Origin of the sequence: Bifidobacterium callitrichidarum, from assembly GCF_003129905.1 — a bacterium.
GTDB classification, from domain to species: Bacteria; Actinomycetota; Actinomycetes; order Actinomycetales; family Bifidobacteriaceae; genus Bifidobacterium; species Bifidobacterium callitrichidarum.
This window is the reverse complement of record NZ_QFFM01000008.1, coordinates 57672-115342: the sequence shown is the minus strand read 5'-3', so window position 1 is coordinate 115342 and position 57671 is coordinate 57672. Positions and strand designations below refer to the sequence as shown.

The following is a 57671-nucleotide window of genomic DNA, read 5'->3' as shown; positions in this document are numbered from 1 at the left end:
GGGTCACGGTCCGGTTCCAGCGTGGCGCAATCGATCACATGGGCGATGATCTCCGTGCGTTCGATGTGGCGCAGGAACTCCAGGCCCAGGCCCTTGCCTTCGGAGGCGCCGGGAATCAGGCCCGGCACGTCGGCGATGGTGTAACGGGAGTCGCCGGCGATGACCACGCCGAGGTTCGGCACGAGCGTGGTGAACGGGTAGTCGGCGATCTTCGGCTTAGCGGAGCTCATGGCGGCGATCAGGGACGACTTGCCCGCGGACGGGAAGCCGACCAGCGCCACGTCGGCGATGGACTTGAGCTCCAGGATCACGTCGCGTTCCTCGCCGGGCTCGCCGAGCAGGGCGAAACCGGGGGCACGACGGGTGCGGTTGGCCAGGGCGATGTTGCCGAGGCCGCCGTTGCCGCCCTGCGCGGCCACGAAACGGTCGCCCTCATGCCTGAGGTCGGCGAGCTGCTCGCCGGGATGCTTGGGGGCGCCCTGTGCGCCGCGGGCGGTGAAAATGACGGTGCCGCAGGGTACGGGCAGGATGAGATCGGCGCCCTTGGAGCCGTCCTTGTTGTCGCCCAGGCCCATGGTGCCGCTGCCTGCGGTGCGATGCGGCATGAAACGGTAGTCGAGCAGGCTGGTGGCGTTGCGGTCCGCCACGAAAATCACGGAGCCGCCGTCTCCGCCGTTGCCGCCGTTGGGGCCGGCGAGCGGCTTGTACTTCTCACGACGGATGCCGGCCGAGCCGTTGCCGCCGTCTCCGCCCTTGACGTGGACGGTCACGCGATCTACGAAATCACTCATATGGTTAACCTTACAAAAAAGCCGCGTCCTTACGGGCGCGGCTTTACAAGCTGATGATGAATCGCTCAGGCGGCAATCACGTCAACGACCTTGCGGTCACGACGGACACCGAACTTCACGGAGCCGTCGGTGAGGGCGAACAGCGTGTGGTCCTTGCCCATGCCGACGTTCTGGCCCGGGTGGAAGTTGGTGCCACGCTGGCGAACGATGATGTTGCCGGCCACGACGGCTTCGCCGCCGAACTTCTTCACACCGAGGTACTGCGGGTTCGAATCGCGACCGTTGCGAGAGCTGGACGCACCCTTCTTATGTGCCATGATCCATGGTCCTTTCTATGACTCAGGCGATCGCCGTGATCTTGACGGCGGTCAGCTGCTGGCGGTGGCCCTTGCGACGAGCAACGCCGGTCTTGTTCTTGTACTTCTGGATGTTGATCTTCGGGCCCTTGGCCTCGTCATCAACGACCTCAGCCTTGACGGACACCTTAGCCAGATCGGCGGCGGCCAGCGTGACGTTGGCGCCATCCACCACGAGGGCGACCGGGAACTCCACGGTCTCACCCTTCTTGGCGTCGAGACGATTCACGAGGATGGTATCGCCAACCTCGACCTTTTCCTGATGGCCACCGGCCTTCACAATCGCGTACATAGTAATTCCTTTTATGTTTTGGAAAGCTTGCTTGCCCAACGCGCACCGAGCCTGCGGTCAGACACCGAGTTTCGAATCTACACCTACACACGGACGAAATCAAATGATTTTGTTCCGCGTGTCAAGCGCAACACACCAGCTTCCGCGCCGGTTCTTCGGCGGGATGCCGCCGGCCCGATATCACAGGCCGGCACCGGACGATGCCGGTTGATGTGTTGCGACCGTCAAGATTTCAGGGACTTCCGGGGTTGGTTCCATGGTCCGCCCGTATGGGACCGGACTCAGGCCGCCTCCCCTGCGTTGTTCGCCGCCACCGCTGCGGCTGCGATCTGCGCCAGCTTGGCCTTGACGTCCGGACTGGAGCCGGCCGGTTCGGGGGCCGGCGCGGTGCCGCGGCCGTGCTTGTTGGTCTTGACGAACGGGTCGCCGCCCCTCAGGGCGTACGGATCGTCGTAATCCGCCGAGACTGTGGGCTGGTCGTGGAGGATGAAGCCGCGGCCCTTGCAGGTGGGGCATTCCTCGGAGAACGCCTCGACCAGACCCTGGCCGATGCGCTTGCGCGTCATCTGCACGAGGCCGAGCGAGGTGACCTCCGCCACCTGATGCTTGGTGCGGTCGCGCGCCAGGCATTCGATGAGGCGGCGCAGCACCAGGTCGCGGTTGGCGGGCATGACCATGTCCACGTAGTCGATCATGACCATGCCGCCGATGTCGCGCAGACGCAGCTGGCGGGCGATCTCTTCGGAGGCCTCCAGGTTGCAGCGCGTGACCGTCTCCTCCAGGGACTTGCCCTTGCCGATGAAGCGGCCGGTGTTGACGTCGATGGTGGTCATGGCCTCGGTGCGGTCGATGACGATGGAGCCGCCGGAGGGCAGGTAGACCTGGCGCTCCATGCCCTTCCTGAGCTGGGAGTCGATCTGCCACTTGTCGAACACATCCTTGCCCTCGTGCTCGGCCGGATCCCACTTCTCCAGCTTGTCCTTGAGGTCCGGGGCCATGGTGTCGAGGTACTCCTCGATACGGTCGTAGACCTTGTCGCCTTCCACGATGAGCTTGGAGAAGTCGTCGTTGAAGATGTCGCGCACCACGCGGATGGCCACGTCCGGCTCGCCCTGCAGCAGCTTCGGACGACGGCCGTGCCAGAACTCCTCGCGCTTGGAGTTGATGCGCTCCCACTGGCGCACCAGCGATTCGAGGTCCTTGACGATGGCGTCTTCGGAGGCGCCCTCGGCGGCCGTGCGGATAATCACGCCCATATCCTTCGGGGCGATCTTGGAGACGATGTTCTTCAGGCGCGAACGTTCACGCTCGGACAGCTTGCGGCTCACGCCGGTCATGCCGCCGGAAGGCACGAGCACCAGGAAGCGGCCGGCGAGCGTAACCTGGCTGGTCAGGCGGGCACCCTTGTGGCCGATCGGGTCCTTGGTGACCTGCACGAGCACCGGGTCACCGGACTTGAACGCCAGCTCGATGCGGCGCGGCTGGCCTTCGAGACGGGCGGCATCCCAGTTGACCTCGCCGGCGTACAGCACGCCGTTGCGGGCCTGGCCGATGTCAACGAACGCGGCCTCCATGCTCGGCAGCACGTTCTGCACGCGGCCGAGGTAGATGTTGCCGACGGTCTGGACCTCCTGGATGTCGGAGACGTAATGCTCCACGAGCACGTTGTCCTCGACCACGGAGATCTGGGTGTGGTGGTCGCGTTCGCGCACCACCATGAGGCGGTCCACGTTCTCGCGGCGGGCCAGGAAGTCCTGCTCCATGAGCTGCGACTGGCGGCTGCGTTCGCGGCGGTTGTCGCGGCGACGCTGCTTCTTGGCCTCGAGACGGGTGGAGCCCTCCACGTCAGTGATCTCGTCGATGTACTGCTGCTTGCGGGAGCGGCGGATGACCTGCTCGCCGTTCTGGTCGTCGGCGTTGTCGCCGCCCTTACCGCGACGACGGCGACGGCGACGGGTGACGGTCTGCTCCTCGTCGTCCTCGTCGCGATCCTCACGCCGGCGGGAACGGGAGTCCTCGTCGGCATTGGTTTCGGTGTTCTCCTCCTCACCGGAAGCGGAAGCGGCCTCGCTGCGGGAGCCACGGCGGCGGCGACGGCGACGGGTGCGGCCGGAATCGGCCTCATCCTCGCCTTCCTCCTCGGCAATCGGGTTGTAGACGATGTCATCCAGCTCGAGGTCTTCCTCGATCTGCTCGACCTCGGCGGCGGCACGGCGCTCCTGGGCGTTCAGGCGACGAGAGCGCCGCGAACGACGCGATTCGGAGGCATCCGCGGAATCGTCGTTGGTGTCGGACTGGTTCTGCTGGTCCTGATCCTGGCTGGCGGAGGCACGGCGGCGGGAACGGCGGGAATCGGATTCCTCGCCTTCGTTCTCATCATGCTCGTCACCGGAGTCCTGATCGTCACGTTCGTCGCGCGCGGGACGCTCGGCGCGATCGTCGCGATTGGCGCGACGAGCACGGCGACGGGACGGACGTGCGGAATCGTCGTCCTCATCCTCGTCGTCGGCGGCACGGTCGCGGGAATCACGGCGGTCGTCCGTACGGGAGCGGGCGTCCTCATCGGACTGGCCACGGGTGCGGCGGGAACGACGCGACGGACGCGGCTCGTCATCGTCCTCATCGGTGGCGGCGGAATCGGTTTCATCGCCGTCATGCAGGGACGCGGCGGGCAGCACGGGTTCCTGGAAGAGCAGGGAGGTCATCGGCTTGGCGCGGCGGGGCGCGTCATGGCCGCCGATCGGCAGGGAGTCGACGGCGTCCAGCAGACGCTCGTCGGCGGAATCCTCGCGGTCATCGCGGGAATCGCGGAAGTCACGCTCGTCGCGATCGTCACGGAACTCGACGGAGCGACGGGAACGACGGCGAACCGGACGGTCTTCGTCATAGTCGTCATCGAACGCGGCGGAGCGGCGGGAACGACGCGCCGGACGCGACTCGTCGTCATCCTCGAAATCGACGGCACGGCGCACTCGGGAACGGCGAACCGGACGGATATCATCCTCGTCATCCTCGGTGGTACGGCGGGACTGAGCCTCCTGGGCCGCGGAATCGTCCTTCGCCTGAGCCTGAGTAATGGCGGACAGGGAGGGAGCCTCGAACAGCGGCGACGTGCGGGCGGAATGCTCCTGAACCTGCAGCTCAAGGGAGGCACCGGCGGCACCGGCGCCACGCACCACGCGACGGCCGCCGCGACGACGGCGCACGGGGGCAGGGGAATCGGCCGGCTGGGATGCCGAGTTCGCGGCCGAAGCGGCGTTCACCTGATTTTCGGCGCCCGCAACGGCCTCGGAAACGGCATTGGATACGGTTGAATTATCGGTTTCGCCGTTGACGAAACCCTCACGGTTGTCAGTGGGCACAATGCTCCTCGCGACGCGCTGCATCACGGCGCCATCCAGGCCTGTACGCATGTCACACCGCGCTCTCACCGCGGCCGCGCGATTCCGCGCTTGCGTAGAGGCAACTTCGTCTCAAGTCTGTCCTGCGAACGGCGGACACCGGCGCTTGCGTTGTCTCATTTTCGAGAGCCGCAAGGGGATCGACGCCATCTCGCACGCTGACGGTCATGCAGAACCGCCGTCTTTCAGTATGCCACACTTTTCGACGGCGACGTGCGCGGAGCGAATCAAGCCGGGCGCGCATGCGGATTCACGCCGGATACGCGCCCGAGGCCCGGACCGGCACAATCCGGCTCAGACCGGCCAAGGCCGCACTCACACGAGCCAGGCGAGCAGCAGGTCAGCGAGAGCGGACAGATCGGATTCGGGTACCTGCTCGTCATGCTTGTGGGCGAGCAGCGGATCACCGGCGCCGAGGTTGACGGCCGGGATGCCGAGCTGGGAGAAGCGGGCCACATCGGTCCAGCCGAGCTTGGCCAGCGGCTCGCGGCCGGTGCGTTCGCGCACGAGTCGGACCAGATCCTGGGCCAGCGGGGCGGCGAGACCGGGTCGTGCGGACGGCGACTCGTCCTTCATCTCGATGCCGTAGCCCTCGAAGACGCCGCCGGTGGCCACATGCTCGCCGTTGCCGAGTTCGGCGCCGGCATCCGCACCCATCATCAGGGCCTTGGCCTCGGCCAGCGACTTGTCCGGCGCGAAGCGGTAGTTGACGTGGACGCGGCATTCGTCCGGGATGACGTTAGTGCCCTTGCCGCCGGAGATGAGCGTGGCATTGAGGCCTTCGCGGTAATCCAAGCCGTCCACGTTCACGGTGGCGGGCTGGTAGTCATTGAGTCGGTTCAGGATGCCGGCGGCCTTATGGATGGCGTTCTCGCCCATCCACGCGCGGGCGGAGTGCGCGGCCACGCCGTGGGTGACGACGTCGAAGCGGATCGTGCCGTTGCATCCACCTTCGATGCCGCAGTTGGTGGGCTCGCCGATGATGGCGAACTCGCCCTGGATCCAGTCGGGATGGGCCTCGACGACCTTCCTCAGGCCGTTCTTCTCGGCGGCGACTTCCTCATGGTCGTAGAAGACATAGGTGAGGTCCACTTTGGGGGTGGTTTGCGGCGTGCGTCCGTCGAGGGTGGCGGCGAGGTAGAGCATGACGGCGTCCGAGGCCTTCATATCCGTGGCGCCGCGGCCCCACAGCACCCGTTCGTCGGGGTGAGCCTCGGCGATGTCCTCGCGGATGAGCGGGTCGCCGGGCTCCAGCCAACGCGGCGGGAAGTTGTCGATGACGGGGACCGTGTCGATATGGCCGGCCAGAATCACGCGGCTTGCCTTGCCGAAATCGGTGGAGGCCACCACGGTGTCGCCGTGACGACGGACGGTCAGGTGGGGTTGCCGTTTGAGGAAGGCCTCGGTCTCGTCGGCGAGGGGGCCTTCGGCATCGGAGACGGAGAAGATCTCCATGATCTGGGTGAGCAGGTCGGCGAGCTGGGCGTCCCGGGAGGCGGCGGGGTTCAGGGTGATCGGCTGGGTATTCGTCATGCCCACCAGCGTACCGCGCGGGCGGCGTGCGTCCCTGCGAGGCCCGGTACTTGAGATTTCGCCGCTGAAATCATACTGATGTGCCACACTGGGGTGCGAAAGCAGGGAGGAATATGACAGGTCTGATCAGCGCCATGCAGGGCTTTTGCGTCATCGGCATCGTGATCTTCGTGGGATACGTGGCGGCGCGCATGCGCATCGGCGGTCCTTCCGCGCAGATGGTGCTGAACCGGTTCTCGTTCTTCGTCTCCAGCCCGTGCCTGATGTTCGCGATCCTGTCCAAGGAGCCGATCTTCGACATCTTCCACCCCTCGATCATCGTGGCGTTCCTCTCCGCGGTGCTGGTGGGCGTGGTGTTCCTGGTGCTGAACCGGATGTTCTTCCACTTGAAGGCCCCGGATGCCACCATCGGCGCGCTGAATTCGCTGTACTTGAACTCCAACAACATCGGCCTGCCGGTGGCCACGTACATTCTGGGCAACGGCGCGCTGGTGGCGCCGATCCTGGTGATGCAGCAGGCGCTGTTCACGCCGATCGGCCTGACCGTGCTGGATGTGACCACCAAGGGCAAGGTCTCGGTCAAGGAGATCGCCAAGCAGCCACTGCACCAGCCGCTGCTCATCGGCTCGTTGCTGGGCATCGTGGTCTCCGCTCTCAACGCCAAGCTGGGCTGGTTCCCGGTGCCGAACTTCATCTACGACCCCATCAACATGATCGGCGAGTCCGCGGTACCGATGATCCTGATGGCGTTCGGCATGTCCCTGCACGGCACCAAGCCGCTGCAGAAGAAGGGCGATATTCCGGCCATCTTCACGGTGGCGGTATTGAAGAACATCGTGATGCCGATCATCGCGTTCCTGCTGGCGTACTTCGTGATGGGCTTCCGCGGCGCCGAACTGTACGCCTGCGTGGTGCTGGCCGCGCTGCCGACCGGTCAGAACGTGTACAACTACGCCGCCCGGTACAACGTGGGCCTCACTTTCGCGCGCGACGGCATCCTGTTCAGCACGATGACGAGTCCGGTGTTCATTGCGATCATCGCGTTCTTGCTGAGTTGACTTGAGCTGAGCGGCTACGAGCGTTCCCTACGCGCGCAGGGCGATGAGGCGGGCGACGTTTTCGGCGGCACGGGCCAGGTTGGCGGGGCCGTCGGCCAACGCCCTGTCGAGCGTGACGGCGCCGGGCACGATGCCGAACACCGCGTCGATGCCGAGCCCGTAGAGCTGGTCGATGCCCTCCCCCACGCAGCCGGCGAACGCGATGACGCCGATGTCCGGATTGCCCTGATGCGCGGCCTGCGCCACACCCATCGGCGTCTTGCCGTACTGGGTCTGGAAATCGATGCCGCCCTCGCCGGTGAAGCAGTAGTCGGCGCCCTCCGATTTTGCGGCGAGCCCCACGGTTTCGGACACGATTTTCACGCCGGAGCGCATCTGCGACTTGGTGAAGGCGAGCAGGCCAGCGCCAAGGCCGCCCGCCGCGCCGGCACCGGGCGTATGCGCCACGTCGAGGCCAAGCTGGTCGCTGATGATGGCCGCGTAGTAGGCCAGATTGGCATCCAGCCGCCTGACCATGTCCGGCGTGGCGCCCTTCTGCGGGCCGAATACGGCGGAGGCGCCCTTGGGACCGACCAGCGGATTGGTCACATCCGAGGCGATGAGGATTTCCGTCTCAGCGATGCGCGGGTCAAGGCCGGAGGTGTCGATGGTGACGAGCCGGTTGAGGAAACCGCCGCCGCGCGGAATGGGGTTGCCGTCTGCGTCGAGGAAGCGCACGCCAAGGGCTTCGGCCATGCCGGCGCCGCCGTCGTTGGTGGCCGAGCCGCCGATGCCGATGATGATACGGCGGGCACCATCGTCAAGGGCTGCCCTGATGAGTTGTCCGGTGCCGTACGTGGTGGTGATGAGCGGGTTCTTAGTGGATTCGTCCACGAACTGAATGCCGGAGGCGGCGGCCATTTCGATGACGGCGGTGTGTGCAGGGACCGGGTCCGCGGCTGCAGTGTCCGTGGCATCTGCGGAGGCCGCGGCTGCTGCGTCGGCTGCTGAACCAAGCACGCCGTAGGTAGCGCGGACGGAGCGCTGGAGCGGGTCGAGCACGTCCGCATGGCGCAGGGAACCGCCGGTGGCGTCCACGAGCGACTGGACCGTGCCTTCACCGCCGTCGGCCATGGGGACCATCACATATTCGGCCTCGGGGAACACCGTGGCGAGACCGGCGCGGATAGCTTCGGCCGCCTCGCGTGCGGTCATGCAGTTCTTGAACGAATCAGGTGCGATAACGAACTTCATTGTTGGTTTTCCTTGCTTGGTTTGGTTAGAACAGGCCGGTGGTCAGGCAAGCCACGGCGGTCATGGTCAGGCCCACGAGACTTTCGAACGGCACCGACTTCATGCGTTCGCCGACCGTCATCTTCATGGACTGTCCGGTGACGTGGAAGTAGTTGCCGTGCGGCAGGTGGTCGATCACCGTGGCGCCGGCCTGCATGGTGACGGCGGCGGCCACCGGGCTCACGCCGAAGTCGAGGATCGAGGCGCCGAACGAATTGGAGCCGAGAATCACGCCGGTGGAGGTAGACGCGGTGGCGGCGGCCATGAGGATGCCGGCCAGCGGGGCGAGCACGGAACCGGACACGCCCCACGCCTTGATGAGGTTCACGATCTGCGTAGACAAATCGGAATTGGTGATGAGGCCGCCGATGGCACCGGCGCCGATGAGGATGAGCACCACATCGGTCATGCGGCCGATGCCGGCCTTGGAGTAGTCGAGCAGGTGACGTCCCTTGCCCATGGCGAACAGGCCCACGACGGCGGCGAACGGCAGGATGTACATGGCGTCCACCTGGAATCGGGTGAGCAGTTCGATGTTCAGCACGTTGCCGATCGGGTTGACGAGCAGCAGCGCCACGGCGATGACCGGGGCCACGAGCGCACGCCCGATGGACGGCAGGGAGGCGTCGTCCGCGGCGTCGTTGGCGTCGACCTCGGCGGCGGTCGGCGCGGCTCCGCGGCCACGCAGCAGGGTGGCGAGCAGCACAGCCATGGCCAGGCCGCAGACGGCCGGAACGAAGCTGCCGATCATCACCGAGGAGTGGGGCACGTCGAAACCGGAGGCGGCGGCGATGGCGTTCGGGTTCGGGGAGATGATGTTGCCAGCCTTGCCTCCGCCGGAGAGGGCCACGAGCAGCGCGACCTTGGAGATGCCCAGCCGGTTGCCGACCTCCAGCGCGATCGGCGCCACGATGAGCACGGCCACGGGGATGAACACGCCCACCGCGCAGATGATCATGGTGGCGAGCGCCAGGGAGAGAATGGCGAACTTCTCGCCGAATACGGTGACGATGGTCTTGGCGATACGATTGGCGGCGCCGGATTCCATCATCACGCCGGCCAGCACGCCCGCCGCCAGCACACGCACGATGGTGCCGACCACGCTCTGGCCGCCCGCGACGATCACGTTGACGGTCTGGGACAGCGTCGCGCCACCGATTACGCAGCCGACCACCGCACCGAGCATAAGCGCGTATGTGGCGTTGAGTTTCCTCAGAATCAGGACGATCGCCACGGCCAGGCCCAGTAGGGCGGCCCACCAAGCGATAGCGACACCTTCCACCATGGTGAATCTCCTTTGATCGTGTCTGTGTGGATGGTTCCCAGTATCACGCACCTCGTCATATCCCAACAACCATCCTCAAACCAGGAAATCCCTCGGTTTTCCCAATACCATCTGTTACCGGTACCATGTCAGGGGAAGAGGACGCGAACCCGTCAATCGAACGGGACCGCTACGCGAAGGAGCGCGAGATGGACATCGACCCGCACATCGCCACCACCATCGTGGAGAACATCAAGGGCGTGCTGCAGCACGACATCAACTTCTTCAATACGGAAGGCCGCGTCATCGCCAGCACCGACCCCACGCGCATCGGCACCGATCATGAGGCGGCGTTGCTGGCCGCACGGACCGGACGGATCGTCGCGGTGGATGCCGAGCACCCGTTCGCCGGCGCACGCGACGGCATCAACGTGCCGGTCATGCAGGGCGATACGGTGATCGCGGTGGTGGGCATCACCGGCGAGCGCGCCCGCGTGGAACCGTTCGGCAACGTCATCAAGAAGATGACGGAGATTCTGGTGCGCGAGAATCTGGAGCAGGTCTCCCGATTCGATCGCCGCATGATGATGACGAACCTGACGAATCTGCTCATCGCCCCGCAATCGGACGCCGCGCCCATCGGGTATCTGGCATCCACGCTCGGCATCGACCTTGACAGGCCGCGCATCGTGGCGGTCGGCAGGCCTGAGAGCAAGTCCGGGGGCGACGCAGGCGCCACGCAGGACGGCACCTACGATGCGCTGGACGTGCTGCTGGGCGGCAATGCCGAGCATCTGTACACGATTTACGGCGGCGAATACCGTCTTCTGTTGGACGCCGCGCATTTCACGCCGGACGGCGTGCGCGATCTGCTTGCCCGATTGGGGGATGCGGCGTCGCGCATCAACGGCAAGCGGCTGGCGTTCGGCGTGGGGGACACGGCACACACCGCGGCGGAGTACCACCGTTGCTATCGACAGGCCCGCACGGCGGCGTTGTGGTCCGTGTTCGCAGGAGACCGTGTGCGAGCCGGGATGACGGGCACAACAGCCGCGGACGATACGGATGCCACAGGTACCGTCGTCGATGGCGAAGTCAACACTGGCGTCGCCACAACGCGGGTCATGGTCTACGACGACATGGGCATCGGCCTTGCGCTGTGCGCGGTGCCCGACGACACGGCCGCACGATTCGTCCGGAACGTGTTCGGCGGGCTCACCGAGGAGGAGATCGACGAGGCGAACGCCGTGTTCGATGCCTACACGCGGCACAACGGTAGCATCTCGCGCACCGCCGAGGAGCTGTTCCTGCACAAGAACACCGTGCAGAACCGATTGAACAAAATCACCCGTCTCACCGGCTACAATCCGCGCGAACTGGCCGATCACACCACCTTGGCTGCGGCCTTCACGCTACGCCGGCTGATGAACATGGCCTGATCGACGCGGCACTACTCCCTCAGGCGAAAGTCGCGCAGGGAATCGAGGACCGGGTAGCCGGCGTCCGACGGCAGCGGGGTGCGGGCGCAGGCGTTGAGGCCTATGGCATGGGCGCCGGCGGCGAGCGCGGAGGCGACGCCGCTGGCGGAATCCTCGAACACCAGGCAGTCGGCGGCCGGCACCCCGGCCAGACGGGCGCCGCGCAGGTAGGGCGCCGGATCGGGCTTGTGCGGGATATCGTCGTCCCCGCTGACGATGCCGGCGAACGCGCCTTCCGGAGCCGCGGCCACCACACGCGAGGCGAGCGAGAACGGCGAGCCGGTGACCAGCACCGAGGGGATGCCGTGCCGGCGCAGCTCGGTCAGCACATCCCATGCGCCCGGCGTCCACGGCACGTCGTCGCCGTACATCGCGGTGACGTCCGCAACCAGGGCGTTGATGATGACGGCCGCATCGAGCTGCACGCCCGCATCCTGCAGCACCTTCGCGCATACCGGCAGCGGTGCGGCTGTCATCCTGAGACTCAGCTCCTCGCTCCAGACCACACCGTGCGATTCGGCGCAATGCCGTTCGGCGGCCACCCACAGCGGGTCGGAGTCGACTAGGGTGCCGTCCAGGTCCCACAGCACGGCCTTGAGTGTCCATGCGGCGGAACCACTATGCCCATATTCCACTCGACGCACAGCTCCCCTCATTACGACCTCCGATTGATTACCTTACAAAGCAAGTCGGCTCTGCCGAACCAAGATTCTGACATCATCCTATGGGAACTGCCCCTCAGTCTCACTCCGCTCCTCGGCTCCCCTGACAAGGGGAGCCGAGAAGCCATCAATCCTGGCCCAACAGAGCCGAATCGATCAGGCCGCGTGCAGGACCGTCCGGTACACCGGCTGCAGGGTCACGGACTCAAGTCCCGCCGTCTGCTGGTCGACGTTCTCCATGCGGGCGGCCATCGCGGATTCCACGTTCACATTCGCGCCTTCCTTGATGGGCGTGATGGTGAGCACCAGTTGGTTGCGGTTATCCTCAAGCTGCTGCACGTATTCCTTGAGGCCGATCTCCCACACGTCACCGTTGCAGAAGTTATCGTCCACCAGGGTGCGACCGCACCACAGCCAGCCGATATCGCCCGAGTAGCGCACGCGCAGGCGCATGTCCTCCACGCCGTCGGCGGCGAGCAGGTCATCGGGCAGGTCGATGACGTAGCGCGTGTCGGACAGCTTCCGCACGACGGGCTCCGCGGTGACCGGCTGGTACCGCACGCTCTGCTCGGCCAGGAACCCGGTGGGATAGGAGCTTACGGCGACGTCCGGCCGGGTGGATTCCACGACGATTCGTCCGTCCAGTTCGTAGACGGCGGCGCCGTCGTTGACGATGCTGGGCCGGGCCGGATCCTGCGCGACCGGGTCGCCGGCGAATACCAGCGCCTTGCCGCCGATCACGGTCATCGCGTCGGCCTTGGCACGGCTCAGGCACACGATGTCCACCGCGTGACCGGCCTCGTCCGTGACCGGGAAGGATTCCACGTCGGCATCCGCCGGCACATGATGCACGGTGCCGTCGGCGAAACGGAACCAGCAGTCGTCCATACCCTCGGGCCTGAGGAACACGAAGGTGCGGCGGCCGGCACCGGCCGGGGCGATCACGGTGACGGGCTGCGCGGTGGCGGCGGTCAGCGTGACGCCATCGAGATCCATGTTGAACGGCAGGATGCAGTTCTCGTCGGACGCCAGGCCGATGCCGTCGAACCGCACGGTCTCGCCGGAGGCCAGCGTGACCTCGACCGATTCGCCGTGCTTGGCCGGCATGCTGGCATGGTCCTGGAAGTTGTTGAGGAACACGAAGCCGCGTTCGCCATCGGTGCGCACGCACCAGCGCAGGGTGTCCATGTCGGTCGGGGCGATCGACTCCTGGCCTTCCGGCACGGCCACGCCCAGCGGGCACAGACGTTCGGCGAAAGCCAACGCGAAGTAATGCACGGCCTTCATGCGGCGGTAGGATTCGCGTGCCTGGCCGAATTCGCCGAGCGCCGCCTGGAAGTCGTAGGAGATCTTCGGCAGCTGGCTTTCGTTGAGGTAGATGCCGTCGCCGATCGGATTCGAGCCGCCCTGGAACATGTAGTAGCCCAGGAAGTTGCAGCCGGAGGCCATCTTGATGTTGGACATGGCATCCACGGACTTCATCGGCAGCACGAAGCGGTAGTTGTACGAGCTGAACATGCCGCCACCCATCTCACAGCAGGCGTACGGCTTGGCTTCCGGCTCGTAGGTGGGAGCGAACTCCTCGCCGCGCGGGCAGTCGTTGGAATGGAAGTTGCGGTAGATGTATTCGTCGGTGACCGGGTGCTCGCCGGGGCCCGCGTAGAACAGCCACGGGCGGTAGGCGTAGCCGCCCCACAGCGGCAGCACGTCGTCCGGTACCGGGGAGCCACCCCAACCGGTGTTGGTGTAGAACGGCACCGAGATGCCTTCCTCTTCGGCGATGCGACGCAGGGCATGCACGTAGGCGAAGCCGTCATGGCCGCCGGGCACCCATTCGTTGGTGATGCCGGTGGTCATCTCCCACGGGGAGGAGGAATGCATGTACTCGTTGTCCAGCTGGGCGGCGACGATCGGACCGCCGTCCTTGAAGTACAGGCCGTCCAGCTGGGCGGCGATGTGCGCGTACAGGTCGCGCACCTTGTCCAGGAAGCCGGGGTCCACGGAACGGACCTCGTACGGCTTGCCGTACATCCAGTCCGGGATGCCGCCGTTGCGCACCTCGCCGTGGTCGAACGGGCCGAGACGCACGATGACCTTGAGTCCGTGCTTGGCGCACAGCCGGATGAATCGGCGGATGTTGCGACGGCCGGTGAAGTTCCACTGGTTCTCATGCTCCTCGTGATGGTTCCAGAACACGTAGGTGGCGATGACGTTGATGCCGCCGGCGACCATCTTGGCGAGTTGCTCGTCCCAACGGGAGGGGGCCATGCGCGAGTAGTGGAACTCGCCGCAGACGCCGTAGAACGGCTTGCCGTCGAAGGTCATGTAGTAGTTGGTGAAGTCCACGGCGGTGCCGTCCGGGGCCACTCCCCAATCGTTGCGGGTGATGGAGAAGGGGGTGATGGCCTTCGGCGTGAAGCCGGTCAGGTCGAGGGTGTTGGACATGGAATTACCTTTCAAAAGAAGAAACTAGCCTTTAACCGACCCGGCCACCAGGCCGGCGACGATCCACTTCTGGCAGAAGATGAAGAAGAGGAAGACGGGGATGAGGGCGATGGTGGTGATGGTCATGAACAGCGGCCAGTTGGTGCTGAACTGTCCCATGGCGTTGAACACCTGCAACACGAGCGTCTGCTTCTCGGTCGAGGAGATGTAGATATTCGGGGTCATGAAGTCGTTCCACGTCCACATGGTCTCGAAGACCACCACGGTGACCAGAATCGGGCGAATCAGCGGCAGCACGATCTGCCAGAAGATGCGGAACGGGCCTGCGCCGTCGAGACGTGCGGCCTCGAACAGTTCCTGGGGCAGGCCGCGCATGTATTGCACGATGAGGAAGTAGCAGAACGTGGCGCCGGCCAGGTACAGCACGATCAGGCCGAGCAAGGTATCCACCAGGCCGAACTGCGCCTCCATCTTGTACTGCGGGATGAGCAGCGTCTGTCCGGGAATCACGAACGAGAGCATGAGGAAGGCGCCGATGCCGGCCGTGAGTTTGCTGCGCTTCTGCACCATGCCGTAGGCGGCGAGCGCGCCGATGATGACCATGAAGAACACGCCCACCACGGTGACGATCAGCGTGTTGATGGTGGCCTGCACCACCGGCAGGTTCTCCAGCGCGTAGGCGTAGTTCTCAAGCGTGAAGTGCGTGGGCAGTCCGAACGGGTCGGCGGCCATGTCGCCCGAGTTCTTGAAGGTGTTGACCACCACCACGTACAGGGGTACGGCGCAGATCAGGGCGATGGCGATGACCACCACCGAGCGGATGGCGGAGCGGATGCGTTCGCGCTGGCTCATGGACAGTCCGCGTGCGGCGGGCGCCGCGGGGGAAGTCTGCTGCATTGTCTGCTGTGCGGTCATGACAGCCTCTTTTCGATCAGCGAGGTGACGATTTGCTGCAGTGCCACGAGAATCACGCAGCACAAGAAGAACATCACGCCGAGCGCGGAGCCCACGCCGTAACGGCCGGAGCCGATGCCGGTGACGATGATGGACTGGGTGACGGTGTAGGTGGCGTTGCCGGGGCCGCCGGTGGTGAGGGTGAACGGAAGATCGTAGACCTTGAGGCCGCCGGTCAGGAGCATGAAGATGGAGACGCCCATGGCGGGCACCATCTGCGGCAGGGTGATGTGGACGAACTGCTGGCCGCGCGTGGCGCCGTCCACCGAAGCCTGTTCGTACAGGTCGGCGGGGATGGCCTGCAGGTAGGCGAGGTACAGGGTGGCGTGCCAGCCGACCTGGGCCCATACGGCGATGAAGATCACGCAGAACTTGGCGAGCGTCGGGTCGGACAGCCACGGCACCGGGCTGATGCCGAGCTTGCCGAGCACCGTGTTGACCGCACCGGTGCCGAGCGGGGAGAAGATGTACTGCCAGACCAGGCCGAGCACGGCCATCGACGGCACCGAGAAGAAGAAGAACAGGGAGCGGGCGAAGTTACGTCCGAAGAACTTCCGGTTGAGTGTCACGGCCAGGGGCAGGGCGATGGCGGTGATGAGCACGGTGGTGGCGATGGTGTAAAGCAGCGTGAATCCGAGGCCCGCGAGCAGGGTCTGGTCCTGGAAGATCGCCTGGTAGTTGGCGATGCCGACGAACTTGGCGTTGGCGAAGTCATAGCCGTCGTAGTCGGTGAGGCTGAAGACGATGCTCTGCAGGAACGGGATCAGCACGATGACGATGTACACCGCGAGCAGCGGGAGCAGGAACCTCACCGAGGTCAGGTTCTCCATGAGGTTGCGGCGTTTGCGGTCCTTGGCGTGGATGGCTTCGAGGTTCCGGTCCAGGCCGATGGCCCGGGCCGGGGCCGCGCCCGCCTTGGGAGAGACGGACGCGGAGATCATTGTGGTTGCCTGTGACATGTCGTTCACCTTCAGGACAGCGTCTTGAGCTTGGTGTCCAGGTTGGCGGTGGCCTGGGCGGGGGTGATGGAGCCGAGTGCCACCTGCTGCAGCTGGGCGAAGGTCTCGGCGCGCAGGGCGCTGCGGCCGCTGGTGGGCCAGCCGAGCGTGTTGAGGTAGACGTTGCCGGTCTTCAGGTACAGGTCGTACGGCTCGGTGAAGGTCTTATCGATGTCCGGCGTGTAGTTCTTGGTGGCGGGGATCAGGCCGAGGTTGTCCTGGATGAGCTTCAGGCCCTCCTCGGAGGAGAGGAAGTCGAGGAAGGATTCGGCCGCCTCGAGCTTCTTGCCGCTGATCTTGGCGTTGATGGCGTAGCCGGAGTCGGCGGAGCCGGGGGCGAACGGCGTATCGCCCTTGTGCAGCATCGGCATCCTGCCGAACGCGAAGTTCAGGCCGGCGTCCTTGAACGTCTTCACATCCCAGTAGCCGGAAGGCATCACGGCAAGGCGTCCGGCGGCGAATTCGGAACGGACCTGGTCGTCCGCGAGGCCGGTGACCTCGGAGCCCATCACGCCTGCGCTGAAGAGCTTGGCCCATTCCTTGTAGTACTTGGTGTAGCTCTTGGCGAACGTGGAGTCACCGTCGCCGATCTGCTGGTCGATGCTCTTGGACTGCTTGGAGGAGTCGTAGCCGATCCAGCCCTCCACCAGGGCGCCGAGGCCGGCCTTGGGCTCGAGGTACGGCTTGTCCACGCCGGCGTCCTTCAGGGCCTTGAGCATGTCGATGAACTCGTCCCAGGTCTCGGGGATGGTGTCGTAGCCGGCCTTGGCGAGCAGGTCCTTGTTGTAGGCGTAGGCGTTGGTCCATGCGGTCACGGACATGCTGTAGACCTTGCCGTCGATGGTGGACTGCGCCTTGTTCGTGTCGCCGATGCGGTCCATGAACGATTCGTCGGTCAGGTCCTTGGCCACGCCGTTCTTGACCAGGTCGTTGAGCTGCTCGGGCGGGGCCACGTACACGTCGGCGAGCTGGCCGCCGGAGATGCGGGTCTGGAGCGTCTGCTGGTAGCCGGCCTGCGCGCCATTGGTGGTGCTGAACTTGATCTTGATGTCCGGGTTCTTCTTTTCGAAGGCATCGATGATCGGCTGGTACAGGTCCTGGGTGTTGTTGGCGAAGAACGAGAGCTCGGTCTTGCCGGAGGCGGAGCTCGACCCGCAAGCGGCCAGGGACGCGATCATGGCGACGGCGACGCCCGCACCGATCAGTGATTTCAGGGACTTCATGGGAGGTTTCCTTTCTTCAGGGCGAGCTTGCGCCAACCCACCGGCATTGGTGGATTTCGCCTGCCCGTCAACAGTTATGGATTTCTTGAGGGGAATGACTGCTGTGTCATCCCTCTATGTTGTTGTTTGTTGATACTATCGTATGGCTGTTTTTGATGTGTTTGTTTGCTTTTCCTGCTTACGAATAGTGAAAAATTGCTTTTGCATTATGGGAGGAGAGTCGGCCTTTCCGCTGTTATGTGCGTTCACGGCATGTCTCCTTCGCTTGCCTGGATCCCAATGGGCCGCATCGGCATATCGGGAATGGATGACTCCAGTATCCCGCCTTGATACTGTTCTAACAACCATTCGCAGACCATATATTTGCTTGGTTTTCTGCATTTGACTGTTACGGAGACTACCCCTCAGTCGGCTTCGCCGACAGCTCCCCTGACAAGGGGAGCCAAGAATGGGGGATGCGTCAGACTTCGGGCAGCATCATCATAAAAAGGCCGGTTCCCCTCGGAGGTGGGGAACCGGCCGAAATCAGACGCGCTGGCGGTCATGAGGGCCGCAGGCGCCTAGCTTGCACGGAGAGCGGTCGGGCACGTCACAGCACGTGACGGTTGGCGATCTCGTCGGCGAACAGGTTCGCCTGGATGTGGCTCGGGTCGAGCCTGACGGCGTCCCGCAGGAACTCCGCGGCCTTGGCCTTGTCACCGTTGCCGATGTTGGCCAGACCCATGAGGTACAGGCAGTGGATGCGGTTCATCTTCGTGTAGTCGTTCTCGAAGATGAGGAAGTCCGGCAGCGAGACGGCGAAGTAGTCGATCTTGACCTTGTCGTCGAGGTGCTGCTCGCCGTAGTCCAGCAGACGGTAGAAGCGGGCGTTGGCGGGGCCCTCCTCACCGAGTGCCTTGTGGGCGAGACCCTGGAAGAGAATCATCTCGGCGGGCTGGTCATTGTAGTACATGGCGCCCTTCACCTCGTCGGGACCGATGGTGGCCTGGCGGAATTCGGCTTCCGCGGCCGTCTCGTCACCAAGGTGGCGTTCCACCACACCGAGGTAGTAGTGGATGTCGTTGTCCTTCTGGCCTTCGAGCTTGCCTTCGCCGAGGTTGTGCGGGTAGGACAGGGTCCGGGTGAGCAGGTCCTTGGCCTTGGCCCAATCGCCGGCGGCCATGGCGTCCTTGGCGAGCAGGGTCAGTGCGATGCGGTACTGGCCGGTGATCTTGCCTTCGCCGCCCTCCCACGGGTGGAAGCGGCGCTGGCCCATGAGCTCGTAGGCCTTGGCGTAGTTGCCGGTCTGGTTGAGCACGGTCAGGTATTCGATGTACAGGTCGTCGCGTTCGGCCACCACGTCGAGATGCTTCTCGAACTCCTCGAGACGCTGGGCGTAGGTCCAGCCGACCTTGCGATGCAGCTGGTCGAGTTCCAGGAACACGCGGGCGTCGGATTCGTCGAGGCGGTAGGCCTCCTCGATCTCACGGCCGGCGGAGGCGGCGTCGCCGCGCTTGTTGTAGTAGGCGAGCGCCAGGTTGCGGTGCACGGTCGGGAATTCCGGGTCGCGGTCGCGCGACTGCTCCCACAGGGCGATGGCCTTCTCGGCCTGGACCTTGTCGTAGTACAGGCAGCCGAGGTAGTACGGGGCCTTGGCGCCGTCCACCACTTCGATGGCCTTCTCCAGGGGCGCGATGTCCTCCAGCTTGTTCGGGAAGCAATAGTCGCTCGGCGCGGCTTCGGCGGCATCGAACGCGGCCTTGGCTTCGGTTTCGCGGCCCAGTTCGGCGAGGTAGTAGCCCTCGTAGTACTTGACCATCGGCTTCGACTGGTCGGCCTTGGCGAGCAGGGACAGGGCCTCCTCGTAGGCGCCGAACAGGGCGTAGTCGCGGGCGGCCTGCAGGTAGTTCTCATGGAAGCCGCGCATGAGGCCGGCGAGTTCGGCAGGATCGGCGCCGGCGATCACGCGCTCGTTGCCGGAGACGAAGTCGAACTCGTCCACCTTGAGGTTCTCGGCGAGCGCCGCGGCGGCCTCGTCCGTACGGCCGAGCCTGCGCAGCACGTACGCACGCAGTCCGCGGGCCTTGATGTTCATGGTGTTGCGGGTCAGCGCGTTGTCCACGTACTCCAGCGCGTCCGCGAAGTCACCGCGGCGGGCGGCGATGGCGGCCATGTAGAAGAAGGCGCGCTCCTTTTGCGTGTCGTCCCAGGTGGCCTTGAAGAAGGCGTCGAAGGCCTTGTCATACTCGCCCTGGTAGAAGAGGGCCAGGCCGAGGTTGTAGTGCGGTTCGGAGTCGTACGGCTGGGTGTTGTGCTTGGTCAGGCGCTTGATGGCGGTGCGGAAGTGGGTTTCGGCGCACTTGAACACGCCGCGGCGCAGCTGCAGTCGGCCGTAGGCGTTGTTGATGCGGGCGTCCTCCGGGTCGCGCTTGAGGCCTTCGAGGTAGTACGGGTCGGGCATGTAGGTGGCGTGACGGTACTGCTCGAGGTGCAGGCCTGCGAGCAGCAGCTCCTCGTTGGTGGCAATCTTCTCGGGCTCGTCGGCAGCCTTGGCCGGCTCAGGCAGCTTCTCGATCTTCTTAGGTCTCGGGGTGTAGTCGATGAGGACCTTGCCGTCCGCGTCGGCCACGGTGGCGGTGATTTCGGTGGCCGGCACGTCTCCGGTCTCGAATTCGGCCTTGACGATGTCGTTCGGGCTGATGGTGCCGGTGTAGGAGTACAGCGTCCTGCCATCCTCGGTGGTCACGGCGACGGTGGCGTTCTCGTACACGCTCGTGGCGTACACGGTCACGCGGCCCTGGCCGGCCTTGAGTCCCTGCGCCTCGATGCCTTCGGTCTCGCCGGCGGCGCCGAACGTGTCCTCGGGGCCGATCTCCAGGTTCACGGCGGCCTTGATGGAGGCGTTCTTGACCTGGCCGACCTGCTTGTACGGCATGAAGTACTGGGTGAAGGTCTTGCCTTCGTACGGCTTGAGCCAGGTGAAGTCTGGCTGGTTGTCGGTGAACACGCCGGTCATGAGCTCCACGTACGGGCCGTTCGCATCGGTGAGGTTGCGGTCCCAGGCGCGGCCGAAGTCGCCGTTGCCCCAGGTCCACTGCTTCTTGCCGGGGCTGACGTGGTGGTCGGCCACATGCAGGATGCCGGCCTGCTCGCCGAAGTCGTAGCCGCCCACGAAGTTGTAGTCGGAGTGCGCGGCCATGTAGGAGGTCGGCACCGGCACGTTCTTGTAGCGGCCGATGTCCACGCCCTCGGAGTAGTCGTGCTTGTAGTAGGTGCCGGTGGCGATCGGGTAGCGGGAGACGTCGCGCTTGCCATGGTCCATGACGGCGATGACGTCCGGCGGCATCACGGTCTTGGTGTGCTGGTTGACCGGAACGGCCGGGTTGGCCCACCACAGGAAGGTCTGCGGCAGCGAGGTGCCGTTATACAGCTGCGCGGAGATCTCGATGTATGCCTTGCCGGGGTGCAGGGCGATCTTGGTGATGACCTGGGTGCCGTACATCTGGTCGGTGTCGTGGCACAGCACGGCCTTGCCGCCGTCTGCCAGCTCCTCGACCTTGTAGTCGACCGGCAGGTAGGTGGTCGGGCGGTGGTGCTGCGGCCAGTTGAATTCGATGCCGCCGGAGATCCATGGGCCGGTCAGACCCACAAGGGCGGGCTTGATGACGTCGTTGCGGTAGACGAAGTCGTAGCCGTTGGTCTTGTCCTTGGCGTACTGGATGCGGCCGCCGAGCTCGGGCAATACGGTCACTTCGAGGTACTCGTTCTCGATGATGACGGCCTTGTAGTCCTTGTCGTGCTTCTCGTCGCTGATGGTCTCGATGACCGGGTACGGATAGACGCGGCCCGAGCTGCCCTGGTAGACGCGCTTCTCGATGAACTCCGGGTTCTTGTCCGCGGCGCCGATCTCGTAGGTCGGAATCGTGATGACGGTGTCTGTGATGGTGACGGCCATGATGTGCTCCTCCGTTGGATGCTCATGCTGGTTACGTAATGTGTAATCCATTGATTACTTGCTTACAGCCTAAACCCGTTTTTCTGCGCATTCTAAAGTTTTCCTGCCATGTCATAGAGAAAAATTGCGCATGCCGAAGTCTTGTGGATTCATTAGGATGAACACATCCGGACGCATCGCCGCACAGGGCGAAGACGGCCGTGCGGCGCGAGAGGTTGGAGGCACCTATGAAACCGGCGGAACGCAACATCAGCGATGAAGGTTCGGAGTTCTATATCTATACACCCAGCAAAACGGCGTTGCACACCTTCCTGTATCCGATGCGCACGGGCCTGTTCCATTACGAGGCCGGCTACCGGCAGGAGCGCAGCTCGTTCGACAGCTTCCTTATCATGGCAATACGCAGCGGCTCGTTCATCATCAATACGAAACAGGGCGAACAGCAGGCCCGGAAGGGCGATTTCGTGCTGCTGGACTGCTACGGGCACCACTCGTACGGCACTGACGAGGATAGCGACGTGCTGTGGCTGCATTTCGACGGCATGATGGCCCGCCCGTACTTCGAGCTGATCAACAGTCGGCTCGGGCCGGTGTTCTCCCTCAGGGACCCGAACTACGCGCTGACCCGCATGTCGAACATCTATGAGACATTCCATACGGCGTCGCGCGTGAGCGAGGCGCAGATGGCGAAATACATCACGGATATCCTCACCGAATTCGCGATGGCCGCCTCCGACAGCGACACCACCGTTCAGCGTCAACCACACGTCATCGAGGACGTGCTCGCCTACATCTCCAATCATCTGAGCGATCCGCTGCCCATCGACGAGCTGGCGGCGCGCGCGTTCATGAGCGAATACCATTTCATCCGCGTCTTCAAGAAGAAGACCGGATACACCCCACACGCCTATATCGTGGACGCGCGCATGCACGCCGCAAAGTACCTGCTCATCAATTCGAACATCCCGCTGAAGCAGTTGTGCGAGGAGTGCGGCTTCACCGACACCAGCACGTTCTGCGCCGCGTTCAAACGCAAGAACGGCGTCTCCCCCATCGAATTCCGCAAGCAAAGCGAGATCGGACGGTGATTCCCATGGAACGCATCGATATCACGGATAGCACCGGGCATGGCATCAGCACAAGCGTGACCGATTACGGGGCACGGCTGATGGCGGTCATCGTGCCGGATCGCGACGGCAATCCGACGAACGTGCTGCTGGGCCTGCCCACGGTTGATGATTACGCGGCCGACGACTGCTATCTTGGCGCGATCATCGGTCGTAACGCGAACCGCATCGCCCGCGCGCGGTGCGTCATCGGCGGCGAAACCCACCGATTGGCTGCCAACGAGGACACCAACAGCTCGCACAGCGGGCCGGACGGTTACGAGCATCGCCGCTGGACCGTCATCGAACATGGACGGGGCTCCGTGACGTTGGCGCTGACCTCGCCGGATGGCGACCAGGGATTCCCCGGAACGATGGACATCCAGGCCCGTTACGGCGTTGCCGGAAACGCACTGGACCTCGTCATCGACGCGGATTGCGACCGGACCACCATCGCCAACATGACCAACCATGCCTACTGGAACCTTTCGGGCGAGGGCAGCGGGGACATGCTGGATCAGGAATTGCAGATCTTCACCGACCGCTTCTGCCCGACCAATGAGCGGTTCATTCCGTTGCCCCATGCACCGGTCGAGGGCACGGCGATGGATTTCCGTGCGCCGCGTGTAATCGGCGAGGCCCTGCGGTCGGGGCTCGATACGGGCGATGAGCAGATTCTTGCCGCGCGCGGATACAACCATGCGTTCGTGTTCGAGGACGCCGCAGGGCAACTGCCGGGAGCTGCCACACTTGAGCTGAGCCGGTTGGACGGGAGCAAGCCAGACGGACCGGGCCATCCTGATGCACCAGATGCATCCGGCGCATCAGGCAGCCCGCGCGAGCCGGCCAACAGCAACGGCATGCGCAAACTGGCGAGCGCGTACAGCCCGCGCACCGGCATCCGCATGACGCAATACGCCAACGCCCCGGCCGTGCTGTTCTACAGCGCCGGATTCATGGAAAACGTTCTCGGCACCAGCGGGCATACGTACGGCCCATCGGCCGGTTATGCCCTGGAGCCCGGCTTCGTGCCGAACTCCATCAACGACCCATCCGAGCTCTCCCCCGAGTTGCCCGCCGGACAGCACTACCAGCTCCACATCCGCTGGGAATTTGAGACCGAGAATCCTTCTGCGCAGCAGATGTTCCGTACTCGCAATAGAAAGCAACAAGGGGCCGACTGACTTGACGCAGCCACGCGGACCAGTCTCACGCAACGTACGACAATCGTTCTATGACTCACACGGAGAAGCAACGCACGCCGATTCGGCAATGTGGATAACTTCGGAAGCTGGAACCACATAGGTCCATTCGGCTGGACACCTGAAGCCGGCTCCTTATACGGTGACCACGAGCACGCCAACATCACCGGCAAAGGAGCCCTCATGCCCACGCACCCCGACGACAGCACGTATGACAATCGTCATACATCAGAGTATGATAATGATGTACAACTCAACATCGAGATTCATCCGCATGCCCTGCAGACGCATCATCTCACCCGCGAGCAAATCGAATCGGCATTCGACACGCGCCTTGGACCGGCAAAGATTCGGTGGCGCGACCGCACAACAGAACCGCAAAGATGGGCGGTCATAGGATTCGACCAGCAGCGCAGGCCAATCGAACTGGTTTACGTGAAGACGGCGGACCCGGAACCACTCGTCATTCATGCGAACTATCTCACCAAAGGATTCTTCACGGAACGGAGCCGAGCATGAAGCAGTACATAGCCGAAGATGGCACGCCGATCACCGACGATATGGTCGACCACTGGGCACAGGAGGCGGAAGACGGCTTCCCGAATTCGATACTCACGCGGGAAGATGACCCGTTCCCTCCAAGCCGAGTCGATATGAAGGCACACACCATTCGTATGCCGGACGAACTGTGGAAACTAGTGGAGGCGGCGGCTCAGGCCAAAAAAATCACGCCAAGCGAATACACCCGGCAGGCACTTGGACAAAGTCTCGTCCAAGCCGGGCTTACCCGCGATCAGAAAATCCTCATCTACGCACAAACGCATCATCTGACGAGGGAAGCAGCCATTGATGAGTTGCTGGACAAGGCACTGGCGTAAACATAAATAAATAATCGACTGCTCCGTTGCCGATTCAATCGCATCGTACGGAAACAGTCGATTATTCGCCTATTCACCACCGAGAAGTTCAACGGTTTACTTGGCCGCGTATTTGCCGGCCAGCTCGTCCAGGCGGGCGGCGAAGCGGGGCCAGTCGGTTTTCATGGCGGTCAGGAGCTTGCGGTTCGGCACATCAGCGATCGGGATCCAGCAGATCTCCTTGCTTTCGTCGTCGTTGGCCTTGGGCTCAACGGTGTGGCCGGGCTTCTCGAACGCGAAGACGGTGGTGTACGCCCACGGGCCGTGATCCTCACGGTAGGAGCCGACCACCTCGATGTCCTCTGGGGTGATGTTCGCTTCCTCGTAGCTTTCGCGCAGCGCGCCTTCGATGGGCGATTCGCCGTCCGCCGTGGCACCGCCGGGGATGCCCCACGTGCCGCCTTCCGCGCTCCATGCCGCGCGGTGCTGCATCACCACGTCCATCACCTTGCCGGTGGACGGGTCACGGCGGGCCAGCAGGATGCCGGACGCGCCGTTGGTGCCCCAATGCTTGCGGCCGCAGGCGCAGTCCACCCAACCGTCGCCGGGCTGGTGCACGTTCTCGACGGGAGGCAGGTTATCCTTGCCGGCCGCCGGGATGCCGGCTGCGTCCGCCGCCTCGGGCGCGCTTTCGCCGCGCTTGACGTTCCACAGGTCGGTCCAGTCCACGCCAAGTTCACGGGTCAGCTTGCGCAGGAGCGGCAGGCTGATGCCGATGATGCCGTGCGGGTCGCCTTCGATGCCGTCGATGAACGCGCCGCCGAAGCCTTCCAGCGTGAACGATCCAGCCACTTCCAGCGGCTCGCCGGTGGCGATGTACCGCTCGATGTCCTTGTCCGTGAAGTCGCCGAACTTCACGACGGCGTGGCTGGCCCCGCGTGCCACGCGGCCGGTGGCGAAGTCGATGACGCAGTGGCCGGTCCACAGTTCGCCGCTGGCCCCACGCATTTTACGCAGACGTTCGCGCGCGACTTCGGCGCTGTGCGGCTTGCCGTAGCATTCGCCGTCCAGCAGGAACATCGAATCGCAGCCGATGATGAGCGGGCCGACCGTGGCGCGCGTGAGCCCCGGCTGCATGGCGATGACGTTGGAGATGGGCTCAGTGACGGTCGGCATGTCCACGCCGGAGAAGTCGCGGGTGGTGGCGATGCGGTCCTTGGAGTAGTCGATGGACTGCGATTCGTTCGCGGCGGCTGGCGTGCCGGAACCAGAACCGGACTCAGCGGCATCCTCGGCCTGCACTTCGGCGGCACGCAACGGGTAGGCGATCACACGCTCACCGGTCGCGGCGGCGGCCGTCGCGGCCACGTTGCGGTAGGCGCGGTGCACGGCCTGCGCCTTGGCCTCGGCCAGAATCATCACCCGCTGATCGACGGTCAGCTCATCGACCGCCGCGCCGGCGGTCTTGGCGGCGGTCTCCAGCGCGGCGGGCTCATCCACATGCGAGACACGAATCGTGGGGCAGATGCCGGCCGCATACAGCACATCACGGCGCGGCTTGGACTTGGACGCAAGAATCAGCGGAATGGACATTCAACCCTCCTGGCTTAGGTTCACTACCTTGCATTGTATGGATTGGCGCGGGCATTGGTCCCGGCCGCATCCTTACATCTTCGACACGCCCGGATGTAGTTCCGTGCAACGATTCGCGAGCCTTGCACGTATATACCTGTGAACGCGATGAAAGGGAGACAGTCATGGGTTGGTTCACGGCGGCACGGCGAGGCGGGAGCAGGCGTAACGGTACGCCTGCCGGGACCTCCGATGCTGCTGACGCCCGAGCCAACGCACACGTTACGCCCGCCGACACGGCCCGGCCCGCCGGAGTCACCGGCGCTGCCGATGCCCGCACCGAAATCCCTGTTGGGACCGACGAAGCTGCCGAGATCCGCGCCGCAACCGACCGGCGACTGATCCGTGCAATCGTTCGCCATGGTTCACAGGAGGCGGCCGACCAGTTGGTGCGCGCGTATTTCGATGACGTGTGCGCCCTCATCTGGCGCACGACCGGCGACCGCGACCATGCGCTCGACCTCACGCAGGAGACGATGATCGCCGTCCTGCGGGCGCTGCCTACCTACGACCCCGGCAAGGCATCGGTGCGCACCTGGATGTACGCCATCGCCTCACGCAAGGTGATCGACGCACGGCGGGCGCATCGTGTCACGACCACACCTCTGGACCCACAGCCCAGCATCGGCGGCGGTGACACCGTTGGCAATGCCATCGCCAGCGGCGCCGCCAAACCCGTCGCCGGAGCCGGACAGGCGCGGGACCCGGCCGAATCGCAGGCCGATGCCGATCTGCTGGCCCGCATCGAGACGTTCGTCTCCCGATTCGATGCCGGCACCCAGGAGATCTTCCACCTGCACACGGCCGCAGGGCTCACGTTCCCGCAAATCGCGCAGGCCCGCGGCGAGCGCACAGAGGCTGTGAAGGCCCGCTACTACCGACTTATCCAAGCGATTCGAAAGGAGTTCGGCGATGAACGAGCAGACTGATCGCAACACTGCCACGGATTCCGGCACTCGTGACAACGGTGGCATCCGCGCGGTCGGCGCCACTGCAGATGCCGTCAACCGTGCCGCCGATCGAGGTGATTTCGACCGTATGGAATCCCGCATCATGCAGGCCATGACGGCACGTATGGCGGCCGCGGCAATCACGGACGAACCCGAGTTCGGAGCGCGCTCGGCTGTCGGCATGAGCAATGTCATCATTGCCAATATGTCACACGCCGGCAACGATAACAGCGGCACTGCACGTGATGTCCACGTCCTGCACGCTGCCGACCCGAACAACGGTCCGGCAAACACGACGACCAGCGAAGCCGTCAATGCCGCCATTACCAGCGCCTTGGCCGCTTCGCCGCTGCGGCGCGAGCAGGCAATTGCGGCGGCGGTCCGAGCTGGGGTGCCCAAGCGCGTTACCCTGTGGTCCACACTGCGTGAGGCGCGCGGCTCCCTGCGCCTGCGGGACTTGTTCTTCGGCGCATGGGATTGCGTGGCGGTAGCCCTGGTGATGACCGTCGCGGTGTGGCTTATTCCGTTCCTGCGGATACTGTCCGACGGCGTTCGCGTCTTCACCGACCCCGGCACCCTGTACGCGAGCATGTTCCTAGCCGCGCCGTTCCTGTACGAGGCCACGCATCTGCTGGTGCGATGGCGCGAGCACGAACAGCGCACCGACGAACTGCTGCGCACGATGCGATGGTCGTTCGTTCGCCTGTGTGCGCTGCGCATGCTGGTGGTTGGCGCGGTGGCGGCCACGCTCATCGTGGCGTACGGACTGTGCGTCAACGAAGTCGGCATGCAGATGGGATTCGTCGGATCGGGCAGCGTAACCAACGGCACGACAGGTGCGGCAAGCGCACCCGGAGCGACCGGCTTCGTCATGACGACAAACGCTCCGGTCTCCCGGTTCTCACTGGTGACGCTGCTGGGCGTGGCGTTCAGTGCGCTGTTCCTTTTCGGCATCGCGCAGTTGGCGGCGGACGTGCGCTGCCGCTGGCCGTGGTCGATGATTGTGGTGCCGGCCGCATGGGTGGCGCTGGGAGTGGTGCTGCTCACTTGGCACGACTCATTGTCCCCGCTGTTGACCGGCCTGCCGCCGATGGTCGCGCTGGTCACCGCCGTAGCGACGGGCATCGCCTACTTCGCAGCGATGAACCGATTCGTGCGCCGCTCCCCCGCCGTCGCACGGTTCGCCTGATTGTCACGTCTGACTGCGCCAAAACCAGAATTGGCTCAATACCTTTAACTACCCCTCAGTCGGCTCTGCCGACAGCTCCCCTGACAAGGGGAGCCAAGAAAAGGTGCTGCTCGCTTCCACCTGAAAGGACCTACCATGCTCACTGTTGACAACGTATCCAAAAAGCTTTCCGGCAAAACCATCCTGCACGACATCAACCTGGAATTCGACCATGGCGTCTACGGACTGCTCGCCCCGAACGGCGCGGGCAAGACCACGCTGATGAAGCTCATGACCACGTTGCTTTTCCCCGATACCGGCGCGATCCGACTGGACGGCGAGGACATCACGGCCCTCGGCGAGCGCTATCGCGGCCAGGTCGGCTACCTGCCGCAGGATTTCGGCTATTACCCGAACTACACACCGCGCCAGCTCCTGCGCTATATCGCCGCGCTGCAGGGCATGCCACGCGCCGGACTGGACGAGCGTATCACCACGCTGCTGGACATGGTGGGTCTCACGGATTCCGCGAACAAGCGGATGCGAACGTTCTCGGGCGGCATGATCCAGCGCGTCGGCATCGCACAGGCGCTCGTGCACGACCCGCGCATCCTCATCCTCGACGAGCCCACCGCGGGCCTCGATCCGAAGGAGCGCGTGCGCTTCCGCAACATCATCCACTCGTTCGCCGCCAATCGCATCGTCATCCTTTCCACCCACATCGTTTCCGACTTGGAAACGATTGCAGGCCATATCGTGATGCTGCGCGACGGTATGGTGTTCGCCAATGCCGCGCCGGCCGATATTTGCAAGTCAATGGAAGGCAAGATTTACGAGGTGCCGGTGGATATGCCACTGACCAGAGGACAACGTTTGCTGTCCGAGGTGCAGTACGGCGGCGTGACGCGGCTGCGCATCTACTCACCCGAGCCCGTCGCCGGCGCTGCGGGTGTACCGGCATCGGGTATCGCGACCGCCGGGCCGATCGCGGTGGCGCCGAATCTCGAAGACGCCTTCCTGGTCATCTATGGAGGCTGAGATGAGCACGTCGTCACAACCGGCAAGGCATGTACGACTCCGGTCGGAAACCAGCGTGGGCCTGCCCGCTGCCGGGACCGAAGCCACCAATGCACCCCGAATCATCATTGCCATGCATCCCCTGCGATTCACCGGCACCGAACTGATCAAAATCGCGCGACTGCCGCTGGTGTGGGCGATCGTCGCCGTGTTCGCGCTGGTGAATCTCATGCTGGCCGCGACCGTGCCGGCGAACACCGTCGCGCTGCACAATTACGCGAGCGCCGTCGCCGTGACCATCGGCGGCAGGACCGGCCCCGACTTCAGTCGGAAGCTTGCGCAGGTCGACGCCGGTGCCGACGAGTCCGGTCGTTCCACTGTCAACAACGTCGCCTCCGGTGCAACAACCGACGCAACCGACGCGGCCACCGCAGCCGATGCATCGTCAACCCCGGAAGCCACAGACCATAACGCAATCGTCATCACCGCACGAATCCCCACCGATTCCACGCTGACGAACGATGAACTGCACCGGCAGCTTACGGCCGTCACCAGAGGCACGACGAACACGCTCGCCACTTACGACCCGGCAGCCACGCGCGATGCGATGCTCGCGCAGGTCGCCGGCGATCCGGTGGCCACCTGGCTGATGCAGCGCAAATACGACGCCTACGCCACACGAGTGACGCACCTGACCGCAGCCGGAGCGGCGATGGACCTGGCGGCCGGGACGGCCACCGACGACACGTTGCTGCACTGGTCGCGCATGACCAGCTACCTGTTCTACGAAACCTGCGTGCTGGCGGTGCTGCTTATGGCGCTGGCGCTTGGTTCCGAGCGCACGTCCGGCACCGAGCAGCTGCTGATGACCACCCGTACGGGCCGGCGGCTCGCGGCACCCAAAATCGCGGCCGGGCTCATCGCCACAACGGTGGCGTATCTGCTGCTCGTCGCGGCGATCGTGGTGCCGTATCTCATGGTGTTCGACGTGCGCGGCGTGTGGAGTGCGAGCGTGTCCAGCCAGTTCAACACGGTGTTCGGGCAACAGCCGTTCGTCACCTGGTGGGACCTGACCATCGGGCAGTACCTGTTCGTGAGATTGACGCTGGGATTGGCGGTCACGCTGTGCTTTGCCCTGTTCACGGCGGTGTTGGGACTGCTGATCCGCAATACGTTCGCGGTGGCGGGCCTCGTGGGCATGACCGTGCTGCTGCTGACCGGGCTTGTGGGTGTGGCGCATTCGTTAGGATCGCCGTGGCTCGCGTGGATCGGCGGCTTCAATCCGGTGGGCGTATTGCTGCTGCGCAATCAGTGGTTCACCGAACTCGGGCTTGATGCGCCGACCGCGTTCTGGGAGACCGGCGTGACCGCATGTTCGCTGGTGTATCTCACGGCCGGCGTGCTGCTGGCGCGACATTCGTTCAATTGCAAAGACCTGAAATAAGCAAAGGAGCCATCATGACATTGTTCGCAGCGGAGATGCGCAAGATCTGGCGTCCGCTTCCCGTATTGGTCCTCATCGCGATGGGCGCGCTGTGGACGTTCGTCGGCATCCTGCCGGCCTTCAACGACTACACCGCCACCGAGGCCTACGAGCCCGGCACCTCACTCGCCCTCACCGGCGAGCAGCGGCTTATCAAGCGGTATGGCCCACTCACCGACAAAGCCACTATCGACAAAATGAAGGCCGATATCCCCCGCCTGGAAAGGCAGGTGACGCGCGACATCCAAGCGCACCCGACCGAAGCCAAAACGCTCGGCATCAACGATTTCGCCGATTATGAGCGCTGGAACGACTCGATTGTCGGCAGAACGTCGTTCTACCCAACCGGTGCACCCAATACACTCACCGACGGCAAGACTTCGACCGGTGCGAATACGGCTGAAAGCGCGGCCATCGCCGCCGCCAAACGGGCAAAGGACCCGATGGCGCACATGAGCGAGAAGCAACAACGTGCTATAGGGGAGGCCGAACACATCATCCTCAGGGATTCCGAGGCGCTGCAGGATCTGTACAACATCAGCTTGCTGATGAGGCATTTCCCCATGACCCAGGCCGATGCGCAACATAATCTGACCAATTCGGTGGAGATGCTGCGATCCACCGCCAGTACCGATCACCCGATCACGGCAGTGCAGAAGCAGTTCGAGCGCGACTACTGGGCGGAGGCCGAAAACGGATGGTCGACCGCGATCTCCGGAGGCTGTGCGACCACGGACATCACCGGCAAGACGGTGACGAACGAAACCGGCGGGGAGTCGGACGGCGATGCCAACGATACGACAGGTAACGCCGGGAATGACGGCTCCGGAACCGCGGACGCCGATGGCATGAACGACAACGGTTCCAGCGCGAACGGGACCGGCGATGCCGGCGACGCGAACGCCAGCGGTTCCACCTCTGCGAACAACGGTGACGGCACCGCAGACGACGCTCAGCTTGGCACCGGCTGCAATCCCGACGACGCCTCAATCGGCTCGCAGTCGTACCGCGTACCCGGCACGATGCCGAAGGCCGTGACCGAGCGGCTGGCCCGTTACGCCGCAGAGCCCGGCCGGTCCAGCTACATCCAGTACTCCATAGTGGAAAAAACGTGGATGTACACCTTCGTGATTGCCGTGTTCTCGGTGATTGCCTCCGCCGCGATGACCATGCCGGTAATGGTGCGTGACCGCGGCCGACGCATGATGCAACTACAGTGGGCGTCACGTTCGGGGCGGTCCGGACAGCACGCCCGTGTGGCGGCGACGGCGGTCACTTCGCTGATTATCGGATTGGTTTCGCTGGCCGCGTTCGGCATTCCGCTGGTAGTGATGCTGCGCGACTTCCTTGCCGTGCCGGTATTGACTCTCAACTCGAACGCGGGCATTTCCGGAATCTCGTTCGAATACATGTTCGGCGTACCGATCGTGCCGTGGGCCTATTGGACGTTCGGACAGTATCTGGCAATCATCGGCGCGACGGTTCTGGTGCTGACGTTGGCGGTCACGATGCTGGGCGCATGGCTGTGCCGTTCGATGCGTTCGGTCATTCGCATGCTGCTGGTGATGGTGCCGCTGCTGTCGCTCGTGCTGCTGCCCGCGCAGCTCATTTACTTCCCGAACATGTTCCTGATGGGCAACTGGTTCACCAACCGGCTGACCGTGCCCGGATTGGAGGCATGGATGCCGTTGGGCGTGCTGGCGTTGGCTGTGGCGGCGTGGGTGTTCTCGACGTTCCGGCTCGGCCGCCGTGAACTGGTGCGCAACTGACCGGCCGCGTCGGCCCTACAACCGGCGCGGACCAATGCCGACCGCGGCTGATCAATGCCGATCAATGCCTGCCGGCGTAAAACGTCACTAAGTATGCGGCCCGACCATGGTCCCGCATACTTAGTGACGTTTTTCATAGCGAAACAGACACTATGTATGCGGACGCTTCGTTCAGCCGCATACATAGTGTCTGTTTCGCGAATCTTCAGCGATATTCAACGATGAGGAGACCGATCAGGAGTCACGCCAATCGGCTCCCCCACCCTATCGCCGTTCGATTTCCACGCCTTTGGTGTTGATGGGCAGGTGCAGCACACGCCAGTGGCCGGATGCCAGCTGGGTGGCGGCCACCTGGTCGATGGCCTCGCGCGCGTTGCCGTAGTGCAGCACGAGCACGCACGGGCCGGCGCCGGAGACCGCGGCGGCATAGCCCTTGGCGCGGAACAGCTCGATGAGTTCGGAGGACGGCGGCATCAGCGGCGTGCGATACGGCTGATGCAGTCGATCCTGCGTGGCCGTGAACAGCAGCGCATTGGCCTGCGCAGCCGCGGTGGCGAACGCGGCAGGAGTCACCTGAGCGGCACCCGCAGCGCCGGAGACACCCGTACCCGCGGGGCTTCCGCCCAGCGCATCGGCACCACCCTGGGCCTCGGCTTGCGCCAGCACCACCGGGTTCATTGCGGCCGGCAGCAGTCCCACACGGGACACGTTGTACACCGCGTCCTTGTGCGGCACTTCCTTGGGCAGCGCCTGACGGGCCTTCTCGGTGGACAGCTCATAGTCCGGCACGAACACGGCCGCGGTGATGGCCGGGTCGACCGGGTAGTTGACGGTATGGAAACCGCCGTGCAGCGGTTCGCCGCCGGGGATGGCCACCGAGCCGACGCCTTCGGCCGTGGCGAAGTCCCAGGAGACGGTCAGGCCACCGAACACGGCCGGGGCCACATTGTCCGGATGGCCTTCGATCTGCGCGGCCATGTCGAAGATGGCCGGACGGTTGAGCTCGCCGGGCTGGGCGAAGGCCGCCGCCGCCGCGATGCCGGCCACGATGGCCTCGGCGGAGGAACCCATGCCGCGGGCCTGCGGAATGTTGTTGGTGGCCTCGAGCGTGAAGCCGAGGCGTCCCAGGCCGAACGTGGCGCAAGCGCGGCGGAAGGTGGAGACCACCAGATGGGTTTCGTCGCGCGGCAACGTGTCCTCGCCCTCGCCGTGGATGAACACGTGGGCCACGCCGTCGGTGGGATCGGGGTTGAGCGTGAACGTGAGCTCGTCGTGGTAGTCGAGCGCCAGGCCCACGGTGTCGAAGCCGGAGCCCAGGTTGGCGGACGTGGCGGGCACGCGCACGCGCACCTGTGAACAGATGGGATTCATTTGGCATCTCCGATAACAAGAGCTCCCCTCAGTCTCACTTCGTTCGACAGCTCATTCGCAATTGCGGACGAACTTCGTTCGCGTTGTGCCAGCTCGACTGTCGTTTCGCACATTGCCTACAAACAGCTCCGCTGTTTGCTTCACAGCAATGTCCTAAAGAGGGGAAGCCTGTGCATGTTGTAGCTTTGGCTCCCCTCTCTGAGGGGAGCTGTCAGGCGAAGCCTGACTGAGGGGAGTCACTGTCAGCGCGGTGACTAACTAGTCCAGCACGCGCAGGATGGACGGCTCGCCGGTCACGAAGTCGAGCGCCTGCACGGCCTTGACGGTCTCGCGCAGCGTCTCCTCGTCGGTCAGGTGGGTCACCACGCGCAGCTGCTGGATTTCGCCGTCGTAACCGGGGTCGGTCATGGTGGGCTTGAGATCCTGGTTCACGCCGTTGATGGACACGCCGTTCTTGGCGAACTCGGCGGCGATGGCGGCCAGCACGCCCGGCTTGTCGTGAATGAGGAAGCGCACGGCGAACGCGGCCTTGGAGGCGTTGATCGGGGCCTTCTTCAGGTTCTTGTACAGCGGGATGGACGGGCCGGTGCAACCGGCGGCGATGTGGCGGGCCTCGGTGACCACGTCGCCCACCACGGCGGAGGCGGTCGGGGCGCCACCGGCACCACGGCCGTAGAACATGAGGTCGTCGGCGGCCTCGGCCTTGACGAACACGGCGTTGAACGAGCCATGCACGGAGGCCAGCGGGTGGGTTTCCGGAATCAGGGCCGGGTAGACGCGGGCGGAGACGCCGGCCTCGCCGTTCTCGACCACGGCGAGCAGCTTGATGACCTTGCCCTCGGCGGTGGCGGCGGCGATGTCGTCGGCGGTAATCTTGGTAATGCCTTCGACGGACACGTCGTCGATGGTCACGGAGGTGTGGAAGCCGAGCGTGGCCATGATGGCGGCCTTGTTGGCGGCGTCGTAGCCCTCGATGTCGCCGGTCGGGTCGGCTTCGGCGTAACCCTTGGCCTGGGCGTCCTTCAACACATCGTCGAACTGGAGGCCCTTGGTGGTCATCTCGTCGAGGATGTAGTTGGTGGTGCCGTTGACGATGCCGAGCATGCTGGTCACCTTGTCGCCCACGAGGGACTCGCGCAGCGGGCGCAGGAACGGGATGGCGCCGCCCACGGCGGCCTCGAAGTAGATGTCGACGCCCTTGGCCTCGGCCGCGGCGTAGATCTCCGGGCCGTACTTGGCCAGCAGCGCCTTGTTCGCGGTGACCACGGAGGCGCCGGACTCGATGGCGGCAAGCACGAACTTACGGGCCACGGTGGTGCCGCCGATGAGTTCGACGACGATGTCCGCGTTGGTGGCCACGCTCATGGTGTCCGTGGTGACGATGGACTGGTCGATCCACGGGAACTTCTCGGTTTCCTTCGGATCCAGGCATGCCACGCCGGTCAGCTCGATCGGACGGCCGATGCGGGCGGACAGCTCGTCCTTCTGCTCGACGATGAGGCGGGCGGTCTGGGAGCCGACCGTGCCGGCGCCCAGCAGGCCTACGCGAATCGGGGTTTCGTTCTTTTCTGCCACTTGAGGGGTCCTTCCAAAGAGGTATTGCTCCACGGCCATTGTACGGATTGATTCCTACAGCGGCCGGGAATCGTCCATTCGACTTACTCGTTACTCGCCGGTGCCGGCTCACTCGCTCACGTCGAGGGCGAGCAGGTCGTCGATGGTTTGGCGGCGCAGCATCACGTGCGCGCCGGACTCGCTCACGGCCACAACGGCCGGGATGAGCGCCTGGTTGTAGTTGGAGGCCATCGTGCGGCCGTACGCGCCGGTGACCGGTACGGCGAGGATGTCGCCGCGGCGCAGGTCGGCGGGCAGGCGCACCTCGTGCACCACGATGTCGCCGGACTCGCAGTGCATGCCGCACACGCGGGCGAGCATCGTCTCGTCGGAACCCTTGCGATTGGCGAGTCGCGCGGTGTAGTCGGCGCCGTACAGGGCCGGGCGGATGTTGTCGGACATGCCGCCGTCCACCGAGACGTACACACGCTCGCTGATCGGGTTGCCGGCGGAATCCTTGGCATCGGACAGGTGCACGTGCTTGATAGTGCCCACGCGGTACAGCGTCACGCCGGCGGGGGCCACGATGTAGCGGCCGGGTTCGAAGCTGATGGCCGGAGCGGGCATGCCGAGCGCGCGGTTGGTGGCGGTCACGGCCTCGGCCAGGCGGGTGAGCTCCACGTCGATGTCCATCGAGTCCTCGCCGTCGGTGTAGGCCACGGAGTAGCCGCCGCCGAGGTCGATCTCCGGCAGGGTGAAGGCGTCGGTGGCGTACAGGGTCTTGCGCAGCAGCATCATGCGCTTGGCGGCCTGGATGAAGGCGGTTGCGTCGTGGATGTTGGAGCCGATGTGCGAGTGCGCGCCGACCAGTTCGAGCACGTCCTGGTTGGCCAGGATGGTCTTGAGCACGGCGATGGCCGGACCGTCGGCGATGGCCGTCATGGCCTGGGCCAGTGCTTTGTCCTTCTCGGAGACCTGTTCGTGGGAGAGGTCGTACGGGTACTTGACGTCGTACTGCAGCTTGCGTTCGTGGTGCTCGGCCGGGGCGGCGGTTGCGGCGTCGGTGGCGGCAGCAGCAGCGGACGGTGCGATGCGCGCGTTCGTGGCGGCCGGCGTCACGTCGGCGAGGTTGTTCAGCACCGTGTCCAGCACAGAGGCGTCCGCACCGGCCGGCAGCAGCGGCACACCGAACTTCTGGTCCTCGTGCGCGGTGGAGATGTACTCGTGGCCACCGGCATGGACGCCAACGGTGACGCGCAACATCACGCGGGCGCGCTTGCCGAGCCTATGGGCGATGGCGGCGATGCGCTCGGGCTCGTTCGGCTCGTCCACCACGATCTTGGCGAAGCCCTGCTCGATGGCCAGGGCGATCTCCTCGTCCGACTTGTTGTTGCCGTGCAGCACAAGACGACGGCCGGGCACGCCCGCAGCGAGGGCGATCTTCATCTCGCCCATCGTGCAGGTGTCCACGAGCATGCCTTCGGCGGTGACCAGGCGCACGATCTCCTTGGACAGGAACGCCTTGCCGGCAAAGCTCACATGCGTGGTGGAGTTGTTGAACGCCTTGGCCGCGGCGGCCACGAAGTGACGCGCGCGGGCGGCTACCTCGTCGGTGTCGATGAGGTAGAGCGGCGAGCCGAACTCGTCCAGGAGCGATTCGGCGGTGCGGCCGTGGAACGTGATGGCGCCGGTCGCAGGGTCAATTGCCGTGGCGGCCGGCCAGATGGGTGAAATAGGCATAATGCAAGTCCTTTTATGAGAGCTCCCCTCAGAGAGGGGAGCCGAATATCAAGCGTGCCGGTCGTAGCGACCGGCACCAAGTCACATCTTTTCCGGAGCGGTGACGCCAAGCAGGTCGAGACCGGCTGCGATTACGTCACGCACGGCATCGTTGAGCTTGAGGCGCGCGGCGGCACGGGCCGGCTCCGGGGCCTTGGCGATGCGCACGGCCTCGGCCGCGTCGCCACGGGTCTCCGGATCGGTCAGCTCCATCGGCACCACGCGCTCGACGTTGTACCACTTGTGGTACGCGGCGGCCAGATCCTCCAGGTAGTGGGCCACGCGGTGCGGGGCGCAGGCGTCGCCGGCCAGGGTCAGCAGGGCCGGCCACTGGGCGAGCGCGGCGAGCACCTCGCCGTCGGCCTCGGTGTCGAGCAGGCTCAGGTCGGCGCCATCGTACGTGATGCCGGCGGCCTCGGCGTTGCGGTCCACGTTGCAGGAGCGGGCGTGCGCGTACTGCACGTAGTAGACCGGGTTGTCGTTGGAGTGGGAGGCGAGCAGGTTGAGGTCGATGTCCACCGGAGAGTTGTAGTCGGTGCGGGCCAGCGAGTAGCGGGAGGCGTCCGTGCCGATGGCCTCGACCAGATCGTCGATGGTCACGACGTTGCCGGCGCGCTTCGACATGCGCACGGCCTTGCCGTCCTTCAGGACGTTGACCAGCTGGCCGATGAGGATTTGCATGTTCTCGCCGGGCTTGTCGCCGAAGGCGGCGCACATGGCCATCATGCGGCCGATGTAGCCGTGGTGGTCGGCGCCGAGCATGTAGATGGCCACGTCGGCCGGATCGGTGGCGCGGTGGCGCTTGTTCCAGTAGTACGCGATGTCCGCGGCGAAGTAGGCGAACTCGCCGTTGGACTTGATGATCACGCGGTCCTTGTCATCGCCGTGCTTGGTGGACTCGAACCAGGTGGCGCCGTCCTTCTCGTAGATGTCGCCACGCTCGCGCAGCACCTCGATGGCGCGCTTGACCTCGCCGTCGGAGTACAGGCTGTTCTCGTGGAACCACACGTCGAAGTGGACGCGGAAGTCCTTCATGGACTTGCGGATCTCGTCGAACATCATCGGCACGGCACGCTTGCGGAACTCCTCGCGCACCTCGGAATCGGACTCACCGATCGGCTCGCCGTCGGCGTTGAGGCCCTGGTCCTCGTGCTGCAGGGCAGTGAGCTCCACGCCGTCGGCCTTGGCCTCGTCCTGGACGCGGCGGGCGATCTCGTCGATGTACGCGCCCTTGTAGCCGTCGAACGGGGTTTCGGTCTGGTAGCCGGCCTCGCCGAGGTCGTTGGCGCGGGCCCATGCGGCCACGAGCGACTTGGCGAAGCGGTTGATCTGCTCGCCGTGGTCATTGAAGTAGTATTCGCGCACCACCTTGGCGCCGTTGGCCTCGAGCACGCGGGCCATCGAATCGCCGGTGGCGGCCCAGCGGGTGCCGCCGATGTGAATCGGACCGGTGGGGTTGGCGGAGACGAACTCGAGGTTCAGGGTCTTGCCGGACAGGTGATCGTTGCGGCCGTAGGTGGAGATGCCGTGCTCGTCGGCGGGCGCGTTCAGCACCTGGTCCACCACGGCGGCGGCCGATGCGGAGTCAAGGGTGATGTTGATGAAGCCGGGGCCGGCCACTTCCACGGACTTGATGCCGTCGGCTTCGGCGAGCGCGGCGGCGAACGGTTCGGCCAGGTCGTGCGGCCTCATGCCGGCCTTCTTGGCCAGCTGCATGGCGATGTTGGAGGCCCAGTCGCCGTGGGCGCGGTCCTTCGGGCGCATGACGGCGAGCTTCTCGACGGGCGGGATCAGGTCGTCGGTGAGGGTGCCGGCCTGACCGGCGGCGACGAGGCTGTGGGCAATCTTGGAAATCAGTTCACTTAAGGCTTCAGGGCTCATTCTTTCAAGGATACTGGCAACGGTGACGTTTGCGGTCTGGCCCGTTCCGCCCCGATCCCCTGTCGCCGCGAAGTTCGTCACGAAGCCCACCGCAAAGGACTCCCCCGGATACATACCGGACCGCACCGGCTAACCACGGACCGGCCTGCCAGTTCGGGGCTCGCCGCGTACCTATACATACCGACCGGCGGTATGTATATTGCAAGGCAGCACACGTTCCAGGTTCGTCCCTTCTCCGGAGGACATTGCCGTGGAGCAACCAGCAGAGCTGTTTGTTTGTAGACAATGCGAGAGACCACAGCCGAGCCAACAGAACGCGAACAAGGTTCGTCCGCAATTGCGAATGCGCCGGACGCAAAGCAGACTGAACTGAGCAGCAAAGCGGAGTCCGTCCAGTATCCGACTCGCCCATCGAAAGGAGTCCGCCATGGCACGCAACGCGCATCCGGAAGTGACCGAACGGCGCATCCTCGAGGCCGCGCGCGACCTGTTTACGGAGAAGGGCTACGAGCACACCACCATCCAGAACATCGTGGACCGGCTCGGTGACCTCTCCAAAGGCGCGATCTACCACCATTTCAAGTCCAAGGAGGCGATCCTCGACCGTCTCAACAGCGCCGATTGGGATAACAGCCAAAGCGAGCGCGACCGGATTATGGCCCGCACGGACCTCAACGGACTCGAACGCCTGCGCGCGCTGTTCGTCATGGCCCTGGGCGACGAGGAGCACCGGCAGCTCAGCGAAGTCACCCTGCCGTTTCTCGACGATCCCAAGATGCTCTTCGCCAATCTGCGGTTCTGGGCCACCGACCTGCCCGACCATTGGCTGCCGATCATCGAGGAGGGCGTGCGCGACGGCTCCATCTCCACGCGATACCCGCGCGAGGCCGCCGAACTCATCGCGCTGCTCACCAATTACTGGCTGCTGCCGATGTTCTACCCGGCTTCGCGCGACGAGCTGCGTCACCGCACCGAATGCCTCGCCACCATGCTCGACGCCATCGGCGTGCCGGTCTTCGACGCCCGGCTCATCGATCAGACCGCCGATTTTTACGCACGACTCGGCACTGCAAGTGCCGAGTCCGGGGAAAAGTACCACTGACAGCCGCCTAACGGTACTTTCCCCCAAAGTCCGGCTTGATTCTGGGGAAAAGTACCACTCGAAGCCGCTCAGCGGTACTTTTTTCCAAGGTCTTGCCTGAATTTGGGGAAAAGTACCGAGAACGGCCCACCGATAGCCAGCCCGGCACCCACATCGCAACCGCACCAATAATCCATCTAAGGAAGCATCATGACCACTCAGCAATCCACCCGTTCGCCGCTGCTCGGACGCGATTTCATCCTGCTCGTCGCCGGGCAAGGCATCTCGCTGTTCGGCAATCTCATGCTCCGTTTCGCGATGGCCATGTGGGTGCTGGACGAAACCGGTTCAGCCACCGTGTTCGGCTCCATTCTGGCTATTTCCGTGGTGCCGATGATCGTGCTCGCCCCGTTCGGCGGCGTGCTGGCCGACCGTGTGAACCGCCGTACCATCATGGTGGCGCTCGACGCCGTTTCCGCCGTGCTGGTGCTGGCGAGCGCGTTCACGTTCGCCGCGGTGGGCTTCAGCATCGCGGCCATCACGGTGATGCAGGTGGCCCTGGCCGTGCTTGGCGCGTTCGAAACGCCGACCGTGCAGGCCGCGCTCCCCCAGATGTTCCGCGATTACGGGCAGGGCACGTTGCGGCAGGCGATGGCCGTGGTCAATCAGGTCCAGCAGCTCGGCTCGCTGTTGCCGAGTTTTCTGGGCGGAGTGCTGTACGCGATGTTCGGCATCCGGCCGATGATGGTCGTCACCATTGTGAGCTTCGCGGCAGCGGCCGTTCTGGAATGCTTCATTCGGCTGGCCGCGCCCGACCGCGGCAACGAGGAGCTGCCCACGCCCCTCGAGGATCTCAAGGCCGGCATGCGGTTCCTAGTCCGAGACAGGCCGAACGTGTTCGCGTTGCTGCTGTTCGCGGCTTCGCTGAATTTCGTGATTATCGGCAATTCGGCGGTGGGATTCCCGTACGTCATCCGCACGGTGCTGGGCTTCGACGCCACGGTGTACGGCGTCGCCGACGGTCTGGTGGGCGTGTCCGGCGTGGTGGGCGCGTTCGTCGCGGGCCTGTTCGCAGCGAAGCTCACGATGCGCGGGTTCCCCTTCGCGATGGTGGGGCTGACGGTATCGCTCCTGCCGCAGGGCATCGTGTTCCTGCTGCCGGTGTCGGCCTGGGTGAAGCTCGTGGTGCTGGTGGGCTTCACGTTCGGCACGATGGTGGCGAGCTGCTTCTCGAACCTCATCGCCGTGCCGACCATCCAGCTCAGCACGCCGGACGCCATGACCGGCAAGGTGATGGCGATGGTGGCGGCGGTGAGCATGTGCGCGCAACCGCTCGGCCAGATGGCCTACGGCTGGGCCTTCGACCGGTTCCCGGTGGCCGTGGTGCTGTTGGCCTCAGCGGCGTTGCTGGCGTTGGGCACCGTGGTATCCGTGCCGCTGTCCAGGAGGTTCGTCGATTGATTTGCCGAATCCCCTACGCGACAGGTGCTCGATGACCTGAGCAACGGTCCAAAAGGTAAGTCAGCGACGACGCCAAGTTACCTTTCGAGCCGTCTGTAACCATAAAAACGGCCCGAAAGGTAAACCGATGGTGTTCGGAACTTACCTTTTGGGCCGTTCATCAATGAGACCGGATATCCGGCGACCGCCAATCGGCGCGGCCGCCCTTAATCAGCCGAATCAGTCGAAATCGGCGCCCAACGCCTCGAGCTTGCCGCGGAAGTCGGCGTAGCCACGGTCGATGAGCGAGATGCCGTGCACGTCGGACGGGCCGGACGCGGCCAGTGCGGCGATCAGGTGCGAGAAGCCGCCGCGCAGATCCGGCACGTCGATGTCGCGGCCGGTCAGCGGGGTCGGTCCGAAGATCACGGCCGAATGCTTGTAGTTGCGCTGCTGGAAGCGGCAGGGCAGGGAGCCCAGGCACTCGCGGTACAGCTGAATCGTGGCGCCCATCTGCACGAGCGGCTTGGTGAAGCCGAAACGGTTCTCGTAAACCGTCTCGTGCACGATCGACAGACCGTTGGCCTGGGTCAAGGCCACCACGAGCGGCTGCTGCCAGTCGGTCATGAAACCAGGGTGCACGTCGGTTTCGATGGCCACGGGCTTCAGGTCGCCGCCCGGATGCCAGAAGCGGATGCCCTTGTCCGTCACTTCGAACTTGCCGCCCACCTTGCGGAACACGTTGAGGAAGGTCATCATCTCCGGCTGGGTGGCACCCTTGACGAAGATGTCGCCGCGCGTGGCGAGCGCCGCCGCGGCCCAGGATGCGGCCTCGATGCGGTCGGTCAGCGAGGTGTGCGTGAAGCCCTGCAGCTCCTTGACGCCCTCGATGCGGAAGGTGCGGTCCACGTCCACGGAGATGATCGCGCCCATCTTCTGCAGCACGGCCACGAGATCCATGATCTCCGGCTCGATGGCCGCGCCGGACAGCTCGGTCTTGCCTTCGGCGAGCACCGCGGCCAGCAAGGTCTGTTCGGTGGCGCCCACGGACGGGTACGGCAGGTGGATCTTCGCACCGTGCAGACCGTTCGGGGCGGTGATGTGGATGCCGTCCTTATGCTCCTTGTCCACCGTGGCGCCAAGCTTGCGCAGGGTCTCCAGATGGAAGTCGATGGGACGGCCGCCGATCGCGCAGCCACCGAGCGCCGGGATGAACGCCTCGCCCAAGCGGTGCACCAGCGGGCCGGAAAACAGAATCGGAATACGGGAGGAGCCGGACAGCGTGTCCACGTCCGCCACGTCCGCCAGTTGCACGTGCGAGGCGTCGATGGTCACGATGCCCTCCGCACCATTCACATCCACGCTCACGCCGTGCAGGCGCAGCAGGTCGGAGACCACATGCACGTCGCGGATCTCCGGCACGTTCTTCAGGACCGACTTGCCCGGCGCCAGCAACGCGGCCACCATGGCCTTGCTGACGAAGTTCTTCGCGCCACGCACCTTGATGGTGCCGTTCAGCGGCTTGCCGCCCTCAACATGCAGCACATCGTTCGGATTCTCAGCCACGCCAACTCTCCCATTCCTCATCCGGTTCGGCGAAACACTATCGTCCAGTCTGCCATAACCCATGTGCGCACATGGTGAAAGGCGACATGAATGCGCTCCCAGCAGAGCAATCGCCCGCAATGCCGCCGACCGGCACCATTCGTTGGTACAGTGGCCTGTGGAGGACCGGCCGAAGCGGACCGGACCGCCGGGTGGGGCCAAGCCGCGCGAACCGCACGTCACGGGCCCCGCCGCACGCAGGTCACGCCAATACCTGACACCTGCCACAAGCAAAGGAGCATTTATGACCACCGTCGCCGTCATCGGCTGCACGCACGCCGGCACGTTCGCCGCCACCTCGATTCTCGCCGAGCATCCCGATTGGACCGTCCACGTCTTCGAGCGCAACGGCACCCTGTCCTTCCTGTCCTGCGGCATCGCGCTGTGGGTGGGCGACCACGTGTCCGACCCGAAGAAGATGTTCTACTCCTCCCCCGAGGCGCTGGCGCAGGCAGGCGCGACCATGCACATGCGCACCGATGTGACGTCCGTGGACCTTGCGGCCAAGACCCTCACCTATCGCCCGCTGGACGGCGGCGATGAGGCCGGCGAAGAGACGCTCACGTTCGACAAGCTCGTGGTGACCACCGGCTCACGCCCGGTGATTCCGCCGATTCCGGGCATCGACAGCCCGCACGTGCTGCTGTGCAAGAACTGGGACCACGCCATCGCCATCAAGGAGAAGGCGAAGACCGCCAAGTCCGCGGTGGTGATCGGCTCGGGCTACATCGGCGCCGAGATCGCCGAGCAGTTCAGCCTCACGGGCGTCACGACCACGCTGGTGGACGGCCTGGACCGCCCGCTGGCCAACAACTTCGACAAGGCCATCACCGACCAGGTGGCCGCCGCGTTCGAGGAGCACGGCGTGACGCTCGCGCTCGGCCAGAAGGTGGTGGAGTTCCGCGACAATCCGGACGACACCGTCACCGTGATCACCGAGAAGGGCGAATACACGGCCGAGATGGCGATCCTGGCGGTCGGCTTCCTGCCGAACACCGACCTGCTCAAGGGCAAGGTGGACATGCTGCCGAACGGCGCAATCATCGTGGACGACTACATGCAGGCCTCCGTGCCGGACGTGTACGCCGCCGGCGACTCGGCCACCGTGTTCTACAACCCCACCGGCAAGCACGACTACATCCCGCTGGCCACCAACGCCGTGCGCCAGGGTCTGCTCGTGGGCCGCAACATCGAGAAGCCGACCGTGAAGTACATGGGCACGCAGGCCACCTCGGCCGTGCAACTGTACGACCTGTCACTGGCAGCCTCGGGCCTGACCAAGGCCGGTGCCGAGCGCCGCGGCCTGACGGTGCGGGAGACCGAGCTCGTGGACGACTACCGCCCGGATTTCATGCTCACCACCACGCCGGTCACCTCGATTCTGACGTGGGATCCGGAGACCCGTCAGGTCAAGGGCGGCCAGTTCTGCTCCAAGGCGGATATCTCCGGCGCCGCGAACGTAATCTCCATGGCCATCCAAGCCGGTTTCACCGTGGATCAGCTGGCCAATGTGGACTTCCTGTTCCAGCCGAACTTCGACAAGCCCGTCTATTACGTGGGCGCCGTGGCCATGAAGGCCGCCGCCGAGTAATCAGGGCACGGCATTTTGCCGAACATCGTTGTTACGGTACTTTTCCCCAAAGTCCGGCATGATTCTGGGGAAAAGTACCGCTGACGAGTCGCCAGTGGTACTTTTCCCCACAAATGTCGGTGAGGTTATAGGCTTGCCTTGATCTTGCGGGCCAGTTCGGCGTCCCACATGGCACCGGTGGCGGACATCACCGAATCCGCACCGACCTTCTTGTACGCCGCGTAATCGGCGGGCGAAACCACGCCGCCCACGCCGTTGATCTCGAAGTCGAGGCCAGTCTTCTCACGGATGGCGGCGAGACGGGCCACCATGTCGAGGCCGGCGCCGCGAATCGCGTTGCCGCATACGCCGGAACGGTCACGGCCCGCGCCGGGCAAAGCCTGATTGCCATCCTTGTCCACGAGGCGCGCGGAGATCGTGTTGATGGTGCTGAAGCCCTGCACGGTGCCGCGTCCCACGGTGGAACGCACCATGAGCTCAAGATCGTCGTCGTTGGGGATGTACGCGAGCTTGATCATCAGCGGCGTATCGCCGATTTCCCGCTTCACGGCCTCGGTGATGCGGCCCACGAGCAGCGGGTTGTGGCACAGGAGACGGTTGTGCCCCTCGTTCGGGCAGCTGGTGTTCATCACCATGAACTTCGCGCCGGTCTCCTTGACCAGGCGAGCGGTGGTGGCGTGGTCGGCGATGTAGTCCTCCTCGCTCATGCCCTCCACGCGCGAGCCTTGGAAGCTCGGCACCAGCACCTGGCCAGGGCCGGCCGCGGCGATGGCGGCTTTCATGTCCGGCTGCCAGACATCCGGGTCCTGCGAAGGCACGCCGAAGCTGTTGGAGATGGAGATGGGCAGGTCGTAGTTGGTGTCCGCCAACACGCCTTCATCGAGTTCGGCGCTGCCGGGGGTCAGCGAGCCGTCCGCCGACTTGGGGTGCACGGCCAGCACGTTCGGGAACGGGTTGCAGCCCCATGCGCGCGAGCGCACGGTCTTGTAGGTGGCCAGGTCGAAGCCCATGCGGAAGGCCGCCGTGGTGTAGCGGCTGTTGAGCAGCGGGCCGGCGGGGATGCCGAATGCGAGGTTGACCGGCTGGCCGAGGAACGTGGCGGTCGGGGTGGCTGCGGAGCCGGAGTCAGCCGATGCGGCTGAAGCGGCTTCATCTCCAGCCAGCGCCTGCGCGAACGCCCCGAACGGACCCTGCGCGTAATTGTCCTCGTAAGTACGGTTCACATCGTAGAAAGGCTCGAAATCACTCATGACTCAACCATAAAACACACCGCGCCAACGGCTCACCGCCATCCCGCTATTGCGTCGCGCGCGAACTGGCTCACTCGACAAATCGCATCCGCCATCGCAGCGACGCAGACTGACGCACCCAAGCTGGCCCCATGAGCCCCGATCGTCACCCCACCATCGCGGCGATGAGGGACGCGATGGCGACGACGGCGTTGAGCACCACGAACGCGATGAACGCGGGCGAGGTCCAGCCGGCGTAGGTGTCCGGGATGGAGCGGTTCTCGCGACGGTATTGCGCAAGGCTTCGGCCGTAGAGCGCCAGCACGATCGCCGAGCCGATCACGCCAATCAGCGCGAGGACAATCGAATACATCAGATAGCCGCTGTCGCTGAGCCGGCCGGCGAGCAGTGTATCGATCACGCCGGAGAGGATCGCGTTGTTGAAGATGTGCAGCGCGATGGACCAGACCAGTGAGTATTCCATCGCCACGAAGCCCAGAATCAGGCCGAACAGGAAGGCGAACGTGCCCTGCACCACGTCGTCGTGGAAGAGGCCGAAGGCGAGCGCAGAGGTGAAGATCGCGAAGTTCTTGCCCAGCGGCTTGAGCTCCTTCATGAGCACCCCGCGGAACATCACCTCCTCGCAGATCGGCCCGACAAGCCCGATGTACAGCCACATGCTCACCGTCACGGCGGATTCATTGATGCTTTCGGATGTGGGCGAAACCAGATCGACGCCGCCCATCGACAGCAGCATCTGCACCAGCGAGACGCTGCCCTGCACGCCCAGTCCGAGCACGATGAACACGAGGAACCACTGCGGGCGCATGCGTCCGCCGCCGTATCGGCTCACGCGACCGCGCTGGTTGGGCTCGCCGTACGTGTCCAGGTGCGGCCCGCCGAGCCAGAATTCGCGGGTGAGGATGTCGCGGCGGCGCATGAGCAGCAGGAATCCGAACGCCACGGCGACCGAGATAAGGCTGATGATGCCGTCGCTGCTTGAGTAGGTGCCTCTGCCGGAAGCGAAGAGTCCGGTGGCGGCAGCCATGGCCACGATGCCGGAGGCGATGATCGCGCCCGCGTACATCATGCCCTCGTAGGCGAAGGTCAGGCCCATCGCACGGCCGACCACCTTCCGCCGCCACGTGCGCCACGCCTGCCTTGGGTCGACGGGAATCGCCGGAGGCGCCGGCGTCACCGGGCGCGGCGGGTAGGGCTGGTACGTCTGATATGCCGGATACGGGTACTGCTGTTGGTACTGGGGATACTGCGAGTATTGCGGACGATACTGCGGTTGCGCAGGTTGCGGCCGATACGGGGGCGCAGCCGGCTGTGCATATTGAGCATACTGCGGATACTGCTGGTATTGCTGCGTAGAGTTCGGCATGACGGGCTGTGCGGACTGCGGCACGGCCTGCCCTGCCGGCGGTACCGCGTATGGGGCCGACGGCTGCTGCGCCGCAGACGCTGCGTACTGCTGTTGCGGTGCCGCCGGCGCCGTGTACGACTGTTGCGGCATCGCCGGGTACGGCACCGGTTGTGGAGGCTGCGATGCTGGCAACGGAGACGCAACTGGCTGGACCGGTGGAATCGACTGATACCCGAGGGGTGTATTCGGCGTATTCGGCTGCCCCTGCTGAATCGGCTGATATTGGTTCTGGGGCGACTGGTACGGGCTCGTCTGGTTTGTCTGCGACGACTGCCCCGACTGGACCGATAGATACTCGTTCGGCCGAATCGTTTCATTTGCCTGCGGCAACTGCCGAGGCTCCCCCTGCCCCGCCTGCGGCTCCCGCGATCCGTTCGGCTGATTCACATCGTTCATGCTCATGGGACTCAACCTATCCGCCGTAACTGAACGAATCGTGAGGATGTCCACAAATGTCGACGAACATGCGGGGTCGTCAGGATGCCAAGGCCGTGTGGAATGTTCCGACCACCCATGCGACGAACCGGTAGGATGGGCACCATGGGCATTGAGAAGGGGACTCCGGTGCTGGTGGCCGCGGTCGACAATGATCGCATGGCGCTGCTGGCATTGAAGGGGATTTTGCCGCAACTGCTGCCGGCCGCGCAATGGCTGTGGGGTGTGGGCAATGCGGACGAGGCCGTGGCCAAGGCGCTCAATCCGGAGACGCGACCCCGACTGCTGCTGGTGGATGTGTCGCTTGGGGAGGCGACCGGCGTAAGCGTCTGCCGTAAGATCCGCGTGCGCACCGACCGTGTGATGCTGCTTGGCATCACCGCGTTCTCGGTGGATACGTATGCCGAACGTCTCGCGGCCGCGGGCGCGCAGGGCATCGTGTCGAAGGCCGATATCCCGCAGTTGGCCAAGGCACTGCGCACGGTGGCCGCCGGCGGCACGTTCGCCCCGGATTCCGTAGCATCGGTGACGTTCCGGACGGCGGCCGACGCATATCAATCGCTGACGGACAACGGGACAGCCACGCCGACCGTTCGCGGGACCGATGCTGGCGACGATGGCGCAGCCAATCGCGCCGCCAAACTCGGCGCCAAGGAATCCGAAACCCTGCACCTGCTCTCCCGCGGACTGACATACGACCAGATTGCCGCCCAATGGGGCGTGGCCGCCTCCACCGTCCGCACCCACGCCCACCGAGCCGTAGACAAACTAGGAGCCCATTCCCTGGCCCACGCCATTGCGATTTGGCTCAGTAATTAGCGGAATTCGCGCGCTGAGAATCCAGGTGCCGTCCTGTTTGCTGGTGTTGAGTGTGCCGCCGAGCGATTCGATGGTCGCACGCTGCAGGGCGAGACCGTCGCCGTGCTTCCGTCCGTGGACCAGCGTCCGGCGTTCGTCGGCGAGCGCATTGACCTCGCTGATGGCGATACCATCGCGGCTTATGTCAATGAACATGCTGTAAGCGGGCTCACCATCGGCCGCGACTTCGTCTCCGTCCGGCGTCCTGGTCTCGACATCCGGCTTCCCGGCCGCCTCGTTCATCGCGCAATGCCGCACGATGTTCGCGTAGATCTCCTCCAGCAATCCCATCGTCGCGCGACACACAGGCTCCGGCACCGGCGCATCCGGCACGGTGTCGAGACGACTCACGCCCGCAAGCCCCAGCATGCCCATCGCGCGGTCTTGATCCTCCACGTATTTCTCCACGGTCATATCGAAAGAATCGTGGGAAGCCTGCGGAATACTGTCCGAAGCACCCACCGCACCCGGCGACGCACGCAGCTCACCCAATTCGCGTTTGCCATTGAGCACGTCAATCACCTCATGCACCCGGTCCAGCGCGTGATGCGACCGCGCATAGATCGCGTCCAACATCTCGTCCCGCTCGCCACCGTCCTCCACTCCTTTGGCGCGCCAGGAGAGCATCGCGATGGTGGACATGTCGTTGGCCACCGAATCGTGAATCATATGGGCCAGTTCCTGCTCGCGGGTCACACGGCCCAGCAGCCGTTCGGCGCGCGCGGCCCGCTCCCCCGCCGCGGCCGTACGCCGGAACGCGGCGCTGCACACGGTCAGAAATCCCAGAATCATGAGATCCAGCACGAAAGTGGCCACGAATATGATGACCACATACTGCGGCAACGCCATACTTGCATCCACGGGTACCGCAACACCGGTACTACTCCCCGCCGAAGCCTCCCGATTGATGTTGTTGAGCGCGCTCACCACGCTCCGAATCACAGTGCCGCCCAGCGAGCCGAATCCGAACCATGCGCACCCGGCCGCATCCAGCACCGAAAATCCAGCCGGCAGCACGATCGCAACCCACCGTGGCATCACGTACCCGATGGCTAGGAACCACGCGGCCAGAGCGACCCCACCGGTCGTCCACACGCTCCAATTCGGCAGGATGCCGGCAGCCAGGCACAACGCCGGTCCCGCCACGCACAGCACGCGCGGCGCGAGCGGCAGCGCGGCCACCAGCGCCAGCCAGACGAACGCGCACACCATCTGCAGAGGACTGTGCGGCGGTATGGCGATCATCGCCACCACCTGCGCCGCATCCACCACGATGCTGGTCTTCTCCAGAAAATGCGGCTCCTGCCACCAGTCCAGCACGCGCCGGAAAAGACCAGGCATCTGAGCCAGCACACCATCAGCATTCTTCGTCATCGCCAAGTCCTTTCTCGCTCACCGCATCGTGTATCACTGCGCCACACGAATCGCCCCTGATCCAGGCACATCATCAAGAACGTCGCCGCCGAGACGCGACCCCGAATTCCGACTGCATCGATTCCGCCGACAACGCAACCGCAGCGTTCGGCGCGACATTCCGCTGGGATTCGTCCAGCTTCCGCCCACCACGCTCATGACGCCGCCCGTCCGGACGGTCGAACCGCGCGCCGCGGGGATCGCTGGGCCCAATCATCAGTACGACCGACGCCAGCCCGGACAACAGGTACATACCGAAGAACGCCAGCATGCCCGCGACCAGTCCCTGCCCGATGGCCGTATCGGAGCCGCCGCCGGCCACCCCGACAGCGATGATCACCGCGAACAGCACGACCACCGCGGCAACCTGCAACAGCGTGGGCAGCAGCAGCCACCATCCGCGGCGGTTCTCGTCGTGCAGACGCCGAATGGACAGCGAAATGGTCGGCACGAACATCACCAGTTGCGCGATTATCGTCGCGTTGCTGATGAAGTCGTCCAACGGCGAGCTGAGCATGGACGGATCCTCGGCACCGTTCAGCCCGATGGCGAGTCCGATGCCGTATGCCGCCGCGCCCAGCACGCCGGAAAGCACCAAGGTGAACAGCCAGACCCACCAGTATTCGCCGCGCGAGGCACGACCGTGGAAGATGAACGTCTTGCGGAAGCACCGCGTGACGGCCCGCCAGAAGCCGATGCCGTACCACGGGGCCCACAGCGGTGGTTCGTCGCGCAATCGCCATTGCCGGCCGGACTGTGATGGTTGTGGCGGCAGTTGCGGCGACGACTGCAACGGCTGCGGATTCGCCATCACGTACGGGTTCGGTGCCGCATATGGATTCGGCGAGTCACCCGGCGACTCATGTGCCTGACGCCATACCTGAGCGGCTTGCGGGTTCGGTTCGGGAATACCCATCATGCTTCCTTCCCTGTGATGACTCCACTCAACCGCATCCGGCCCGGTTCGTCCAGCCGGCCGCCGCGCCGGTCAACATCTGTGTACCGCTCCCCGCAGAGCGTAATCGCGTCGGATACAGTGGGGCTAGGCTGCGGCAGAACGGTGGAGGGCCACAACCGACGGACGGTTCTGGCCCTCGGCTTTTGTTGCACCGAAATCGACCTATATTCGGCGGGACTGCCGCTCAGTCGGCCCGCCGGCAGCTCCTTTGGCAAAGGGGAGCCGAGAAAAGGCCGTCGGTTTTGGTGTGCCGGAACATTGGCGGAAGGGGACATGATGAACGCGCAACAGGAATCCGGGCACCCCGGCGAATCCGACTGGCGGCCGCTGCCGCCGCGCGTGCGCACAGTGTGGCTTATCAACGAGGCGATTCGGACCGTCATCTGGCTGGTGGTCTGCGCCGTGGTCGCAATCGTATGCATGACGAACGGCTGGTGGGGCTTCTGGCAGCGGCTCATCGTCGCGCTGGCCGCAGCCTACGCGGTGTTGAACCTCGCCTTCCAACCGTTGCAGACCAAATACCTGTACGCCTTCACGCGATTCCGCATCGGCGAGCGCGACCTCGCCACCCGCAAGGGCTGGCTGTTCCGCCGCTCCACCACCACGCCGTACACGCGCGTGCAGCATGTGGACACCAAGCAGAACCCGGTGCAGCGGCATTTCGGGCTGACCACGGTGGTGGTGCACACGGCCGCCGACGAGCATGAGATCGCCGCGTTGGACACCGCTGAAGCGGAGCGCATGGTGGCGCTCATCACCGAGCGCGTGGCCGAAGCGAAGGACGACCTGTGATGACGGGCGGCGGATACGATACTGCCTCACATGCGGGAAAGCATGTCACCGTGAACCACACCGTCGATACCGCGGACGGCACCAAAGGCGACGCATACGGCAATAATGCAATCGGCCCCGGCGCCGGCCTTTCCAGCAAGCAGCCTTACGGCAACAGCGCGCCCGCAATCAGCACTGAACATCCTGACGGCGTGCAATCGCGTGACACCGAAAGCAACAGCGGCGCAAACCAGCTCGGCCGCAACCGCCCTGCCGATGACTGGCGCATGCTGCACCCGGCCGGGCTCATCGTCGCGACGGTCTCCTCGGTGCGCGGCATTATCGGCCTGTTCGTCACGTTCCTGGTGATTCTGCGCCGGCATCTGAGCGTCCCGATGATCGCGCTGGCCTTGGCGACGGCCATCGTGGCAGCGCTCATCCCGCCCGTCATCGAATGGCTGACCACCCGATATCGTTTGGGTAGCGACGGGCTGTCCTTCAAATCCGGCCTGTTCTTCCGCAAGCACCGGACCATCAGCTACGGCTCGATCCATGCCATCAACAGTTCGTCGCCGGTGTACCTGCAGCCGTTCGGCGTGGTGCGGCTCACCGTTTCGGCGGCCGGCTCGGCGGATACGGATATCCGGTTGGATGCGGTGCCGGCGGTGCTGCAACTGGAGTTGGAGACGTTCCGCGCGCAGGCCCGCACGGGTCAAGCGGCGAACGTTGGCAGCACTCAGGTGCCGCATGATGCTCGTCAGGCCGTCAACACTACTTTCGACGCAGCCGTCAACGATACCTCCGACGGTTTCGCGAAGACGCCCGGTATCCCCGAAGCCAACGTTCGCACGATTGCGGTCCCACCGAAACGCGACACCAGATATGACCCGGCCTACACTGCCGGCCCCATCGCGTGCGTAGGCAAGCCCGCGATACCTGCGGATTCACGCGGCCAAGCTCCGGTGTTCCGCGCCTCGGTGAAGGACATCCTGCTGTTCGCCGTCACCGATATCGGGTTCCTGGCCGCCGCGTTCGTGGTGTACGGCTTCGTACAGCAAGTGCAGGAAATCGTGCCGGAAAGCTGGGTGCGCGATGCCGAACGATCGGTGAGCGCCGTGGCGACCAGCAACCTGCTTTCGATTGCGCTGGCTGTGCTGGTCTGTGTGATGGTGCTGATGCTGGTGAGCATCGTGACCTCGCTGCTGCGGTTCTACGGTTTCGAGGTATGGCGTCGCGGCGACGATCTGGTGGTGGTGCGCGGCCTGTTCACGCGCCGCACGTCCACGATTCCGGTGAGCCGTATCCAGACGGTGATCGTGAAGCAGTCGCTGCTGCGCCGGCCGTTTGGTCTGTGCTCGGTGGGGTTGGGACTGAGTTCCTCAGCCACCGGAGAGAACGCGGAAGGCTCCATTTCGGCGGCGCGCATCTTGCCGGTGATCGGCACACGCCGGGTCTATGACGTGCTGCACGCGATGCTGCCGGAGTGGGACGTGCGCGAACCGGTCGTGCAGGCTGAGGTGCACAGCCCGATTGCGCGAGCCGCCGCCACCGGCACATCCGCCGGCTTAGGCAGCGGCGTCAACGCATCGCAGGCCGCGCAACCGCTGGAACCAGAACCTGCGGCGGGTCCGGTCATCCGGTACACCGGGCGCGGGTTGCTGCGTTATTACCTCACGATGCCGGTGATGATGACGTTGGCTGCGACGACGCTGACTTGGCTCGGCTCGGACGCCGACGCGGCAACGGCTTTCCGCACGGCGTTTGCGATTCCGGGGCTTGGCTGGTGGCCGTGGTGGCTGCTGTTCGTGCCCGTGGCCATCGGCTTGTGGTGGACCGCCGTACGATGGCTGAAGTCACGCGAGGAAGGGTATGCGTTGGTGCCGGATGCAGCGTACGGCAATAACGATGACACCTATGGCGGCAACAGCGGTTCCGCTGCCTCAAATGGCACTGATAACCGGACTGTACAAGGGCCTGCATCCCATGACCATGGCACGCATGTTCTTTCATGCGGTTTCGGAACGGACGGCCAGATGGTCACGCCGCATCATCGAATCGTGGCGACCGGCGCGGTCCGGCTCGCACGGTATACGACCATAACCACGAGGTCGCGCGTGCAGTCGATCACGCGATCCACCATGTTATGGCGGGAGCCGCGCGGCATCGAGCGGGTCCAGATGTCCCTGTTCGTGATGAACGGCATCGATTCGCTGCGATTCATGTTCCTGCGGCGCGCGGATGCCGAAGCGTTGGAGCAGTGGATGGAGGGGTAGAGCCGTGTTCCGCATGTCTGCGGCGTGAGATTGGCAAGTTTCGGACGCGAATATGCCGTTTAGTGTCCGTTTTTGCTAGACGCTAGTGTTGTTTGGATAATTTCGGCCGCACTGAGGCTGTTTTGGCTGTTTCAGGGCGGATAGATATGGAAAGGCCCCCGCTGGCTGGAACGTTCCGTTCAGCGAGGGCCCCTATGCGTATTGGCCAACGGACCCGGGCCTGCAATTATGGACTCGCTCTTCGAGCGAGGCTCAGTGTTGGCCTCGCCGGCTGTCGCGGCTCGGCGCAGGACCTGTGGGAAGTCCACCGGACTTCCCACAAGCTGATCAAGGCTAGATAATGCCTCGATCAGCTAACGGTCCTGCCCAACTCCCTTCCTCCGGCTCGCGGGCGGACTGGATGGGCTCTTCGGCCCAGTGCTTGGCGGGGATGGTCTTGGGTTTGAAGGGGAACTTTTCGGCGCGCATCTTCTCGTAGGCGGCGATGTCGTCCTCGTGCTGGAGCGTCAGGTCGATGTCGTCATAGCCGTTCATGAGGCGCCAGCGGGTGTAGTCGTTCACCTCGAACGGCAGGGTCACGTCGCCGCAGGTGACGGTGCGGGTCTCCAGCGAGACGGTCATCTCGCGGCCCGGTTCCTCCTCCAGCAGCTTCCACAGCAGTTCGACGGATTCCTGCGGCATGATGGCGGCCAGCACGCCGTTCTTGGCGGTGTTGCCGTAGAAGATGTCGGCGAAGCTCGGCGCGATGACCACACGGAAGCCGTAATCGTGCAGCGCCCACACGGCGTGCTCGCGGGAGGAGCCGATGCCGAATTCGGGGCCGGCCACGAGGATCTGGCCCTTGCCGGCGTATTCCGGCTGGTTGAGCACGAAGTTCGGGTCGCGGCGCCAAGCGTAGAACAGGGCGTCATCGAAGCCGGTCTTGGTCACGCGCTTCAGGAACACGGCCGGGATGATCTGGTCGGTGTCCACGTTGGAACGGCGCAGCGGCACGCCCACGCCGGTCAGGGTGGTGAGTTTTTCCATAATAAAAGTCCTTACATATCCGGAATATCCGGCTCCCCTCGTCGAGGGGAGCTGTCGTCGCAGACGACTGAGGGGGAGCAACCTTGCGGAACCAACCGAGGCTCCCCTCAGTCCGCCCCGCGGCCGGCTCCCTTCACAAAGGGGAGCCAGAGAAGCAGTGGTTTACAGATCGGCGGGAGACGAGATCGTGCCGCGGATGGCGGTGGCGGCGGCCACTGCCGGGGAAGCCAGATGCGTGCGCGAGCCCTTGCCCTGACGACCCTCGAAGTTGCGGTTCGAGGTCGAGATGGAGCGCTCGTTCGGCACGAGCTTGTCCGGGTTCATGCCCAGGCACATCGAGCAGCCGGCGTTGCGCCATTCGGCGCCGAAGTCCTTGAATACCTTGTCAAGGCCTTCTTTTTCCGCTTCCAGACGCACGCGGGAGGAGGCCGGCACCACGAGCACGCGGTGGATGGAATCGGCCTTGTGGTGGCCCTTCATGATTGCCGCGGCCTGGCGCAGGTCGTCGATGCGGCCGTTGGTGCAGGAGCCGATGAACACGGTGTCCACGGCGATGTCCTTGATGGGCATGCCGGGCTTGAGGCCCATGTACTTGATGGCGCGCTCGGCGGCGGAACGCTCGGTCGCGTCGGCGATCGTGGCGGGGTCCGGCACGTCGGCGGTGATCGGCAGGCCCTGGCCGGGGTTAGTGCCCCAGGTCACGTAGGGGCCGAGCTTGGTGGCGTCGATGTCCACCACCTTGTCGAACACGGCGTCGTCATCGGTCTTAAGCGTCTTCCAGTACGCCACGGCCTTGTCCCACATCTCGCCTTCCGGCGCGTGCGGACGGCCCTTGAGGTACTCGAACGTGGTCTCGTCCGGCGCGATCATGCCGGCGCGGGCACCAGCCTCGATGGACATGTTGCACACGGTCATGCGCTCGTCCATCGTGAGGTTGCGGATGGCCTCGCCACGGTACTCGATGACGTAGCCCTGGCCGCCGCCGGTGCCGATCTTGGCGATGATGGCCAGAATGATGTCCTTGGCCGTGGCGTCCGCCGGCAGCTTGCCGTTGACGTTGATGGCCATGGTCTTGAACGGCTTCAGGGACAGGGTCTGCGTGGCCATCACGTGCTCGACCTCGGAGGTGCCGATGCCGAATGCCAGCGCACCGAACGCGCCGTGCGTGGAGGTGTGCGAGTCGCCGCACACGATGGTCATGCCCGGCTGGGTGAGACCCAGAATCGGGGCGAAGGCGTGCACGATGCCCTGATCGGCGTCGCCCAGCGGGTGCAGACGCACGCCGAATTCCTTGCAGTTCTTCTCCAGCGTGCTCAGCTGCAGCGCGCTGGTCTTGTCCGGATTCGGACGGTCGATGTCAACGGTCGGGGTGTTGTGATCCTCGGTGGCGATGAGCTGATCGACGTGGCGCGGCTTGCGGCCGGCCAGACGCAGGCCCTCGAATGCCTGCGGGCTGGTGACTTCGTGCATGAGCATCAGGTCGATGTACAGCAGATCGGGCGCGCCGTCGCTGCCCTTGCGCACCAGATGATCGGCCCAGACCTTCTCGGCCAGTGTCGTTCCCATAGCGTTTCCTCCAAAAAATTCCGCGCGAGGTATTGTGTTCGCGCCTTGTTCGTGGTAATAGCCTAAGGGGAGTTTTTTGGGGCAGCCACAAGCAGGCCGGATATTGAGATATGGCTCATTACGAGCCATTGACCCCTCGCGATTCGTCTTGTTCGCGATGGTCACTTCGTGAGACTCTTCCCCGATTTGCCATTTCACTATGTGAGATGGCATAATCGCCATTATTATGACTGATTCCCTAGAAGAACCGCTCGACCACAACCTGACCGAATCCGAGCCGATTGAAGAGGCAGCCCCGAAGGATGACGGGGAGATTCATTCCGGTGTTGGCGTACTTGATAAAACCGTAAAGATTCTCGACGCCCTTGAGTCCGGCCCCTCCACGCTGGGCCAGCTCGTGGCGGCCACCGGCCTGGCCCGCCCGACCGCGCATCGTCTGGCGATCGCGCTTGAACGTCACCGTTTCGTACTGCGTGACCAGCACGGCCGTTTCGTGCTGGGCTCCCGTTTCGCCGAGCTGGCCGCGGCCGCCGGCGAGGACCGACTGCTCACCGCCGCCGGCCCGA

At 64.6% G+C, this 57671-nt stretch carries 42 protein-coding genes and 2 pseudogenes (2 of these 44 cut by a window edge); 18 read left to right on the top strand and 26 right to left on the bottom strand.

Annotated features, from left to right (window positions below):
- The 5 genes from obgE to dapE all read right to left on the bottom strand — a co-directional run.
- A protein-coding gene (obgE, locus tag DF196_RS05110; RefSeq protein WP_109056805.1) for a GTPase ObgE crosses the window boundary here: on the bottom strand, window positions 1-791 show its beginning. Its footprint begins 889 nt before the window's first position; the window shows 791 of its 1680 coding nt (coding positions 1-791); the start codon lies at window positions 789-791; the stop codon falls past the left edge of the window.
- A 65-nt stretch (window positions 792-856) separates the two neighbouring features.
- A complete protein-coding gene (gene rpmA / locus DF196_RS05105) occupies window positions 857-1108 on the bottom strand; it encodes a 50S ribosomal protein L27 (RefSeq protein ID WP_034527102.1) in 252 nt (83 codons plus the stop codon).
- Window positions 1109-1130: 22 nt separating this feature from the next.
- Complete coding sequence (gene rplU, locus DF196_RS05100; protein ID WP_109056804.1) at window positions 1131-1439, bottom strand: 50S ribosomal protein L21; 309 nt, start codon at window positions 1437-1439, stop codon at window positions 1131-1133.
- Window positions 1440-1720: 281 nt separating this feature from the next.
- Window positions 1721-4825 carry an Rne/Rng family ribonuclease gene (locus DF196_RS05095; RefSeq protein WP_109056817.1) on the bottom strand — a complete coding sequence of 1035 codons (3105 nt, stop codon included), beginning with the start codon at window positions 4823-4825 and terminating at the stop codon, window positions 1721-1723.
- Between the two features lie 330 nt (window positions 4826-5155).
- On the bottom strand, window positions 5156-6373 hold the full coding sequence (gene dapE, locus DF196_RS05090; protein ID WP_109056803.1) for a succinyl-diaminopimelate desuccinylase: 1218 nt from the start codon (window positions 6371-6373) through the stop codon (window positions 5156-5158).
- Window positions 6374-6486: 113 nt separating this feature from the next.
- Here dapE and DF196_RS05085 point away from each other — a divergent pair, with 113 nt between their 5' ends.
- Window positions 6487-7431 carry an AEC family transporter gene (locus DF196_RS05085; protein WP_109056802.1) on the top strand — a complete coding sequence of 315 codons (945 nt, stop codon included), beginning with the start codon at window positions 6487-6489 and terminating at the stop codon, window positions 7429-7431.
- Window positions 7432-7458: 27 nt separating this feature from the next.
- Here DF196_RS05085 and DF196_RS05080 read toward each other — a convergent pair whose 3' ends face one another.
- Together DF196_RS05080 and DF196_RS05075 are read right to left on the bottom strand one after the other, a co-directional pair.
- Window positions 7459-8664, bottom strand: a complete 1206-nt coding sequence (locus DF196_RS05080) for a glycerate kinase (RefSeq protein ID WP_109056801.1) — start codon at window positions 8662-8664, stop codon at window positions 7459-7461.
- 25 nt (window positions 8665-8689) lie between these two features.
- Entirely contained in the window at window positions 8690-9988 is a 1299-nt protein-coding gene (locus tag DF196_RS05075; RefSeq protein WP_109056800.1) for a GntP family permease, read from the bottom strand.
- Window positions 9989-10113: 125 nt separating this feature from the next.
- Between DF196_RS05075 and DF196_RS05070 the strand changes: the two genes are divergently transcribed.
- Window positions 10114-11406, top strand: coding sequence for a CdaR family transcriptional regulator (locus DF196_RS05070; RefSeq protein WP_109056799.1), 1293 nt, complete (start codon window positions 10114-10116; stop codon window positions 11404-11406).
- An 11-nt stretch (window positions 11407-11417) separates the two neighbouring features.
- On the opposite strand, the gene DF196_RS05065 is transcribed toward DF196_RS05070, so the two are convergent.
- From DF196_RS05065 to DF196_RS05040, 6 genes are all read right to left on the bottom strand, one after another.
- Window positions 11418-12089 (bottom strand): HAD family hydrolase, encoded by a 672-nt coding sequence (locus DF196_RS05065; RefSeq protein WP_158276271.1) that lies wholly within the window; start codon window positions 12087-12089, stop codon window positions 11418-11420.
- 174 nt (window positions 12090-12263) lie between these two features.
- Window positions 12264-14552, bottom strand: coding sequence for a beta-galactosidase (locus tag DF196_RS05060; protein ID WP_109056797.1), 2289 nt, complete (start codon window positions 14550-14552; stop codon window positions 12264-12266).
- A 24-nt stretch (window positions 14553-14576) separates the two neighbouring features.
- Window positions 14577-15404, bottom strand: a complete 828-nt coding sequence (locus DF196_RS05055; RefSeq protein WP_193852561.1) for a carbohydrate ABC transporter permease — start codon at window positions 15402-15404, stop codon at window positions 14577-14579.
- A gap of 59 nt (window positions 15405-15463) precedes the next feature.
- A complete protein-coding gene (locus tag DF196_RS05050) occupies window positions 15464-16465 on the bottom strand; it encodes a carbohydrate ABC transporter permease (RefSeq protein ID WP_241519591.1) in 1002 nt (333 codons plus the stop codon).
- Between the two features lie 11 nt (window positions 16466-16476).
- Entirely contained in the window at window positions 16477-17727 is a 1251-nt protein-coding gene (locus DF196_RS05045; RefSeq protein WP_109056796.1) for an ABC transporter substrate-binding protein, read from the bottom strand.
- A 589-nt stretch (window positions 17728-18316) separates the two neighbouring features.
- Entirely contained in the window at window positions 18317-21661 is a 3345-nt protein-coding gene (locus DF196_RS05040; RefSeq protein ID WP_109056795.1) for a tetratricopeptide repeat protein, read from the bottom strand.
- 227 nt (window positions 21662-21888) lie between these two features.
- On the opposite strand from DF196_RS05040, the gene DF196_RS05035 reads away from it, so the two are divergent.
- The 4 genes from DF196_RS05035 (at window position 21889) to DF196_RS05020 (ending at window position 24847) form a co-directional block, all read left to right on the top strand.
- Complete coding sequence (locus DF196_RS05035; protein WP_109056794.1) at window positions 21889-22749, top strand: AraC family transcriptional regulator; 861 nt, start codon at window positions 21889-21891, stop codon at window positions 22747-22749.
- Window positions 22750-22754: 5 nt separating this feature from the next.
- Window positions 22755-23951, top strand: a complete 1197-nt coding sequence (locus DF196_RS05030) for an aldose epimerase family protein (protein ID WP_109056793.1) — start codon at window positions 22755-22757, stop codon at window positions 23949-23951.
- Window positions 23952-24152: 201 nt separating this feature from the next.
- Window positions 24153-24488, top strand: coding sequence for a hypothetical protein (locus tag DF196_RS13670; protein WP_206603780.1), 336 nt, complete (start codon window positions 24153-24155; stop codon window positions 24486-24488).
- Window positions 24485-24847, top strand: a complete 363-nt coding sequence (locus tag DF196_RS05020; protein ID WP_109056792.1) for a hypothetical protein — start codon at window positions 24485-24487, stop codon at window positions 24845-24847. Before DF196_RS13670 ends, DF196_RS05020 begins: the two co-directional genes overlap by 4 nt.
- Window positions 24848-24943: 96 nt before the next feature.
- Here DF196_RS05020 and DF196_RS05015 read toward each other — a convergent pair whose 3' ends face one another.
- Window positions 24944-26419, bottom strand: a complete 1476-nt coding sequence (locus DF196_RS05015) for a Maf family protein (protein ID WP_109056791.1) — start codon at window positions 26417-26419, stop codon at window positions 24944-24946.
- Window positions 26420-26583: 164 nt separating this feature from the next.
- Between DF196_RS05015 and DF196_RS05010 the strand changes: the two genes are divergently transcribed.
- The 5 genes from DF196_RS05010 (at window position 26584) to DF196_RS04990 (ending at window position 32845) form a co-directional block, all read left to right on the top strand.
- Complete coding sequence (locus tag DF196_RS05010) at window positions 26584-27387, top strand: RNA polymerase sigma factor (RefSeq protein ID WP_109056790.1); 804 nt, start codon at window positions 26584-26586, stop codon at window positions 27385-27387.
- Entirely contained in the window at window positions 27371-28597 is a 1227-nt protein-coding gene (locus DF196_RS05005) for a hypothetical protein (protein WP_109056789.1), read from the top strand. Before DF196_RS05010 ends, DF196_RS05005 begins: the two co-directional genes overlap by 17 nt.
- Before the next feature lie 135 nt (window positions 28598-28732).
- Window positions 28733-29614 (top strand): ABC transporter ATP-binding protein, encoded by an 882-nt coding sequence (locus DF196_RS05000; protein WP_109056788.1) that lies wholly within the window; start codon window positions 28733-28735, stop codon window positions 29612-29614.
- A gap of 1 nt (window position 29615) precedes the next feature.
- Complete coding sequence (locus DF196_RS04995; protein WP_146194705.1) at window positions 29616-31037, top strand: ABC transporter permease subunit; 1422 nt, start codon at window positions 29616-29618, stop codon at window positions 31035-31037.
- Window positions 31038-31051: 14 nt separating this feature from the next.
- The gene (locus DF196_RS04990) at window positions 31052-32845 is read left to right on the top strand and encodes a hypothetical protein (RefSeq protein WP_109056786.1); all 1794 of its coding nucleotides are present in this window, start codon (window positions 31052-31054) and stop codon (window positions 32843-32845) included.
- 264 nt (window positions 32846-33109) lie between these two features.
- On the opposite strand, the pseudogene DF196_RS14255 reads toward DF196_RS04990, so the two are convergent.
- From DF196_RS14255 to argS, 5 genes and pseudogenes are all read right to left on the bottom strand, one after another.
- Window positions 33110-33400, bottom strand: a pseudogene (locus tag DF196_RS14255) (homoserine kinase); the annotation flags it as partial.
- 83 nt (window positions 33401-33483) lie between these two features.
- Window positions 33484-34216: pseudogene (locus DF196_RS04985) on the bottom strand (homoserine kinase); the annotation flags it as partial.
- A gap of 258 nt (window positions 34217-34474) precedes the next feature.
- Window positions 34475-35791: a homoserine dehydrogenase gene (locus tag DF196_RS04980; RefSeq protein WP_109056784.1), complete on the bottom strand. Its 1317-nt coding sequence runs from the start codon at window positions 35789-35791 to the stop codon at window positions 34475-34477.
- Window positions 35792-35899: 108 nt separating this feature from the next.
- On the bottom strand, window positions 35900-37510 hold the full coding sequence (locus tag DF196_RS04975; RefSeq protein ID WP_109056783.1) for a diaminopimelate decarboxylase family protein: 1611 nt from the start codon (window positions 37508-37510) through the stop codon (window positions 35900-35902).
- Between the two features lie 81 nt (window positions 37511-37591).
- Complete coding sequence (gene argS, locus DF196_RS04970) at window positions 37592-39430, bottom strand: arginine--tRNA ligase (protein WP_109056782.1); 1839 nt, start codon at window positions 39428-39430, stop codon at window positions 37592-37594.
- 427 nt (window positions 39431-39857) lie between these two features.
- Between argS and DF196_RS04965 the strand changes: the two genes are divergently transcribed.
- Window positions 39858-40532 carry a TetR/AcrR family transcriptional regulator gene (locus tag DF196_RS04965; RefSeq protein ID WP_109056781.1) on the top strand — a complete coding sequence of 225 codons (675 nt, stop codon included), beginning with the start codon at window positions 39858-39860 and terminating at the stop codon, window positions 40530-40532.
- Between the two features lie 189 nt (window positions 40533-40721).
- The gene (locus DF196_RS04960; RefSeq protein WP_109056780.1) at window positions 40722-41972 is read left to right on the top strand and encodes an MFS transporter; all 1251 of its coding nucleotides are present in this window, start codon (window positions 40722-40724) and stop codon (window positions 41970-41972) included.
- 219 nt (window positions 41973-42191) lie between these two features.
- Here the strand turns inward: DF196_RS04960 and murA are convergent, their stop codons facing one another.
- A complete protein-coding gene (gene murA / locus DF196_RS04955; RefSeq protein ID WP_109056779.1) occupies window positions 42192-43517 on the bottom strand; it encodes a UDP-N-acetylglucosamine 1-carboxyvinyltransferase in 1326 nt (441 codons plus the stop codon).
- A gap of 283 nt (window positions 43518-43800) precedes the next feature.
- Between murA and DF196_RS04950 the strand changes: the two genes are divergently transcribed.
- A complete protein-coding gene (locus tag DF196_RS04950; RefSeq protein ID WP_109056778.1) occupies window positions 43801-45147 on the top strand; it encodes an NAD(P)/FAD-dependent oxidoreductase in 1347 nt (448 codons plus the stop codon).
- Window positions 45148-45272: 125 nt separating this feature from the next.
- Here DF196_RS04950 and DF196_RS04945 read toward each other — a convergent pair whose 3' ends face one another.
- Both DF196_RS04945 and DF196_RS13555 read right to left on the bottom strand, forming a co-directional pair.
- Window positions 45273-46397, bottom strand: coding sequence for a beta/alpha barrel domain-containing protein (locus DF196_RS04945; RefSeq protein WP_109056777.1), 1125 nt, complete (start codon window positions 46395-46397; stop codon window positions 45273-45275).
- 145 nt (window positions 46398-46542) lie between these two features.
- Window positions 46543-47895, bottom strand: coding sequence for a CPBP family intramembrane glutamic endopeptidase (locus DF196_RS13555; protein ID WP_241519590.1), 1353 nt, complete (start codon window positions 47893-47895; stop codon window positions 46543-46545).
- Between the two features lie 450 nt (window positions 47896-48345).
- Here DF196_RS13555 and DF196_RS04935 point away from each other — a divergent pair, with 450 nt between their 5' ends.
- A complete protein-coding gene (locus DF196_RS04935; protein ID WP_158276269.1) occupies window positions 48346-49059 on the top strand; it encodes a response regulator transcription factor in 714 nt (237 codons plus the stop codon).
- On the opposite strand, the gene DF196_RS04930 is transcribed toward DF196_RS04935, so the two are convergent.
- Both DF196_RS04930 and DF196_RS04925 read right to left on the bottom strand, forming a co-directional pair.
- Window positions 49009-50472 carry a histidine kinase dimerization/phosphoacceptor domain-containing protein gene (locus DF196_RS04930; protein WP_109056775.1) on the bottom strand — a complete coding sequence of 488 codons (1464 nt, stop codon included), beginning with the start codon at window positions 50470-50472 and terminating at the stop codon, window positions 49009-49011. The two genes, DF196_RS04935 and DF196_RS04930, sit on opposite strands and share 51 nt — an antisense overlap.
- A 73-nt stretch (window positions 50473-50545) precedes the next feature.
- The gene (locus DF196_RS04925) at window positions 50546-51430 is read right to left on the bottom strand and encodes a DUF805 domain-containing protein (RefSeq protein WP_109056774.1); all 885 of its coding nucleotides are present in this window, start codon (window positions 51428-51430) and stop codon (window positions 50546-50548) included.
- Window positions 51431-51742: 312 nt separating this feature from the next.
- Here DF196_RS04925 and DF196_RS13430 point away from each other — a divergent pair, with 312 nt between their 5' ends.
- Both DF196_RS13430 and DF196_RS04915 read left to right on the top strand, forming a co-directional pair.
- On the top strand, window positions 51743-52261 hold the full coding sequence (locus DF196_RS13430) for a PH domain-containing protein (protein ID WP_158276268.1): 519 nt from the start codon (window positions 51743-51745) through the stop codon (window positions 52259-52261).
- Window positions 52261-54513, top strand: coding sequence for a PH domain-containing protein (locus DF196_RS04915; RefSeq protein ID WP_109056773.1), 2253 nt, complete (start codon window positions 52261-52263; stop codon window positions 54511-54513). The genes DF196_RS13430 and DF196_RS04915 overlap by 1 nt, the downstream gene beginning before the upstream one ends.
- Window positions 54514-54846: 333 nt before the next feature.
- On the opposite strand, the gene leuD is transcribed toward DF196_RS04915, so the two are convergent.
- A complete protein-coding gene (gene leuD / locus DF196_RS04910) occupies window positions 54847-55539 on the bottom strand; it encodes a 3-isopropylmalate dehydratase small subunit (RefSeq protein WP_109056772.1) in 693 nt (230 codons plus the stop codon).
- 162 nt (window positions 55540-55701) lie between these two features.
- Entirely contained in the window at window positions 55702-57105 is a 1404-nt protein-coding gene (gene leuC / locus DF196_RS04905) for a 3-isopropylmalate dehydratase large subunit (RefSeq protein ID WP_109056771.1), read from the bottom strand.
- Window positions 57106-57331: 226 nt separating this feature from the next.
- On the opposite strand from leuC, the gene DF196_RS04900 reads away from it, so the two are divergent.
- Window positions 57332-57671, top strand: partial view of an IclR family transcriptional regulator gene (locus DF196_RS04900; RefSeq protein WP_109056770.1) — the beginning only. Its footprint extends 461 nt past the window's final position; 340 of the gene's 801 nt are visible here — the first part of the coding sequence; it begins with the start codon at window positions 57332-57334; its stop codon lies off the right edge, out of view.

What these genes read in the sequence shown, in the direction of transcription:
- DF196_RS04995 (WP_146194705.1), top strand. Translation starts at nt 29,616, where the DNA reads ATGAGCACGTCGTCACAACCGGCAAGGCATGTACGACTCCGGTCGGAA.
- DF196_RS05060 (WP_109056797.1), bottom strand. Translation starts at nt 14,552, where the DNA reads ATGTCCAACACCCTCGACCTGACCGGCTTCACGCCGAAGGCCATCACC.
- leuD (WP_109056772.1), bottom strand. Translation starts at nt 55,539, where the DNA reads ATGGAAAAACTCACCACCCTGACCGGCGTGGGCGTGCCGCTGCGCCGT.
- DF196_RS05055 (WP_193852561.1), bottom strand. Translation starts at nt 15,404, where the DNA reads ATGAGCCAGCGCGAACGCATCCGCTCCGCCATCCGCTCGGTGGTGGTC.
- DF196_RS04950 (WP_109056778.1), top strand. Translation starts at nt 43,801, where the DNA reads ATGACCACCGTCGCCGTCATCGGCTGCACGCACGCCGGCACGTTCGCC.
- DF196_RS04930 (WP_109056775.1), bottom strand. Translation starts at nt 50,472, where the DNA reads ATGACGAAGAATGCTGATGGTGTGCTGGCTCAGATGCCTGGTCTTTTC.
- DF196_RS05070 (WP_109056799.1), top strand. Translation starts at nt 10,114, where the DNA reads ATGTCAGGGGAAGAGGACGCGAACCCGTCAATCGAACGGGACCGCTAC.
- DF196_RS13670 (WP_206603780.1), top strand. Translation starts at nt 24,153, where the DNA reads ATGCCCACGCACCCCGACGACAGCACGTATGACAATCGTCATACATCA.
- DF196_RS05035 (WP_109056794.1), top strand. Translation starts at nt 21,889, where the DNA reads ATGAAACCGGCGGAACGCAACATCAGCGATGAAGGTTCGGAGTTCTAT.
- DF196_RS05075 (WP_109056800.1), bottom strand. Translation starts at nt 9,988, where the DNA reads ATGGTGGAAGGTGTCGCTATCGCTTGGTGGGCCGCCCTACTGGGCCTG.
- argS (WP_109056782.1), bottom strand. Translation starts at nt 39,430, where the DNA reads ATGAGCCCTGAAGCCTTAAGTGAACTGATTTCCAAGATTGCCCACAGC.
- DF196_RS05040 (WP_109056795.1), bottom strand. Translation starts at nt 21,661, where the DNA reads ATGGCCGTCACCATCACAGACACCGTCATCACGATTCCGACCTACGAG.
- DF196_RS04915 (WP_109056773.1), top strand. Translation starts at nt 52,261, where the DNA reads ATGACGGGCGGCGGATACGATACTGCCTCACATGCGGGAAAGCATGTC.
- DF196_RS04925 (WP_109056774.1), bottom strand. Translation starts at nt 51,430, where the DNA reads ATGATGGGTATTCCCGAACCGAACCCGCAAGCCGCTCAGGTATGGCGT.
- DF196_RS05045 (WP_109056796.1), bottom strand. Translation starts at nt 17,727, where the DNA reads ATGAAGTCCCTGAAATCACTGATCGGTGCGGGCGTCGCCGTCGCCATG.
- DF196_RS05030 (WP_109056793.1), top strand. Translation starts at nt 22,755, where the DNA reads ATGGAACGCATCGATATCACGGATAGCACCGGGCATGGCATCAGCACA.
- DF196_RS05095 (WP_109056817.1), bottom strand. Translation starts at nt 4,825, where the DNA reads ATGCAGCGCGTCGCGAGGAGCATTGTGCCCACTGACAACCGTGAGGGT.
- dapE (WP_109056803.1), bottom strand. Translation starts at nt 6,373, where the DNA reads ATGACGAATACCCAGCCGATCACCCTGAACCCCGCCGCCTCCCGGGAC.
- rpmA (WP_034527102.1), bottom strand. Translation starts at nt 1,108, where the DNA reads ATGGCACATAAGAAGGGTGCGTCCAGCTCTCGCAACGGTCGCGATTCG.
- DF196_RS04990 (WP_109056786.1), top strand. Translation starts at nt 31,052, where the DNA reads ATGACATTGTTCGCAGCGGAGATGCGCAAGATCTGGCGTCCGCTTCCC.
- DF196_RS04965 (WP_109056781.1), top strand. Translation starts at nt 39,858, where the DNA reads ATGGCACGCAACGCGCATCCGGAAGTGACCGAACGGCGCATCCTCGAG.
- DF196_RS05080 (WP_109056801.1), bottom strand. Translation starts at nt 8,664, where the DNA reads ATGAAGTTCGTTATCGCACCTGATTCGTTCAAGAACTGCATGACCGCA.
- DF196_RS04935 (WP_158276269.1), top strand. Translation starts at nt 48,346, where the DNA reads ATGGGCATTGAGAAGGGGACTCCGGTGCTGGTGGCCGCGGTCGACAAT.
- DF196_RS05000 (WP_109056788.1), top strand. Translation starts at nt 28,733, where the DNA reads ATGCTCACTGTTGACAACGTATCCAAAAAGCTTTCCGGCAAAACCATC.
- rplU (WP_109056804.1), bottom strand. Translation starts at nt 1,439, where the DNA reads ATGTACGCGATTGTGAAGGCCGGTGGCCATCAGGAAAAGGTCGAGGTT.
- DF196_RS04975 (WP_109056783.1), bottom strand. Translation starts at nt 37,510, where the DNA reads ATGCCTATTTCACCCATCTGGCCGGCCGCCACGGCAATTGACCCTGCG.
- DF196_RS05050 (WP_241519591.1), bottom strand. Translation starts at nt 16,465, where the DNA reads ATGTCACAGGCAACCACAATGATCTCCGCGTCCGTCTCTCCCAAGGCG.
- DF196_RS13555 (WP_241519590.1), bottom strand. Translation starts at nt 47,895, where the DNA reads ATGCCGCAACAGTCGTACACGGCGCCGGCGGCACCGCAACAGCAGTAC.
- DF196_RS13430 (WP_158276268.1), top strand. Translation starts at nt 51,743, where the DNA reads ATGATGAACGCGCAACAGGAATCCGGGCACCCCGGCGAATCCGACTGG.
- DF196_RS04960 (WP_109056780.1), top strand. Translation starts at nt 40,722, where the DNA reads ATGACCACTCAGCAATCCACCCGTTCGCCGCTGCTCGGACGCGATTTC.
- leuC (WP_109056771.1), bottom strand. Translation starts at nt 57,105, where the DNA reads ATGGGAACGACACTGGCCGAGAAGGTCTGGGCCGATCATCTGGTGCGC.
- DF196_RS05020 (WP_109056792.1), top strand. Translation starts at nt 24,485, where the DNA reads ATGAAGCAGTACATAGCCGAAGATGGCACGCCGATCACCGACGATATG.
- DF196_RS05005 (WP_109056789.1), top strand. Translation starts at nt 27,371, where the DNA reads ATGAACGAGCAGACTGATCGCAACACTGCCACGGATTCCGGCACTCGT.
- DF196_RS04945 (WP_109056777.1), bottom strand. Translation starts at nt 46,397, where the DNA reads ATGAGTGATTTCGAGCCTTTCTACGATGTGAACCGTACTTACGAGGAC.
- DF196_RS05015 (WP_109056791.1), bottom strand. Translation starts at nt 26,419, where the DNA reads ATGTCCATTCCGCTGATTCTTGCGTCCAAGTCCAAGCCGCGCCGTGAT.
- DF196_RS05085 (WP_109056802.1), top strand. Translation starts at nt 6,487, where the DNA reads ATGACAGGTCTGATCAGCGCCATGCAGGGCTTTTGCGTCATCGGCATC.
- DF196_RS05010 (WP_109056790.1), top strand. Translation starts at nt 26,584, where the DNA reads ATGGGTTGGTTCACGGCGGCACGGCGAGGCGGGAGCAGGCGTAACGGT.